We start from the raw sequence: 56,438 nt of genomic DNA on the forward strand, positions 1-56,438 counted from the left end.
GGCCATGGGCGAGCACGTGGCCAAGGAGGTCGACGGCGAGGTCTACCTCGTGGGCCCCGACTACGCCGCGGGCGACGAGTTCCTCGCCGGCTTCAAGGAGACCTTCGAGGCGGCCGGCGGCAAGATCGCGGGCACCCAGATGACCCCCTTCGGCACGACGACCAACTTCCAGCCGTACCTGCAGAAGGTCCGCAACGCCGACCCGGACGCGGTCTTCGCCTTCTACGCGGGCTCCGAGGCGGTCACCTTCGTCAAGCAGTACGACAGCCTCGGCCTGCACGGCAAGATCCCCTTCTACGCCACCGGCTTCCTCACCGAGGGCGGTGCCCTGGAGGCGCAGGCCGGCGCGGCCGAGGGCATCTTCACCTCGCTGCACTACTCCTCGGCCCTGGAGAACGAGACGAACGCGCAGTTCGTCAAGGACTACCAGGAGGCCAACAACGAGCCGCCGACCGTCTACGCGGTGCAGGCCTACGACGCGGCCGCGGCGCTCGGCCAGGCCCTGGAGACCGGCACCTCCGGCGACGACATCGTCGAGGGGCTGAAGGGCATCGAGGAGATCGACAGCCCGCGCGGCGCCTGGTCCTTCAAGAACAACGGTCCGGACCAGACGTACTACCTGCGCAAGGTGGCCCAGCAGGACGGTGAGTGGACGAACGTCATCGAGAGCGAGCTGACCAAGCCCTCCTCCTGACCCCTTCCGCCCCACCAGGAGTGAATCTGTGACCGCACTGACGGCCAACCTCATCACCGACAACGCGGTGACGATCGTGGACGGGCTCGCCTTCGGCGTCCTGCTCTTCGTCATCGCACTCGGACTGTCCCTCGTCTTCGGCGTCATGGACGTCCTCAACCTCGCCCACGGGGCCACGTACCTCGTCGGCGCCTACATCGCCGTCGCGCTCTTCGGGGGCGGGACGACGGTCACCCTGCTGGCCTTCGCGGGGGCGGTCGTCCTCGCGGCCGTCCTCGGTGGCCTGGGTGGCTGGGGGCTGTCCGCGATGGTCCGACCGGTGGCCAACCGCGGCCACCTGGACCAGGCGCTGCTCACCCTGGGCATCGCACTCGTCGCCGCCGACCTGATCTCGATGCAGTTCGGCAACGAGGTGCAGACGGTCCCCGCACCGGCGGGCCTGGACGGCAGCATGTCGGTCTTCGGCCAGTCCTACCCGGTCTACCGGCTGATCGTCATCATCGTCGGTGGGCTGCTGGCCGTCGGTGCGCTCTACGTCATCGAGCGCACCCGCGTCGGCTCGCTCGTGCGGGCCTCGGTCGTCGACCCGCAGATGGTCTCCGCCCTCGGGGTCGACACCAAGCGCCTCGTCACCGGGGTCTTCGCCGCCGGCGCCGCCCTCGCGGCCGCCGGCGGCGTGATCGGCGGGCCGATCCTCTCCGCCTATCCCGGCCTGGACAACCGGGTGCTCCTGCTCGGCCTCGTCGTCGTCGTCATCGGCGGCCTCGGCTCGGTCAGCGGCGCGCTCGTCGGGGCGCTGGTCATCGGCCAGATCGAGACGCTCGGCGTCTCCCTCCTGCCGAACCACGCGTCCTTCCTCGTCTTCGGTGCCATGGGTCTGATCCTGCTGCTGCGCCCCCAGGGCCTGCTCGGCCGGAAGGAGGTGGCGGCATGATGCGCCCCCGCTCCTCCGCGGTCATCGCCGCCCTCGTCGTGCTGGCGCTCGTCGCCGTACCGCTGGTCCTGCCGGCGGACTCGGCCAACGTGCTCAGCCGCGTCCTCGCCCTCGCGCTCCTCGCGGTGAGCCTCGACCTGCTCGTCGGTGTCTCCGGGATGCCCTCGCTCGGGCACGCCGCCCCCTTCGGCGTCGGTGCCTACACGGCCGCGCTGGTGACCCGGGACGTCGACGCCTTCGCTCCCGTCCCCCTGCTGGCGGCGGTGGTCACCGGCGGGCTCTTCGCGCTCCTGACCGGCGTGCTCATGGTCCGCACGAAGGGGACGTACTTCCTCATGCTGACCCTGGCCGTCGCCGAGCTGACCCACGTGCTCGCCCTGCGCTGGGACGGGCTGACCGGCGGCAGCAACGGCCTCTACGGCATCCCCTCGATCACCCTGGCGCCCGGTGGCGAGGCGGTGACGCTGGCGGGCATCCGCTACTGGTGGATCCTGCTCGTCTTCCTCCTCGGCTTCGCCGTCATCTGGTGGACCTCGCGCACGACCCTGGGCCGCTCCCTCCGCGGCCTGCGGGACAACGAGGAGCGGATGGCCTCGATCGGCTACGACACCTTCCGGCTCAAGCTCGCCGTCTACGCCATCGCCGGCGCGGTGGCGGGCGCCGCCGGGTCGATGTGGGTGGCGCAGACCCGCTTCGTCTCCCCGGCCGATCTCGGCTTCGAGGTCTCCGCGATGGCCCTGCTGGCCGTGGTCCTCGGTGGCCGCGGGCGGCTCTGGGGTGCGGTGCTCGGCGCCGCGGTCGTGACCATCGTGCGGGACGACATCGGGGCCGTGCTCGGCGGGCGGGGCCCGCTGCTGCTGGGCGTCGTCTTCATCCTCGCCGTCTACCTGCTGCCCCGTGGTTTCGCCGGCACCGACTGGCGTGGCCTGCTGACCCGACGCACCCAGGAGAAGAGCGCATGACCACCGACGTGCACCCCGAGGTCCCCGCGCTGAGCCTGCGCAACGTCACCAAGAAGTACGGCGCGCTCGTCGCCGTGGACGACGTCAGCCTCGATGTGGCGAAGGGGGGCAGGCACGCCCTCATCGGGCCCAACGGAGCAGGGAAGTCGACGCTGTTCAACCTCATCGCCGGTGGGCTGCCGATCACCTCCGGGCAGGTGCTCTTCTCCGGCACGGACGTCTCGGGTCGGTCCGCCGCGTGGCGCGCCCGGCAGGGGCTGGGCAAGACCTTCCAGCACAGCTCGCTCTTCCTGTCGATGAACCCGCTGGACAACGTCGCGCTCGCGGCGCAGCGGGTGGCCGGCAAGGGGATGTCGTGGCTGACGTCCTCGGCGAGGCGCACGAGCGACATCGACGACCTCGCGGAGCAGTGCGTCGCCGACGTCGGCCTCACCGACCGGTCGCACATCATGACCGGCAACCTCAGCCACGGCGAGCGTCGCCAGCTCGAGGTGGCGGTCGCCCTCGCGACCCGACCGAAGCTGCTCCTGCTGGACGAGCCCGCCGCCGGGATGTCCCCGGCGGAGAGCCAGCGCTTCGGCGACCTCGTCCGCTCGCTGCCGGCGGACCTCACGGTGGTGATCATCGAGCACGACCTGGAGCTCGTCTTCCAGCTGGCCGACCGGGTCAGCGTGCTCCACCTGGGGGCGCTCATCGCCGACGGCCCGGCCGACGAGGTGCGCGAGGACCCCGAGGTCCAGAAGGCCTACCTCGGCGAGGGCTCCATGGAGGAGCTCTTCCACGAGACACCGACCGACCCGGCGCTGCCCCCGGTGCCCGCCACGACCGAGGAGGTCACCCGATGAGCACGTCCGGAGCGGACCTGAGGATCCAGGGCGTGGAGGCGGGGTACGGCGGCAGCACCGTCCTCACCGGCGTCGACCTGCACGTCGGCGCCGGCGAGACCGTGGCGCTGCTCGGGCGCAACGGCGTCGGCAAGACGACGCTGATGTCGACGATCATGGGTTTCGTCCAGACGCTCGGGGGCAGCATCCACGTCGGCGACGAGGACATCACGCGCCTGCCGACGCACGCCCGTGCCCGGTCCGGTGTCGCCATCGTCCCCCAGGGCCGACGGGTCTTCGCCCCGCTGACCGTCCACAACAACCTGCGCATCGCCGAGGGCAAGCACTCGGGTGACTGGACGCTCGAGCGCGTCTACGAGCTCATGCCCCGCCTGCGCGAGCGGCGCGGCAACCGCGGCGACCAGCTCTCCGGGGGCGAGCAGCAGATGCTCGCCATCGGCCGGGCACTGCTGCTCGGCCCCCGTGTGCTGCTCCTGGACGAGCCCTCCGACGGGCTCGCCCCGGCGATCGTCCAGCAGGTCACGGGCATCGTGCGCGAGCTCGCGGGGGAGGGCATCACCGTCCTCATCGTCGAGCAGGACCTGCGCGCGGCCTTCACCGTCGCCGACCGCGTGGCCGTGATGGAGAAGGGGCGGATCGTCCACTCCAGCACCGTGCACGAGTTCCGCGGGGACGGCGAGCGGGCTCGACGGCTTCTCGGCGTCGGATAAATAAATACTACAACCCCTTGACGGAACGCATGAGTAATGTAGAAGATGAAGGGGTACCCCGACGTCGTGGTCACTCCGCGACGCCCGACCGGAACGACGGAAGGTTTTCCACGTGAGCGAGTCCACGATCGAGCAGGCCCCCGCGAGCAGCGGTGGCGACGAGCAGACGACGGGGGCGCCGCCCGTCGTCGACTTCCGCACCTCGCCCGAGCGGTACCGCCACTTCAGCGTCGAGTACGACGGTGAGGTCGCCACGGTCAAGCTGGCCGTCGACGAGCAGGGGGGCCTCGTCCCCGGCTACGAGCTGAAGATGAACTCCTACGACCTCGGTGTCGACATCGAGCTCTACGACGTCGTCCAGCGGCTGCGCTTCGAGCACCCGGAGGTCAAGGCGGTCGTCATGACCGGTGGGATCGAGCGGATGTTCTGCGCCGGCGCCAACATCCGGATGCTCGCGGGATCCCCGCACAGCTGGAAGGTCAACTTCTGCAAGTTCACCAACGAGACCCGCAACGGCATCGAGGACGCCACGGCCAACTCCGGCCAGAAGTGGATCGCCGCCCTCAACGGCACCGCCGCCGGTGGTGGCTACGAGCTCGCCCTCGCCTGCGACGACATCGTCCTCGTCGACGACAACTCCTCGACCGTCTCCCTCCCCGAGGTGCCCCTGCTGGGTGTCCTCCCGGGGACCGGCGGCCTGACGCGCGTCGTCGACAAGCGCATGGTGCGCAAGGACCGCGCCGACCTCTTCGCGACGAAGTCCGAGGGCTACCGCGGTGACACCGCCGTGGACTGGGGCTTCATCGACGCGACCTTCCCGCGTGGCTCCTGGGACGAGGAGATCAGCAACCGGGCCAAGGCCGCCGCCGCGCAGTCCCCCCGCACCGGCGCGGCCGGCGAGGGGGTGCAGCTGACCGAGCTGGAGCGCACCATCGACGGCGACACGATCAGCTACCGCCACGTCAGCGCCACCATCGACCGCGCCGGCCGCCGCGCCGACATCACCGTCTCCGCGCCGACCGAGCAGCCGCCCGCCGACGCCGAGGCCGCCCGTGCGCAGGGCGTGGACTACTACCCGCTGGCGCTCGCCCGCGAGCTCGACGACCTGATCCTCCACCTGCGCACCAACGAGCTGCTCATCGGCACCTGGGTGCTGCGGGCCGTCGGTGACCAGGGCCTCGTGCTCGCCCACGACGAGAAGCTCACCGAGTGGGCCGACCACTGGTTCGTCAACGAGGTCAACCACTACCTCAAGCGCACGCTCAAGCGCCTGGACGTCACCTCGCGCAGCCTCATCGCGGTCATCGAGCCGGGATCGGCCTTCGTCGGCACCCTGCTGGAGCTCGCGCTCGCCGCGGACCGCCAGTACATGCTCGAGGGCGTCTACGAGGACGTCGACCCGGACGCCGCCCCGGCGACCATCCGCCTGACGGAGGTCAATGACGGCCGGTACCCGATGGGCAACGGCCTCACCCGCCTCGAGTCGCGCTTCTTCGGGCGGGACGAGGACCTGGCCACCGCCCGCGCCGCCAAGGGCAAGGACCTCGACTCCGCCGCTGCGGACGAGGCCGGACTCGTGACGATGGCGCTGGACGACATCGACTTCGAGGAGGAGCTGCGCATCATCCTCGAGGAGCGTGCCGCGCTCAGCCCCGATGCCCTCACCGGCATGGAGGCCAACCACCGCTTCGTCGGCCCCGAGACGATGGAGACGAAGATCTTCGGTCGCCTCACCGCGTGGCAGAACTGGATCTTCATCCGTCCCAACGCCTCCGGCCCCGACGGTGCCCTGCGTCGCTACGGCTCCGGGCAAAAGGGCGAGTACAACCTGGAAAGGGTCTGATCCATGACGGAAGCCGGCTTCAACGCTGCAGCCTGGCTCGTCGACCGGGTGGCCGCCGAGCGCGGTGACCACCCGGCCGTCGAGACTCCCACGCAGAGCGTCACCTACAACGAGCTCGTCGAGCTCACCGGCCGGGCCGCCGCGGGCCTGCGTTCCCTGGGGATGCGCCGCGACGACCGCGTCGTCTTCGTCGCCAACGACGACATCCCGCTCTTCGCCGGGGTCCTCGGCGCGATGCGCGGTGGCCTCGTGGCGGTCCCCGTCTCGACGATGTACGGCCCGAGCGAGCTGGCCGAGATCATCGCCGACTCCGGTGCCGTGACCCTCGTCGCGAGCTCCACCTACGCCGAGGCCGTGGCCCGCGCCACCGCCCAGTGCCCCGACCTGAAGCAGGTCGTCTGGGACGGCGACCCGGGGGAGCACGCTGACGCCGTCCAGGGCGCCGACCAGCTCAGCTGGGAGGACCTCGTCGCCCGCGGCGCGGCCGCGGACGCCGCGGACCGCGCCCCGGTCCCGGCTGGGTCCGACTCCTGGGCCCTGTGGCTCTACACCTCGGGCACCACGGGCAAGCCGAAGGGGGCGATGCACCGCCACGAGAACATCCGCATCGTCAGCGACACGTACGGCACGCAGGTGCTCGGGATCACGCCGGAGGACCGGTGCCTGTCCGTGGCGAAGCTCTTCTTCGCCTACGGGATCGGCAACTCGATGTTCTTCCCGCTGTCCGTGGGCGCCACGTCGGTGCTCGAGCCCGCGCGCCCGACTCCTGCCGGGATGGCCGAGCGGGTCGCGAAGGGGGCGCCGACCCTCTTCTTCGGCGTCCCGACGTTCTACGCCGGCCTGCTCGCCAGCGACATCCCGGACGACACCTTCGCAGGTGTGCGTCTGGGTGCCTCGGCCGGCGAGCCGCTGCCGCCCGGCGTCCAGGAACGGATGCTCTCGCGCTTCGGTCTGGAGATCCTCGACGGGATCGGCTCGACGGAGTGCCTGCACATCTTCCTGTCCAACCGTCCCGGTGAGATCAAGCCGGGCACGACGGGTCAGGCCGTCCCCGGGTACCACCTGGAGATCCGCGACCTCGACGGCGCGCTCGTGCCGGACGGGGAGCCGGGCACGCTCTTCGTGCGCGGAGGCTCCGCGGCCCTGGGCTACTGGCGCCGGGCGGAGGCCACCCGCGACGTCTTCCAGGGCGAGTGGATCAACACCGGCGACACCTACGTCCGGGACGCGGAGGGGTACTACACCTGCATGGGCCGCTCGACCGACCTGCTCAAGGCCGGCGGCATCTGGGTCAGCCCGACCGAGGTGGAGGACCGTCTCCTCGACCACGACGCGATCGTCGAGTGCGCCGTCGTGGGCCAGGAGGACGAGGACGGCCTCGTCAAGCCCGTCGCCGCGGTCGTCACCCGCTCCGAGGTGAGCGCCGCCGAGATCGACGAGTGGTGTCGTGCGGGGCTCGCGTCCTTCAAGCGACCGCGACGGATCTACTTCGTCGACGAGCTGCCGAAGACGGCCACCGGTAAGATGCAACGATTCAAGGTGCGGGCCCTGGTCAAGGAGCTCGACGCCAAGGAGGCGGTGTCATGAGCACCACGACAGTCGACGTGCTCATCGTGGGAGCCGGTCCCGTGGGACTCTTCGGGGCCTACTACGCCGGCGTCCGCGGCCTGAGCACCGCCGTCATCGACAGTCTCAGCCAGGTCGGCGGCCAGGTCACGGCGATGTACCCGGAGAAGGAGATCTTCGACATCGCCGGCTTCCCGGCCGTCTCGGGCCGCACGCTCATCTCCAACCTCGTCGAGCAGGCCGCCCCCTACGAGCCCACGTACGTCCTGGGTCAGGAGGCGCAGGACCTGCAGCACGTCACCGACGAGCAGGGCCGTGAGCGACTGCTCGTCACCACGAGTGCCGGCCAGACGATCGACGCCGGCGCGGTGGTCGTCACCGGCGGGATCGGGACCTTCACCCCGCGCACCCTGCCGGCGGGCGAGGACTTCCTCGGCCGCGGACTGGAGTACTTCGTGCCCAGCTCCGCGGAGTACGCCGGCCAGGACGTCGTCATCGTCGGTGGCGGGGACTCGGCGGTGGACTGGGCCAACATGCTCCACCCGATCGCCAAGTCGGTCACCCTCGTGCACCGTCGCGACAAGTTCCGCGCCCACCACGGCTCCGTCGCGCAGATGGAGGCGGCGCCGGTGGAGGTGGTCCTCAACGCGCAGGTCACCGAGACCCTCGGTGGCGACCGGCTCGAGTCGGTCACCGTCACGCCCAAGGGGAAGGGGGAGGAGCCCCGCACCCTTCCCTGCACCAAGCTGGTGGCCGCCCTGGGCTTCACGGCGAACCTGGGCCCCCTTCGTGAGTGGGGGGTCGAGCTGCACGACAACCGGCACCTCGTCGTCGACCCGGCCATGCGCACCAATGTCCCGGGGGTGTTCGCCGCCGGCGACATCACCGACTACGACGGCAAGGTGCGTCTCATCGCGGTCGGCTTCGGTGAGGTCGCCACGGCCGTCAACAACGCCGCGGTCCACATCGACCCCGACGCGCAGCTCTTCCCGGGCCACTCCACCGACAACCAGCCCGCCGTACCGCAGCCCGCCTGAGAGAGGAATCGACATGCCCTACGTCATCGCCGGGGACTGCCTCGACATCATGGACCAGTCCTGCACGGAGGAGTGCCCGGTCGACTGCATCTACGAGGGGGAGCGCAAGCTCTACATCAACCCCAAGGAATGCATCGACTGCGGAGCCTGCGAGCCGGTCTGCCCGGTCGAGGCGATCAGCCAGGACCGTCGTGTCGCCGAGGACATGACCGAGCACATCGAGGACAACCGACGCTTCTTCACGGAGGTCCTCGAGGGACGTGACGAGCCACTCGGTGCCCCGGGCGGCTCGCACAAGACCGGCCCCATCGGGGTCGACACCGCGATGGTCAAGGACCTCTGAGGCGCCGTGCTCGACGGACACCCCCTCGTCGACGCGCACGTCCACGTGCCCGTCCTCTCCTCGCTCTCCCAGTCGTGGGTCGATTGGGCCCGCCAGTTCGGGCCCGAGGGCCTGCTCGAGCGGGCCTGGGACGGCGAGGGCCGCCCCCGCCCCGCGGTCATCGACGAGCTCTTCGCGGACCAGGGCGTCGACGTCGCCGTGCTCTTCTGCGAGTACAGCCCGAAGGCGACCGGCATGCAGCTCTTCGACGATCTGCTGCCGATCGTCGAGCACAACCCGCAGCGGTTCCGCCCGATGGCCAACGTCAACCCGCACCTGCACCACCCGATCGCGGCGGAGGTCCGCCGCCAGCTCGGGCACGGTGCAGCGGGGTTGAAGCTGCACCCGGTGCACGGCGGCTTCCGCTGCGACGACCCGATGCTCTACCCGGCCTACCAGGTGCTGGTCGAGGAGGGGGCGCCGCTCGTCGTGCACTGCGGCACCTCGACCTTCTCCGGGTCGGCCAACGAGTACGCCGACCCGACCTACCTGCTGCCGGTGGCGCGCGACTTCCCGGAGCTCGACATCATCCTGGCCCACGGTGGTCGCGGCTGGTGGTACGAGCAGGCGGCCTTCATGGCCATGAGCAACCCGCACGTGTGGATCGAGCTGTCGGGCCTGCCGCCCAAGCGCCTGCCGCAGTACTACGCCGCGGCCGGCCTGGACAGGCTCGCTCGCAAGATGATCTTCGCGACCGACTGGCCCGGTGTCCCCGGCGCGGACGTCAACGCCCGCGCGGTGGCTGACCTCGTGCCGGCGGAGACCGTCCCGGCGGTCCTCGGTGGCAACGCCCTGCGCCTGTACGCCAGCATGCCGTTGGTGGGAGAGGAGGTGGTCTGACGTGCCCGTCTACGCCCTCGGGGACCGGGAGCCGGTCATCCCCGACTCCGCCTTCGTCCATCCCGACGCCGTGGTCATCGGTGCGGTGACCCTCGGGGAGCAGGCGTCCGTGTGGCCGACCGCCGTCCTGCGGGCGGACTTCGGCGAGATCATCATCGGCGAGCGCACCTCGATCCAGGACGGCACGATCATCCACTGCATCGAGGAGCAGCCCACCGCCGTCGGTGCCGACTGCGTCGTCGGGCACAACGTCCACCTCGAGGGGTGCACCGTCGGTGACGAGTGCCTCATCGGGTCCGGTTCCGTGGTGCTCAACTTCGCGCGGATCGGCTCGGGCTCGGTCGTCGGCGCCGGCGCCGTGGTCACCGAGCACGCCGACGTCCCCGCGGGGTCCCTGGCCGTCGGGGTGCCCGCGAAGGCGCGCCCCGCGCCCGACGAGGCAGCGGAGTGGGTCCGCTTCGGCGTCGGCGAGTACCTCACCAACTCCACCGTGTACCGCGACCAGCTGCGTCGGCTCGACTGACGCACGAGAGCCCGACCGCACGACGAAGGGAACGATCATGAACGACGCCACCCAGGGTGTCCCCGCATCCCAGCTCAGTGACGAGGAGCTGGAGAAGCAGGGCAAGAGCGCCCACGAGACCCGCAACTGGGTCTTCCTGCACGGCAGCGCCGAGCAGTTCGCCCACCACACCGCCCGGATGCTCGAGCTGGAGCGCGAGTACCTGCGCCGCCACCCCAAGCGCACCTGGCAGGGCAGCGGCGGTGCGCCCACCGACCTCGCCCAGACGGCCGCCTCCTGGCGCGAGACCGTCCGTGGTGTCATCGCCCAGCTCGAGGCCCTCGTCGACCTGCCCGACCCGCAGTCCGCGGAGGCCCCCGGCGTGGCCGACCCCGCCCGCGCGTTCCTCCAGCGCCTCGCCGACAACGACGGGCGGATGGACAAGCTCGAGGCCCACCAGGCCGCCCGCGAGGTGGGGCTCGACCCCGCCGTGCGCGCCGACCTCTACAAGGCCGAGCCGCCGCTCGTCGTGACCGAGGGCAAGGAGCGCGTCCTCACCGACGCGGGCCGCGCGCGCCTGACGGAGCAGGAAGGCGCCGCGTGAGCGCTGCGGTGCGCCGTGCCTACCTCGTCGACGGGGTCCGCACGCCCGTCGGGAAGTACGGCGGTGCGCTGGCCACGGTGCGTCCCGACGACCTCGCCGCACACGTCATCCGCGAGCTCGTCGCCCGGCACCCCGACCTCGACCCCGCCGTCGTCGACGACGTCGTCCTCGGCAACGCCAACCAGGCCGGTGAGGACAACCGCAACATCGCGCGGATGGCCGCGCTGCTCGCCGGGCTGCCGGTCGGTGTGCCCGGGACGACGATCAACCGGTTGTGCGGCTCCGGCCTCGACGCGATCGGGTACGCCGCCCGCGCGATCCGTGCCGGTGACGCCGACCTGATGATCGCCGGGGGAGCGGAGAGCATGAGCCGTGCCCCCTTCGTCGTGCCCAAGGCGGCCGGCCCGTTCTCCCGGTCCATGACCCTCGAGGACACGACGATCGGGTGGCGTTTCGTCAACCCGGAGATGGAGCGGATGTACGGCACCGACCCGATGCCCCGCACCGCGGAGAACGTCGCCGTCGACCACGCCGTCGCGCGCGAGGACCAGGACGCCTTCGCCCTGCGCTCGCAGGAGAAGGCCGCGGCCGCGATCGCCTCCGGGCGCCTGGCCCGCGAGATCGTCCCGGTCTCCGTACCCCGGCGCAAGGCCGAGCCCCTCGTCGTCGACACCGACGAGCACCCGCGCGCGACCTCGCTCGAGGCGCTCGGCGGGCTGCGGCCGCTCTTCGAGGGGGGCAGCGTCACGGCCGGCAACGCCTCCGGCGTCAACGACGGCGCGGCAGCGCTGCTCGTCGCCTCGGAGGAGGCCGTCGACAAGCACGGGCTGACCCCCTTCGCCCGGATCGACGCGGTGACCGCCGTCGGCGTGGAGCCGCGCGTCATGGGGATGGGCCCCGCCCCGGCCGTGCAGCGGCTCGTGCAGCGCACGGGTGTCTCCCTCGACGACGTCGGCGTCATCGAGCTCAACGAGGCCTTCGCCTCGCAGGGCCTGGCCGTCCTGCGCGAGCTGGGCATCGCCGACGACGACCCGCGCGTCAACCCCCACGGCGGCGCCATCGCCCTCGGGCACCCGCTCGGCATGAGCGGTGCGCGCATCGCCCTCTCCGGCGGGATGTCGATGGCCGACGACGGCCACGACCACGCGATCATCACCATGTGCATCGGTGTCGGTCAGGGCATCGCCGCGCTGCTCTCCCGTCCCTGACCCTCGCAACTGCTTAGGCTCCTGCGACCACCTTGCGCAACTGCCTAGGCTCCTGCGACTCCACGTCCCCGACCCACCTGAAAACAAGGACCCCATGACCGACTCCACCGCGCCCCTCGTCCGTATCGACCGCCTCGACGACGGTGTCGTCGAGGTCGTCCTCGACCGGCCCGAGGCGATGAACGCCGTGTCGACGGCCATGGCGCAGGCCCTCGTGGCGGCCGGTGACGAGCTGCGGGCCGACCCGGGTGTGCGGGCGGTCGTGGTCACCTCCAGCCACCAGAAGGCGTTCTGCGTCGGGGCCGACCTCAAGGAGCGCAACGGCTTCAGCGACGACGACCTGCGGGCGCAGCGACCCGGCAACCGCCGGGCCTACCGCGCCCTGTACGACCTGCCGGTCCCGACCATCGCCGCCGTGGACGGGCACGCCCTCGGCGGGGGGTGCGAGCTCGCCCTCGCGTGCGACCTCATCGTGGCGGGGCCGAAGGCCTCCTTCGCGCTGCCCGAGGTCTCGGTCGGGGTCATCCCCGGCGGTGGCGGCACGCAGCTGCTCACCCGCCGCATCGGGTGGTCGCGGGCCGCGGACCTGATCTTCACCGCCCGTCGCGTCGACGGCCCGGAGGCCGCGCGCCTCGGCCTCGTCGACCGGGTCGTCGAGGACGCGAAGGGGGAGGCGCTCGCGATGGCCGCCACCATCGGCCGGCACTCGCCGGTCGGGGTGCGCAACGCCAAGGCGGCCATGCGTGGTGGCCTGGACCTGACCATCGACGAGGGGCTCGACCTCGAGGACGCCCGCTGGCACGACACCGCCTTCAGCGCCGACCGCGCCGAGGGCGTGCGGGCCTTCGCGGAGAAGCGTCGCCCGAACTGGCCGGGACCGCGCTGAGCCCTACTCGGTGAGCCCGGGCGCCGCGTCGCGCCACTCCGCCTGGCTCCGGGCCACGAGGGCCTCACCCCGGTGGGCGGCGTGGTCGTCGGCGATGAGCCGGCAGGTCGGGTCGTCCTGGGGCAGCAGGCTGACCACGGCGTCCGCGGAGTCGGCGAGCCGGCACTCCCCGTGCTCGAGGGCCGGGCAGGTGCGTCCGGCCTCGTTGGTCGGGCCCTGGCACTTGCGCACCTCGACGCCGGCCTCCCACAGCGCCTGCACCTCGGGGGTGTCGACGAGGCTCCGCGTCTCGATGAGGACCTTGCGCGAGGGGCCCCCGACCGGCCACGGCGGCATCAGGTCGTCGGTCGCGAGGTCGAAGACCACCTCGCCCTCCTCGACCGGGGCGGCGATCGCCGTGCTCGTCGTGCGCAGCAGCCGCAGCATGGCGCGGTTGTCGGTGCGCACGACGGCGCGAAGGGTCAGCAGGCCGTCCGCGCGGGCCCGCTCCCGCAGGGCCGCGAGCAGTCGGGCACCCAGGCCGTGGCCCTGCCGGCCGACGGCGACGGCCATCGCGAGCTCGGGTGGCTGACCCTCGTCCGTCCGCTCGTACCGCGCCTCGCCGACGACCGTCCCCGCGTGCAGGGCGACGAGGGAGGTGGTGCCGGGATGCAGGGCCGCGAGCGCGGCGAGCTCCTGCGTCGAGACGGAGTGGGAGAAGCGCATCCGGGCCGACTCGGGGTCGAGCCCGGTGAAGAGGGCGGCGATGCCCCCTTCGTCCCCGGGCGTCGCCGACCGGATCGTGAACTCGTCCTGCACCATGGCTCCTCCCGGTGACCCAGTCTACGGCCGCACAGCTCCTCCCGGGTGGGCTCGACGTCACCGGCTGCCACGAGGTCGACCGTCGCTCGTCCGTCACCGCCGGGAGGTCATATGGTGGCGATGTGATCGACCTGCACACCCACTCCGCCCGGAGCGACGGGACGGACGCGCCCGCGGAGCTCGTCGCCCAGGCCGCCGAGGCCGGGTTGAGCACGATCGCGCTCACCGACCACGACACGACCGTGGGCTGGGCCGAGGCCGCCGCCGCGGCGCAGCGGCACGGCATCACCCTCGTGCGCGGGGCCGAGCTGTCCACGCGCCACAACCGGCGCTCGGTGCACCTGCTGGCCTACCTCTTCGACCCCGACGAGGCGCAGCTGGCCGAGGAGATGCGCCGCACCCGCGAGGACCGGGTGCCGCGGCTGCAGCGGATCGTCGAGCACATGGCCGCCGAGGGCTTCCCCGTGACCTGGGAGGACGTCCTGGCGCAGGTTCCCGAGGGGCCGGTCTCGCTGGGCCGCCCGCACCTGGCCGATGCGCTCGTTGCCAAGGGGCTCGCGCACGACCGCAGTGAGGTGTTCGCGCGCTGGCTGCACAACGGCTCGGCCTTCTACGAGCCCCACTACGCCACCGCGACCGTCGACGCGGTGCGCCTGGTGCGGGCCGCCGGTGGGGTGCCCGTCCTCGCCCACCCCTTCGCCGTGCGACGCCAACGCGCGGTCGACGGCGACGACGTGGCGATGCTCGCCGAGGCCGGGCTCGTGGGCATCGAGGCGGACCACCGTGACCTCGACGACACCGGCCGCGGTCTCGCGCGCGACCTCGCCGCCGCCCTCGACCTCGTCGTCACCGGCAGCAGCGACTTCCACGGGGACGGCAAGACCAATCGGCTGGGGGAGAACACCACGTCGCCGGAGTCGCTCGCGCGCATCGAGGCCATCGCCTCCGGTGCCACGCCACTCCTGCGCTGAGCCGTCCAGCCGCTCCCCACCCGGGGGCGCTACCGTCGGCCCATGAGCGACAGCCACCGCCAGCAGTACGTCATCGAGACGCTCGAGACCGCCTTCGCCGACCTGATGCGGGCCGACCCGGCCGCCTTCCGGGTGAAGTACCGCAAGATGGCCGACAACCCCTTCGCCTTCTACCGCGGGACCGCGTGCCTCTTCCACCGCGACCTCGCCGCCTCCGAGCAGCCCTGGGTCGACGACCGCACCGGCCGGGTGTGGATCCACGGTGACCTGCACCCGGAGAACTTCGGGACCTACATCAACTCCCACGGTGAGCTCGTCTTCGACGTCAACGACTTCGACGAGGCGTACGTGGGGCCCTTCGCGTGGGACCTGCGCCGCTTCGTCGCCGGCTTCGCGGTCATGGCGTGGCAGAAGGCGCTGCCGGAGCAGACCGTGCGCGACCTGGCCGCCGGCTACCTGCGGGCCTACCTCGAGCGGCTGCACGGCTTCGTCGAGGGGAGCGGCGACGAGGAGTTCGCGCTGCGGCTGGGCAACACGACCGGTGCGCTCCACACGACACTGCAGCAGGCCCGTCGGCAGAGCCGGGCGGCGATGCTCGACTCGATGACCGAGATCGGTGGTGACGGACGCTGGTTCACCGACGGGAAGGGGGTCCGTCGCCTGGAGGAGGCCGAACGGGACGTGGTGCTCGAGGCCTACCGGCGGTACCTGGAGACGATCCCCGAGGCCAAGCGGGTGGAGCGGGAGACCTTCTACCAGGTCAAGGACGTGGTGGGCCGCTCGGGCTTCGGCATCGGGAGCGCGGGCCTGCCTGCCTACAGCATCCTCATCGAGGGGTTCAACGAGGCGCACGAGAACGACATCGTCCTGTCGATGAAGCAGGCCAACCGGCCCGCGCTCGCGGACGTCGTCGAGGTGCCGAGGATGGCGGAGCTCTTCACCCACGAGGGGGAGCGGACGGTCATCAGCCAGCGCGCGCTGCAGGTGCACGCCGACCCGCTGCTCGGGTACACGACGATCGACGGCGTCGGCTTCCTCGTCGACGAGGTCTCGCCGTACGAGCTCGACCTGTCCTGGGACGAGCTGAACGAGCCGGCCGACATGGAGCCGGTCGTCGACGCGCTCGGTCGGGCGACCGCCAAGATCCACTGCGTCTCCGACGCCGACAGCGACCACACGGTCGTCGACTTCCAGACGGAGGAGGCGATCGTCGAGGTGCTGCAGGGGCGGGAGGAGGAGTTCGTCCGGGAGATCGTCGACTTCGGGGTGGGGTACGCGCAGCGGGTCCGGGACGACCACGCACTCTTCGTCGAGGCCTTCCGCGAGGGGCGCATCGGGCAGGTCGCCTCGGTCTGAGTGTGCTGGGTCACGCGGGGGACCTTCGCGTGCAGGCGCACCCGACCTGCGAGGATGACCTCGCAGTCCCGCACCTCGAGGAGGGGTATCACCGGTGGCACGAGCCAAGAAGTCAGCGATCATCGCCGTCGCGAACCAGAAGGGCGGTGTCGCCAAGACAACGTCCGTGGCATCGATCGGTGCGGCGATGGCCGAGGAGGGGCGGCGGGTGCTGCTCGTCGACCTCGACCCCCAGGCGAGCCTGACCTTCAGCCTGGGGATCGACCCCGACGTCGTCGAGGTGTCCATCCACGAGGTGCTGCTCGGCCAGGCGGAGGTCGCCGACGCGATCCTCGAGGCCAGCGAGGGCGTGGACCTGCTCCCGTCGACGATCGACCTCGCCGGGGCGGAGGCGCAGCTGCTGACCCGGCCCGGGCGCGAGTTCATCCTCCAGTCGGTCCTGGAGGAGGTGCGCACCGACTACGACGTGATCCTCCTCGACTGCAGCCCGAGCCTGGGGGTGCTGACGCTGGCGGCGCTGACCGCGGCGACCGGCCTGATCATCCCGATGCAGGCCGAGATGCTCAGCCACCGCGGCGTCGGCCAGCTCCTCGACACAGTGCGCGACGTCAAGAAGCTGCTGAACAAGAAGCTGAAGACCATCGGCATCCTGCCGACCATGTACGACGGTCGCTCCAACCACGCCCGCGAGGTGCTCGACGACCTCGGCGGTCGCTACCAGCTGCCGGTGCTCTCGCCGCCCATCCCGCGCACCGTCCGCTTCGCCGAGGCACCGGCGGCCGGGCGCTCCATCCTCGACACCGCCCGCTCCAGCAAGGGCGCGTCGGCCTACCGCGAGGTCACCGAGCGGATCCTCGAGGCCATCTGAGCGCGGTCCGCGTGATCAGGTGGTCACGTGGTGCGTCTCCGAAGGGGATGTGGCGCACCAGCTGACCACCTGATGTGGGTCGGTAGTGCGTGGTCGCGCTGCAGGGGCCAGGCCACGTGGGCGAAGGGGGAGTCGCAACCCTCGTGCTCGACAAGAGAAACCCCGGGTCCGCAGGAGTTCCATACTCTTGCGAACCCGGGGTTCATCGGGTGACCCGAGATTCGGGAGGTGGGTGAGGCGTCAGCCGTTGTTGGGCTGGCCCGCCTGCGACTGGCCGCCGCGGGTGCGACGACGGTTGCGGCGACGAGGCGGCCGACCCTCGGCGGTGCCGGAGTCCCCCTTCGCCTCGCCGTGGCCGCCGGAGCGACCGCCACCGTCACGTCCGCCGCCGGAGCGACCGCCACCGTCACGTCCGCCGCCGGAGCGACCGCCACCGTCACGGCCACCGGAACGGCCGCCACCGTCACGACCCCCGGAGCGGCCGCCGCCCTGACGACGCCCACCGGACTTGCCGGTCTCGCCGACGTCCTCGAGCTCCTCGGCGTCCAGGCCGGCGCGGGTGCGCTGCGAGCGGGGCAGGCGGCCCTTGGTGCCCTCGGGGATGTCGAGGTCGGTGAAGAGGTGCGGGCTGCTGGAGTAGGTCTCCAAGGCCTCCGGGATGCCCAGGTCGAGCTGGCGGTTGATCATCGACCACTTGGTCTCGTCGTCCCAGTCGACGAAGGTCACGGCGATCCCGGTGTTGCCGGCGCGACCGGTGCGCCCGATGCGGTGGACGTAGGTCTTCTCGTCGTCCGGGCACTGGTAGTTGATGACGTGCGTGACGTTGTCGACGTCGATGCCGCGGGCGGCGACGTCAGTGGCGACGAGGACGTCGACCTTGCCGTTGCGGAAGGCCCGCAGTGCCTGCTCGCGGGCACCCTGACCGAGGTCACCGTGGATCGACGCCGCAGCGAAGCCCCGGTCGGCCAGCTCGTCGGCGACCTTGGCGGCGGTGCGCTTGGTGCGGGAGAAGATGATCGTCAGCCCGCGGCCCTTGGCCTGCAGGATCCGGGCGATCATCTCGACCTTGTCCATCGCGTGGGCCCGGTAGACGAACTGCTCGGTCGCCTTGACGGTGTGGCTGTCCTTGGCGTCGCCGTCCTCGCTCATCGCGCGGATGTGCGTCGGCTGGGTCATGTAGCGACGGGCCAGCGCGACGATCGCACCGGGCATGGTCGCGGAGAAGAGCATCGTGTGCCGTGACGGGTTGGTCATCGCCATGATCTTCTCGACGTCGGGCAGGAAGCCCAGGTCGAGCATCTCGTCGGCCTCGTCGAGGACGACGGTCTTCGTGGCGGACAGGTCGAGGTGCTTCTGCTGGGCCAGGTCGATGAGGCGCCCGGGGGTCCCGACGACGACGTGCACGCCCGCCTTGAGCGCGTCGATCTGCGGCTCGTAGGCGCGACCGCCGTAGACGGTGAGCACCTTGATGCCCAGCCTCTTGCCGGCCCGCTCGAGGTCGGCGGCGACCTGGCCGGCCAGCTCACGGGTGGGGGCGACGGCGAGGGCCTGGGGGCGCGGGTCGTCGGTGTCGGTCTCGATGCGGTTGAGCATCGGGACGCCGAAGCCGAGCGTCTTGCCGGTCCCCGTCTTGGCCTGGCCGATGATGTCGTGCCGGTCCAGGGCGACCGGCAGGGTCATCGCCTGGATGGGGAAGGGGTGGATGATCCCGCCGTCGGCCAGCGCGGCCACGATCTCGGGGTGGACGTCGAAGTCCGCGAAGGTCTGCTGGGCCGCCTGCGGGGCGGTGCCCTCGACGTCGGGCGTGGCCTGGACGGCCTCGCCGGCCTCGTCGACGGGTTCGGTGATTTCGGACGTGCTCGCGTCGGTCATGTGTCTCTCGATCAGCGTGGACGGCGCTGCGTGCGCCGTGGGTGGCACGGGCCGATCGGAGGTCAGTCAAGCGGTCTGCCACGCGTGGGGCGACCGCGCCGGACGTCTCGTCCAGCCGGAAAGGATGCCGACCGGGCACCGCTGGTCACGACCATGCTACCCGCCGGACGGGGGGTCAGTCGCACGCGCGGGGCTCGCACTAGGCTGCGGGCATGAGCGAGCAGGCAACTCCCTCGTCCGCCGGGGGTCTTGGGGAGCGCGAGCGAGAGGGCACGATCGAGCTGCTCGGCGTGATCGCCTACGGCGCGATCTCGGGCTTCACCCGCATGGCCGCGGACTCGGAGATGGCCGATGACCTCGCCCTCAAGCGTGCCCTGGCCGGGATGGCGGTCTCGGAGTTCCACAACCACGAGCTGCTCACCGACCGGATCGTCGAGCTCGGCGGTGACCCCAACGCCGCGATGGCACCCTTCCGGCCCGCCTTCGACGCGTACCACGCCCGCACCCGGCCCCGGAACCTCCTCGAGGGCCTGGTCAAGGCCTACATCGGGGACGGGATCGCCACGGACTTCTTCCTCGAGATCTCGCGGTACGTCGCGGACGACTCCCGCGTGATCATCGAGCAGGCGAGCACCAGCCACCGGGACGTCGACACGATCGTCACGGCGGTGCGGGCCGGCATCGCCGAGGACCCGCGACGCGGCGGTCCGCTCGCCCTGTGGGGCCGGCGGCTCGTCGGCGAGGCGCTCACCCAGGGGCAGATGGTCGCCGCCGAGCGGGAGGCGCTCAGTGAGCTGGTGCTCGGCCTCAGCCACGACCGGCCCGGTGCCACGCTGCACGAGGTGGGCGAGCTGATGCAGCGACTGACCGACCGTCACCAGCTGCGCATGGGGCGCCTGGGCCTGTCCGCCTGAGCCGCACTTCCCCGGGGTCGTGCGACCACCACGGCATGACGAAGGGGGCCCGCTGGCTCAGCGGACCCCCTTCGAGACGCTTGCAGAGCAAGCTCCTCAGGACGGCGCCCTTCGTCGTGCGCGGGTGGCTCAGACCTTGCGGCCGACGACCATCCCGTAGATGACGATGAGGACCGCGGCGACGATCACGCCGAGGATGAAGGCGATCCAGTCGATCCCGCTCGTCGTCTCGTTGCCGGAGAGTGCGGTGTAGGCCCACGACCCGATGAGGGAGCCGAGGATGCCGAGGATGACCGTGACGAGGGTGGAGATGTTCTGCTTGCCCGGGAGGACGAGGCGGGCCAGCGCACCGATGATGGCGCCGACGATGATCGTGACGATGATCGTCCACACAGCTGATCACTCCTTCTGCGCCCCCACGGACGGGTGGGCGCGCTCGGGACCCGTGTGGGTCCGTTCGGATCAACAGTGTCCGAGTGCACTGGAGTGACGCAAGTTGTGACACTCAGGAACGCACCGGCCGGCGCGGCAGCCCGCTCGTGGGGCGGGACTCAGGCGCCGAAGCCGACCCGTCCGCGGCTGGGCTCGCCGACCTCGACGTAGCCGAGCGCACCGGCCGGGACCATGACGCGACGGCCCTTGTCGTCGGTGAGCACGAGGGCGCCACCGTCGAGCGCGCTCTTCACCGCGGTCTCGATCTCGTCCTCGGTGCCGCTCGCGTCCAGGACGAGCTCGCGGGCGACGTTCTGCACGCCGATCTTGACCTCCACGGTCACTCCTTGGGTTGTGGGGCTGGCTGTGCGTGCCATCGTGTCACTTGCCCGAGTCGCTGTCCGGGGCGGGGTCGGCGCCCATGCGGTTGACGGGGAAGGAGCCGATGCCCCGCCACGCCAGGTGACCGGCGGCCTGGGCAGCGACCTCCTGGGAGAACTGGTCGCCGTGGGCCAGCCACGTGCGGGCCATCACCTGCGCGGCGCCGGACATCGCCAGCCCCAGCATCTCGGCGAGCTCCTGCGGCAGGGTCGTGTCCTGCATGATCCGCTGGGCGATCGCGTCGCCGAGCTGGGCCTCGAGCGCGTCGAGGCGGTGGCGCACCTTGGGGTCGTTGGTCAGGTCGGACTCGTAGATCAGGCGGAAGGCGCCGCCCTCGTCCGCGACGAAGGCGAAGAAGGCGCGCACCGTCGCGTAGACCCGCTCCTCGTGCTCGTTGCTGGACTCCAAGGCCTCCAGGACGAGGGCCTCGAGGTGGTCGCACTGGGTGTCGAGCAGCGCGAGGTAGAGGTCGAGCTTGCCCGGGAAGTGCTGGTAGAGCACCGGTTTGGAGACGCCCGCCTCGTCGGCGATGTCCTCCATCGCCGCCGAGTGGTAGCCCTTGGACACGAAGACGTTGAGTGCAGCGTCGAGCAGCTGGGCGCGGCGCTGGGCACGCGGCATCCGCTGGACTCGGGTGCCGGGCGCGGTCGGGCTCATGATGCGGTTCCTCCGGGGCGTGGACGACCCACTGGGTGCTGTGGGTCACACGATCCTACCTAGCGGTACGGACAATGCGGCAGACGCATTCGGAGTGCGGACAGCGGGGCACCTGCCCTCCCTGCGCACGGCTGTCGGTGACCGGTGATGGGATGGTCCCGTGACAGTGCAGATCCCGACCGTGCAGCTCCGTGCTCCCGTCACCGGCGAGGCGGGGACCGAGGTGCGTCCCGACGAGGACCAGGCAGCGGCCGTCGCCGCCCGCGGTGACCTGGTGCGCGTGCTCGGGGGTCCGGGGACCGGCAAGACGAGCGTCGCCGTCGCCTCCGTGCTCGACCGGATCGCGAAGGGGGAGTGTGCCCCCGAGGAGGTCCTCCTCGTCTCCGCGACCCGGCTGGGTGCCGCAGCGGCCCGTGACGCGGTGACGGCCGGCCTCACCGGGGCGACCACCGAGCCGTTGGCCCGCACGATGCAGTCGCTCGGCTTCGCGGTGCTGCGCCAGCAGGCGGCCCTGCTCGGCCAGCCCGCCCCCCGGCTGCTCTCCGGCGCCGAGCAGGACGTGGTCCTCGGTGAGCTTCTCGCCGGCCACGAGGAGGGTGGGACCCGGCCGGACTGGCCCGAGGACCTCGAGCTCGCCCTGCGCACCCGTGGCTTCCGCGAGGAGCTGCGTGACCTGCTGATGCGCGCCATCGAGCACGGGGTGGACCCCGACGGGCTCGCCGCGCTCGGCGCCGCCCACGAGCGGCCCGAGTGGGTCGCCGCCGCGCAGGTGGCCCGTGAGTACGACGAGGTGACCGCGCTGTCGCGCCCGGGCGCCTTCGACCCCGCGTGGGTGCTGACGGCGGCCGCCGAGCTGCTCGAGGTGGACGGCGAGGCCCGCGACCGCGTGCGCGCCGGCATCCGCACCGTCGTCGTCGACGACGCCCAGGAGCTCACCGCGCCGGCCGCCCGGCTCCTTCGCACGCTCACCGGCGGCGGGGTCGACCTCGTCCTCGTCGGCGACCCGGACGCCACGGTCCAGGGTTTCCGCGGGGCGGATCCGCACCACCTCGTCGGGGAGTGGCCCGGCCGGACTGGCCCGGTCCTCCTCCTGGGCCGGGGGCACCGTCTGCCCGGGTCGGTCCACGCCGCAGCGGCCCGGGTGACGCCCAAGATCGCCGCCCTCGGGGGCGGCGCCCAGCGGCGGTCCACCCCGGTCGACCGACCGGGGACCGTCGCCGCCCACGTGCTCCACTCCGGCGCGCAGGAGGCCGCCTTCATCGCCCACGAGCTGCGGGCCGCCCACCTGCGGGACGGCGTCGCGTGGCGCGACATGGCGGTCATCGTGCGTGGTGCCGCCCGGCAGGCGACCCTGCGCCGGGTCCTCGCCGCCCGCGGTGTCCCCGTCGACGCCGACGCCCGGCGGGTCCCGCTGCGCGAGGAGCCGGCGGCCCGACCGCTCCTGCAGCTGCTGGGCCTCGTCGTCGACCTCGCCCGGGGCCGGCTCGAGGCGCCCGATGTCACGACCGTCCTCGACCTGCTCGCCAGCCCGCTCGTGGGAGCCGACGCCGTTGCCGTGCGGCGGCTGCGGCGGGCCCTGCGCCGCGAGGAGCTCGCCGCCGGCGGTACCCGCAGCAGCGACGAGCTGCTGTCCCGGCTCGTCCTCGACCCCGACCGACTGGCCCACGTCGGCGACGAGGCGGCCCCGCTGCACCGGGTCGCGCAGGTGCTCGCCGCCGGTCGCGCCGCGGCACCGCTCGACGACGACGGGAGCGGCTGGGCGCCCGGGGTCAGCGCCGAGGTGGTGCTCTGGGAGATGTGGCGGGCCTCCGGCGTCGCCGAGCGGTGGCAGGCCACGGCGCTGTCCGGCGGGGCTGCCGGTGCGCGTGCCGACGCCGCGCTCGACGCGGTGGTCGCGCTCTTCGACGCCGCGGCCGCGCACCAGGACGCCCTGCCGGCCTCCGGCCCGGACTCCTTCCTCGACGCCGTCGCGAGCCAGGCCGTCGCCGCCGACTCGCTCGCCGCGCAGAGCCCCGACCCGGACGCGGTCGCCCTGGTGACGCCGCAGTCGGCCGCCGGCGAGGAGTGGCACACCGTCGTCCTCGCGGGCGTGCAGGAGGGCGTGTGGCCGGACCTGCGCCAGCGCGGCTCGCTGCTGGGCTCCGAGCGGCTCGTCGACGTCGTCACCGGGCGCGACGGCACCGGCGCCGGTGCGGCCGCGGCCGTCCGTCACGACGAGACCCGCCTCTTCCACGTCGCGCTGACCCGGGCCCGCCAGCGGGTGCTGGTCACCGCCGTCGCGGCGGAGGACGAGCAGCCCTCGGTCTACCTCGACCTCGTCGACCCGCGACCCGACGACGGGAGCCGGCGCGAGCCGAGCGACGTGCCCGCCCCGCTCGACCTCACCGGTGTCGTGGCGACGCTGCGCCAGCGCCTGGCCGACGAGGACGACGCGGTCGTCGCGCACGCCGTCGCGCGGCTGGCCGAGCTGCGGGCCGCCGGTGTCCCCGGCGCGGACCCCGCCGCGTGGTGGGCCCTGCGCGACCTCAGCGACGACCGGCCCGTTCGTGCCGACGGGGCGAGCGTCTCGGTCAGTCCCTCCAAGGTCCAGTCCTTCGGTGACTGCGCCCTGCGCTGGCTGCTCACCTCCGCCGGCGGCGAAGGGGTGCGCTCGACCTCGATGGAGGTCGGCACCCTCATCCACGACATCGCGCACGAGCTCGGGGACGCGGGGGAGGAGGCCTTCCTCGCCGAGCTCGACCAGCGCTGGGCGAGCCTGGGCATGCCGCCCGGGTGGGTCACCGACCAGAAGTTCGACCGGGCCAAGCAGATGGTGCACTGGCTCGCGGCCTACCACGCCCGCGCGGCGAGCGAGGGCTGGCGACCGGTGGCGACCGAGGCCGACTTCCGCGTCCAGCTCGGGCGGGCGGTGCTGCGCGGCAGCGTCGACCGCCTCGAGGCCGACGAGGAGGGGCGCCTGCGCGTCATCGACTACAAGACCGGCTCGAGCGCGCCCACCGGCCCCGAGGTCGAGGCGCACCCCCAGCTCGGGGCCTACCAGGTCGCGATCGAGGAGGGTGGCTTCGCCGACCACGGGAGCAGCTCGGCCGGAGCGGCGCTCGTCCAGCTCGGCAAGGCGTACACCTCGGGCAAGGCCGTCCAGCAGCAGGACCCCCTCGCCCACGGCGAGGACCCCCGCTGGGTGCACGAGCTCATCGAGGAGACCGCGCAGGGGATGGCCGCGGCGAGCTTCGTCGCCCGGCCCGAGGACGCCACGTGCCGGGTGTGCCCCGTGCGCTCGTCCTGCCCCGCCCACGAGGAAGGAGGGCGACTGTGACGACCGCCCCCACGATCAGCGCCCCCACCATCAGCGCCCGCGACCTCGCTCGGGCGCTCGGCCAGGAGTTCCCGCCGACGCCGGAGCAGGAGGCGATCATCGAGGCGCCGCTCGAGCCGCTGCTCGTCGTCGCGGGTGCCGGCTCGGGCAAGACCGAGACGATGACCGCCCGGGTGGTGTGGCTCGTGGCCAACGACCTCGTCGCCCCCGAGGAGGTCCTGGGTCTGACCTTCACCCGCAAGGCCGCCGGTGAGCTCGCCGAGCGGGTCGCCCGTCGCCTGGCCAGCCTCGAGCGCAGCGGCGTGTGGACGCCGCCCCAGCCGGAGGGGGCCGAGGTCCTCGGCGGTGCCCCGACGATCTCGACCTACCACGCCTACGCCGGGCGGCTGGTGCGCGAGGGTGCTCTGCGTCTGGGCTACGAGAAGGACTCGCGGATGCTCTCCGAGGCCGCCACCTGGCAGCTCGCGCACGAGGTCGTCATGGCCTGGGACGGCCCGATGGCGGACATCGACAAGGTCGAGTCGACCGTGACCAACGCCGTCGTCTCGCTCTCCGGAGAGCTGGCCGAGCACCTGCGCACACCCGCCGAGGTGGAGCACTTCGCCGCCGGCACCCTGCGGCACCTCGACGCGGTCGGGACCTCCGGCAAGGCCTTCACCAAGGAGTTCCGCTCCAGGGTCATCACCCCCCTGGCGGAGCAGCGGCTCATCCTGCCGATCGTCGAGCGGTACCAGCAGGTCAAGCACGAGCGCTCGGTCATGGACTTCGCCGACCAGATGTCCCTCGCCGCCCAGCTGGCCCAGCGGTTCCCCGACATCGGTGCGGCCGAGCGCGCCCGCTTCAAGGTCGTGCTGCTCGACGAGTTCCAGGACACCTCCGAGGCCCAGCTGGCACTCATGCGCGCCCTCTTCGCACCGCAGGGGCGGCGTCCCGCCGCGGTCACGGCGGTCGGGGACCCGAACCAGTCGATCTACGCCTGGCGCGGGGCCAGCGCGACGACGCTGAAGGAGTTCCGCACCTCCTTCGCCACCGACGGCCAGGAGGCGCCGCGCCGGCCGCTGTCCACGAGCTGGCGCAACGACGAGGTGATCCTCGAGGTCGCCAACCGGGTGGCCGGCCCCCTCCGGGAGGTCAGCGCGGTGCCGGTCGACCCCCTTCGCCCCCGCCCCGGCGCCCAGCGCGGTCAGGTGCAGCTGCTGCGGGTGGAGACCGCCGCGCAGGAGGCCCACGACGTCGCCGACTGGATCGCGGGCAGGCGTCAGGAGGGGCGGCACACGGCGGCGGTGCTCTGCCGCAAGCGCAGCCAGTTCGCCCTCGTCGTCGAGGCGCTGGCCCGGCGGGACATCCCCTACGAGGTGGTCGGGCTCGGGGGGTTGCTGCTCACCGCCGAGGTCGCCGACGTCGTCGCGCTGCTCACCGTCGTGCAGGACCCGGCCCGCGGCGACCGCCTGATGCGGCTGCTCACCGGACCGCCCGGCATGCTCGGTCCCGCCGACCTGGACGGTCTCGGGGCGTGGGCCCGTGAGCTCGGCCGGCAGGCCGTCACCACGGCGGAGGGCGAAGGGGGTGGCCCGCCCGGTCCCGACGACGAGGTGACCATCGTCGACGCCCTCGAGCAGCTGCCCGAGCCCGGGTGGAGCGGCAGCGCGGGGCAGAGCATCTCCGAGACGGCCCTGGCCCGGCTGCACCACATCGCGGACATGGTGCGACGCCTGCGCCGCTCCACCGGCTCGCCCCTGCCCGACCTCGTCGCCGAGGCCGAGCGCGAGCTGGGTGTCGACATCGAGGTGCTCTCCCGACCGGGGTGGAGTCCTTCCGCAGCGCGGGCGCACCTCGACGCATTCGCCGATGTCGCGGCGCAGTTCTCCTCGAGCGCGGACCGGCCGACCCTGGGCGGGTTCATCGACTGGATCGAGGCCGCCGTCGAGCAGGAGCGCGGGCTCGAGGCGCCCGTCGTCGAGCCGACGAAGGACGCGGTCCAGGTGCTCACCTGCCACGCAGCCAAGGGTCTGGAGTGGGACATCGTCGCCGTCCCGGGCCTGGGCGAGGGCGTCCTCCCGGCGCACAACTCCCGGGCGAGCCTCAAGGACGGGGTGTGGCGCCTGGGCCAGGTCAACGACGCCGGTTGGCTCACCGGGCTGGACGGGGTGCCCTACCCGCTGCGCGGTGACGCGGAGGGGCTGCCGCAGCTGGATCTCTCGCTCGGGGAGCGGGACGCGCTGCAGCGGGAGGTCAAGGACTTCGTCGCCCGCAACGGCGAGCACAGCCTACTCGAGGAGCGGCGGTTGGCGTACGTGGCGTGCACCCGTGCTCGCAGCCGGCTGCTGCTCAGCTCGTGGGTGTGGGGACCGACGGGACAGACCCCGCGCCTGCCCTCACGCTTCCTCGAGGAGGTGCGGGCGATGGACGTCGCCGACCGCGTCGACTGGGCCGAGATGCCCGAGACCAAGGACGAGGGCAACCCGGCGCTGGCCGTGGCCCGGCAGGTCACCTGGCCCGTCACCGACGAGCACGTGGATCGCCCGGCGCTCGCGGCCGCCCGTGAGGCGATGGAGCACGGGTGCGACCCCTCGCTCCGGCCGCCGGCCGGCGCCGACGAGCTGGACGAGACCATGCGCATGCTCCTGGCGGAGCGGACGGAGCGCCGGGCCGCCCGAGGCGCGGGGGCCTCGGTCGAGCTGCCGGCGCACCTGTCGACCTCGCAGCTGGTCGCGCTGGCGCGGGACGCCGAGGGGTTCGCGCGCGACCTGCGTCGACCGATGCCCGGGCCGCCGCAGGTCGCCGGGCGGCGGGGCACCGCCTTCCACGCCTGGGTCGAGGAGCACTACGCCCGGGCCGGGCTGGTGGACATCCTCGAGATGCCCGGCAGCGCCGACGAGGATCTCGGTGACGCCGACCTGGCGCAGATGCAGGCGAACTTCCTCGCGAGCGAGTGGGCCGAGCGAGTGCCGCTCGACGTCGAGCTCTCCCTCGAGACCATCATCGGCGGCCACGCGATCCGTGGCCGGGTCGACGCCGTCTTCGCCGACGAGGACGGGGGAGTGACGGTCGTCGACTGGAAGACGGGCCGACCGCCCACGGGCCAGGAGCGTGCCGTCCGCGCCGTCCAGCTCTCGGCCTACCGGATCGCCTACGCCCGCTGGCGGGGGATCGATCCCGAGCGCGTGCACGGGGCCTTCTTCCACGCGGCGACCGGGGAGACGACCCGCCCGACGATGCTCGACGAGGACGCGGTGGTCCGGCTCCTCGGGACGGTGGTCAGCCCGACCTGAGGCGTCGCCCGTAACACCTGGCGTGCTCCTCGATCGCCGCCTCTTCGCAGGAGCCTAAGCAGTTGCGAAGGGGGCGATCAGCGCCGGGGCGGGACGACGTCGTCGTCCTCGTCGTCGTCGTTGAGCGGGACGATCTCGGCGGTCTCGTGCTCGTCGCCATGGGCTCGGCCGGTCGAGGGCTTCGTGTCCTCCGCGGGCGCCGAGGCCGGCGTGGGCTCGGGGTCCGGGACCGCCCGCAGCGTCGGGTTCGTCTCCGGCTCCTCGTCGGACTCCGGCGTCACCGGTTCCGACGACTCCGTGGCGTCCGGCTCATCCGTCGACTCCGGAGTTTCGGCGGCTGTCGTCTCCTCTGCCTCCTGCGCCACGGGGGTGACCTTCGCCGGGTGCTCGACCTGCACGGCGTCGTCGTCATCGGCCCCGCTCGGCCCCGTGGTGGCCCCGCTCGTGCCGGTGGCGACCGGCTGGGTCCTGTCCACGTCCTCGCTCGTGCCGGTGGCGACCGGCTGGGTCATGTCCGTCGCCTCGTCCGTGCCGGCCGATGCGCCGTGGCCGCCGCCCGTGCTCGGCGCGTCCGCCGCGGTGCCCGCGCTCGCCGCAGCGCCCCGGGCCCCCTTCGCCGACGGGCCGTGGATCCGGGCGGCCTGGTCCTCCTCCCGGGCGATCCGCTCATCCAGACGACGCAGCCGGGCGGCGGACCGCTCGGCGCCCTCGTCGTCGCCCGCCGCGACGAGCGACATCATCGTGCGCACGAGCTGCATCTCGCCGACGACCTCGGCGCGGCGGTGCAGGTTGCGGTCGGGTCGCTCGACGCGGGTGTGGGCGTAGGCCTCCATCACCGTGTCGAAGGCCTCGGGGTCCATCGCGGCGAGCAGCGGCGCGATGTCGTCGGCCGGGTCGGCCACCTGGGCGGACTCCCAGCCGAGGAATGCCTTGATGTCCGGGCCGTCGCCGTCGTCCGGGGTCGCGAGGATCGTCCCGTCGGCGAGGTCACCGTGCGTCGGGGTGGCCGTGAACGTCCACAGCGTCTCGTCGTCGAGCACCCGCTCCCAGCGAGCGAGCAGACCCGTGGGTACCCGGCCGGTGGCGGCCGCCCGGTCCAGCTCCGCCAGCCGGCGCGAGCGGTACCCGGCGGCGTCGTAGACCGGCACCCCGGCCTCCTCGTACATGCGGGGGTCGAGGTTGTGCAGGTGCGCCAGGGCCCGACCCAGACCCCGGGCCAGCGCTGACCGCGGCTCGATGCCCTCGAGGCTGACCAGGCGTCCGGTGAGGTAGGAGTGGACGGCGGCGCGGCCCCCTTCGGGCAGTGCTGCCCAGCCCTTGACCGCCGGCACCGGCATGGTCAGGCGGCGGGCGAGCACCGCCAGCAGCGCCGCGGAGCGCTCGAGCTGCGCGGAGGCGGCGGGGGTGCGCGGGCAGCGGATCACCCAGCGCCGGTGCTCGCGGTCCTGGACGAAGGCGACCTCGACGGCGTCGGCGGGACCGGAGGCCACCACCCCCTGAACCGTGTCGGGGTCGAGGCCGGGCACGGCAGCGCTGGCCAGCGCGGCGAGGGTCAACGGTCCACGAGAGGTCACGCTCCCCACCGTACGAGGCCCGGGCCCCGGATCGCGGGAGCAACGCCCGTCGGGGCGGGCCGCTCCTGACCTCCGTAGGGTGGCGGCGTGGACCACGACCCCCTGAGCGACCTGCCGATGACCCACTCGGCCATCGACCGTGACGCCCCGTCACGGGCCGACCCGGACCTGCTCGACCAACTGCTCGCCGACCCGGCGACGAGGGTGGTCGAGCTGCGCGGGGGGCGCGCCTCCCTTCGCCCCGACGGTGTCCTGCTGCGGCGCCCGCCGGAGCCCGCCGACGCCGACTCGCTCCTGCTCTACCTCGGTCGCCTCGACGGCGTGGCCCACCTCGCCGCGTGCCACCCGCAGACCCCGGGCCCGCCGGTCGACCGCGAGGAACGACTGGACGCGGCTCCCTTCGTCACCCTGCGCGATGTCGCGACCGACCTGCCGGCGCAGGAGGCGGAGCTCTTCGCCACCGCCCTCGGCCTGACCAACTGGCACGCCCGCCACGGGTACTGCCCACGGTGCGGGAACGAGACCGAGGTCGTCGAGGCGGGGTGGGTGCGCCGCTGCCCGCACGACGGCTCCGAGCACTACCCGCGCACCGACCCCGCCGTCATCATGGCCGTCACCGACGCCTCCGACCGGTTGTTGCTCGCGCGCAACATCGGCTGGCCGGAGGGGAGGTTCTCGGTGCTCGCCGGCTTCGTCGAGCCGGGGGAGACCATCGCCGGGGCAGTCGCCCGGGAGGTCTTCGAGGAGACCTCCGTGGAGGTGGACGACATCGAGTTCGTCGCCGACCAGCCCTGGCCCTTCCCTGCCTCCCTCATGCTCGGGTGCACGGCGCGGGCCACGACGAGCGACCTCGTGTGCCAGCCGGACGAGATCGCCGAGGCCCGCTGGTTTTCCCGGGAGGAGTTCCGCACGGAGGTGGCCGCGGGCCGGGTGAAGGCCGCCGGTCGCCTGTCCATCGCCGCCCGCCTCGTCGAGCGCTGGCTGGGCGAGCGGCTCGACGGTCTGCGCCCCCGCTGACGAAGGGGGCCGGTCCGGCGGACCCGGAGGGTGGCTGGGGGATGTCGCCTCCTTTTGAGAGAGTGCTGCGGTGACCACCCAGCCCGTCCAGCAGTCCGCGGACGACATCCTCGACGCGCTCGACCCCGAGCAGCGCGAGGTCGCCGTCAACCCGAGCGGACCGATGGCCGTGCTCGCCGGTGCGGGCACGGGCAAGACCCGAGCCATCACCCACCGCATCGCCTACGGGGTGCGGGCCGGCGCCTATCAGCCCCAGCGCGTGCTCGCCGTGACCTTCACCGCCCGCGCCGCGGGGGAGATGCGTACCCGGTTGCGCGAGCTCGGCGTCGCCGGGGTGCAGGCGCGCACCTTCCACTCCGCCGCGCTGCGCCAGCTGCACTACTTCTGGCCGCAGGCGATCGGCGGGGCAGCCCCGGAGATCCTCGGCCACAAGGCGCCGGCCGTCGGTGAGGCCGCCGGCCGGGTCGGGATGCGGCTGGGTCGGTCCGAGCTGCGCGACGTCGCCGCCGAGATCGAGTGGTCCAAGGTCTCGCTGCTCACCCCCGAGACCTACCCGGCCGCGGCCCGTCGGGCCCGGCGCGAGCCCCCGGGCATGGACCTGACCGCCATGGCCCGGCTGATCTCCGCGTACGAGGACGTCAAGGGCGAGCGGGGGGTCATCGACTTCGAGGACGTGCTCCTGCTGACCGTGGGGATCCTCGAGGAGCGCGGCGACATCGCGCAGACGGTGCGCAACCAGTACCGGCACTTCGTCGTCGACGAGTACCAGGACGTCAACGCGCTGCAGCAGCGACTGCTCGACCTGTGGCTCGGCGACCGGGGCGACATCTGCGTCGTCGGCGACCCCGCCCAGACGATCTACTCCTTCACCGGCGCGACGCCGCAGCACCTGCTGCGCTTCACCGAGACCCACCCCGGGGCGGCGACCGTGCGCCTCGTGCGCAACTACCGCTCGACCCCGCAGGTCCTCGCGCTCGCCAACAAGCTGCTCACCGGCCCCTCCGGTCAGCGCCGGGGTGGTGCGGTCGAGCTCGTCGCCCAGCGCGACGCCGGCCCCCAGCCCGAGCTGACCGTCCTCGACGACGACCCGGCCGAGGCGGGGTGGGTCGCCGACCGGATCAAGAAGCTCGTCGCCGACGGCCGCCCGCTGCGCGAGATCGCCGTCCTCTTCCGCACCAACGGCCAGTCGGAGGCACTCGAGGCCGCGCTCACCGACGCCGACGTGCCCTACCTCGTCAAGGGCGGCGAGCGCTTCTTCTCCCGCAAGGAGGTGCGCGAGGCGGTCCTGCTGCTGCGCGGGGCCGCTCGCACCGACGACGGGAGCAAGCCGCTGCCGCACCTCGTCTCCGACGTCCTCGGCGGCATGGGCTGGCACGAGGACGCGCCCGCGAGCAGCGGCGCGGTCCGGGCCCGCTGGGAGTCGCTCAAGGCGCTCGTCGACCTGTCCGCGCGGCTCGAGGCGACCTCGCCGGACGCCCGGCTGCCCGACCTCGTGCGCGACCTCGACGAGCGGATCGCCGCGCAGCACGCGCCGGCCGTCGAGGGCGTCACCCTGGCCTCGCTGCACGCGGCGAAGGGTCTGGAGTGGGATGTCGTCTTCCTCACCGGCTGCTCCGACGGGCTGCTGCCGATCATGATGGCCGAGGGGCCGGAGGAGATCGAGGAGGAGCGGCGCCTGATGTACGTCGGCGTCACCCGCGCCCGCGAGGTGCTGCACCTGTCGTGGTCCCGGGCCCGCACCCCCGGGGCGAAGGGGACGCGGCGGGTCTCGCGGTTCCTCGACCAGGCGTCCGGCATCCTCGGTGAGGGTGCCCGCTCGACGCCCAAGCGTGCGTCGGGCGCGCGCGGGCCCCGCAAGCCCACCTCCTCGCGCCCGCGGGTGTGCAAGGGCTGCGGTACAGAGCTGTCCACCGCCAAGGAGCGTGCCTCCGGTCGGTGCCCGGACTGCCCGCCGACCTACGACGAGGCGACCTTCGAGCGGCTGCGCTCCTGGCGCCTCACCGTCTCCAAGGCGGCGTCCGTGCCCGCCTTCGTCGTCTTCACCGACGCCACCCTCGAGGCGATCGCCGAGGCCGCGCCCGCCGGCCAGCGCGAGCTCGCCGCGATCAGTGGCGTCGGCCCGCGCAAGCTGACGCTCTACGCCGACCAGGTGCTGGCCGTCATCGGCGGCGCCGACCCCGACGAGGTCGCCGAGGCCGCCGTCGGCGAGCCCGAGGAGTAGGGGAGCGGCCCCCTTCGCCGCCGTGCCGGACGCACGGTGATCCGGTCGATCGACCGGACGTCTTCGCGAGATGTCGGCGATCCGACATTAATTCGCTGGCGCGCCCCCACGATGTGCTCTAAGTTGTTTTCTGTCAGTCGGGAGCGCCCAGCGTCCCCGAGGAGCGCACCGCACGAGAGGAGGGCAGGAGTCATGGAGAACATCACGATGATCACCACGGCGATCGACGCTGCCCCCGCGTGCGCCACCGATGATGTCTTCGGTGGCTTCGCCGGCGTCCTCTCCGCCCGTGACCGCATCCGCGTCACCGGGCCGAAGACTGCCTTCGTGTCGGATCCGCGCCTCCTTGGACCACCCGTCTAGACGACGACTTCATCGGTCCTCTCCACAGGCCGCGGCATCCCACACACCCGGGATCCGCGGCCTTTGTCGTGTCCCTCCCGACCAGTACCACCCGCCACGCGTTCACCCAGGAGACCCCGACGTGACGACCATGATTGAACGACCGAGACAGCTGACCCCGTGCCAGTCGGAGGAGCCCGAGCTCTGGTTCGCCGAGACCCCCGCCGGCGTCGAGTACGCCAAGGAGCTCTGCGGTGACTGCCCCTTCCGCACCATGTGCCTCGAAGGCGCCCTCGAGCGTCGCGAGCCGTGGGGTGTCTGGGGTGGCGAGCTCTTCGACTCCGGCCGGGTCATCCCCCGCAAGCGGCCCCGCGGCCGTCCCCGCAAGCACCCGATCCCCGCCTGAGCGAGATCCCGAGAGGAGGAAGACCAATGAAGTTCGTGAAGCTGCCCCGGCTGCGTCGCCTCGATCAGCCCCTCGAGTACGACCCCGCAGCGCAGGACCACCTGCGGCGCGCGGAGCGTGAGTTCCCCCGTCCCGCTCACCTCGGCGTCCGATGAGCGCCGTCGCCCGAGCGGGCACCGACAGGTAGGCCCCACCCGATCCGGGTGGGGCCTACTGCCGTCCTAAGGGATGACCAGCCCGGAGTCGCGGGCGTCGGTGATCGCCATCATCCCGGGTGCGTGGCCGATGGCGAAGGGGGGAGCGGAGGCCATGATCGCCGCCTGCGGGGTGACGCCGCAGGCCCAGAAGACGGGCAGCTCCCCGTCGCGGACCTCGACCGGGTCGCCGAAGTCGGGGCGCGAGAGGTCGGGGATCCCCAGCGCCGCGGGGTCGCCGACGTGCACGGGCGCCCCGTGCACCGCCGGGTAGCGGGAGGTGACCCGCACCGCGGTCGCGACCAGGGAGGCGGGGACGGGACGCATCGACACCACGAGCGGGCCGTGGAGGGACCCGGCCGGGCGGCACTCCCGGTCGGTGCGGTACATCGCGACGTTGGTGCCGTTGTCCATGTGCCGCAACGGGACTCCCGCCTCGACCAGGGCCGCCTCGAAGGTGAAGCTGCACCCGATGAGGAAGGCCACGAGGTCCTCGCGCCACACGTCCGCGACGTCGGCCCGGTCGGCGACGTGCCGCCCGTGCTCGTAGACGCGGTACCCGGGCAGGTCGGTGCGCAGGTCCCCGTCGAAGATCCCGCAGGAGACCTCGCCCGGCTCGGTGACGTCGAGGACCGGGCAGGCGGCGGGGTTGCGCTGCGCGAAGAGGAGCACGTCGTAGGCCAGGTCGCGCGGGACCGCGATGAGGTTGGCCTGCGTCCAACCGGCGCTCCACCCGGACGTGGGGGTCTGCAGCCCGTCCCGGAACCGGGCGCGTGCCTCGTGCGGTGTCAGCATCTCGGGGGTCCTGCTCATGGCTGTCCCACCTCCGTCAGTCGTAGTCTCAGCTGCTGCCCCGGTCGGGCCTGCGCGGCGAGGTCGACGTCCGCGGAGAGCACGACGCCGATGACGGGGTAGCCGCCGGTCACCGGGTGGTCGGACAGGAAGAGTGTCGGCTGCCCGGTCGGTGGCACCTGCAGGGACCCGCGGACGACGCCCTCGCTGGGCAGCTCCTCCTCACGGGAGCGCTCGAGCACCGGTCCGGTCAGTCGCATGCCGACCCGGTTGCTCTCGGCGCTGACCTCGTAGGGCGCGGAGCAGAGCTTCTCGAGCGCGTCGTCGACGAACCACTCGTGGCGGGGACCGGGCACGACGCGCAGGTCGAGGTCGTCGCCGATGGGTGTGCGCACCGCGGCCACGTCGACCCCGGGCCACTCGAGCGCCCGGGACCCGACACCCAGCACGGTGCCGGGCGTGAGCACGGCCGGGCCGATGCCGGACATGATGTCGGTCGCCCGGGAGCCGAGGTCCGCCTGCACGTCGATCCCACCGCGCACGGCGAGGTAGGTCCGCACCCCGCGCGAAGGGGGTGACAGCCGCACCTCCCCGCCGGCCGGGACGTGCACGGGGGAGTTGAGCCCGACGGGCACGCCGTCGACCGTCGCCGGGGTCGGGGCGCCGGTGAGGGCGATGTCGACGTCGGTGCGGGCGCGCAGGGCGAGCCCGCCGAAGGTCACCTCGATCGCGGCGTCGCCCGACTCGTTGCCGAGGAGTCGGTTGGCCAGCCGCAGGCTGCGCAGGTCGGCCGCGCCGCTCACCCCGACGCCGAGGCCGGCGAGGCCGGGCCTCCCTTCGTCCTGGATGGTGGCGAGGGCCCCGGTGGCGAGGATCTCCAGCCGGCTCATCGGGCCTCCACGAATCGCACCCGCACGCCCGGCGAGAAGAGGGCGGGCGGATCACGGTCGAGGTCCCACGGGACGACGTCCGTGCGGCCGATCAGCTGCCAGCCACCGGGCGACTCGCGCGGGTAGACGCTGCTGAATCCTCCGGCGAGCGCGACCGACCCCGGCGGGACCTTCGTGCGCGGGTCCGTGCGGCGCGGGACGGCGAGCCGCTCGTCGGAGCGGGTCATGTAGCCGAAGCCGGGGGCGAAGCCGCAGAAGGCGACCGTCCACTCCTCCTCCGTGTGGGCGGTGATGACCTCGCGCTCGCTCATGCCGGTGAGCGAGGCGACCTCGCCCAGGTCGGGACCGTCGTAGGTCACCGGGACCTCGATCTCCCCAGCGTCGGGACGGGCGCCGGGGCGCGGGGTGACACCCCGCACGACCTCCGCCACCGCCGCGGGGGTGGTGACGGCGGGCTCGAGCGTCAGGAGCAGGGTGCGTGCCGCCGGGACCATGTCGACGACACCCTCGGGTCGGGCCTGGTCGAGCTCGGCGTACATCGCGAGCACCTCGTCGAGGTCGGCCAGCTCGACGAGCAACCCGACGTCGCCGCAGGGGAGGAGTCTCACCGTGGCGGCCCCTCCTCGGCGAAGGGCCGGATGCTGATCTCGCCCTCGTCGAGCGCGAGACGCACCCGTCGGGCGACCTCCACCGCACCCTCGGTGTCCCCGTGGACGCACAGCGACGCCGCGGGGGCGTCCACCTCGGTCCCGTCGATGGCCCTGATGCGGCCGGTCGTGGCGATGTCGACGCAGCGCTGCGCGATGAGCTCCGGGTCGTGGAGCACGGCATTGGGTTCGCGGCGGGAGACCAGCGTGCCCTCGGGTGTGTAGTTGCGGTCGGCGAAGGCCTCCTTGACGGTGCGGAGCCCGGCCTCCTCGGCCTGCCGCAGCCAGGCCGAGCCGGGCAGCCCGAGGACGGGCAGGGACGCGTCGTACTGCATGACCGCAGTGACGACCGCTGACGCCTGCTCCTCGTGGTGGACGATCGCGTTGTACAGCGCGCCGTGGGGCTTGACGTAGCGCACGCGTGTCCCGGCGACCCGCGCGAAGGCCTCGAGCGCCCCGATCTGGTAAAGCACGTCCTGGGTCAGCTCGTCGGGTTCCATGTCTATGAAGCGTCGACCGAAGCCGGCCAGGTCGCGGTAGCCGACCTGCGCGCCGATGGACACGCCCCGCTCGGCGGCCATGTCGCAGACGCGGCGCAGCACGCTGGGATCACCGGCGTGGAAGCCGCACGCGACGTTGACGCTGGTGACCACGTCGAGCAGGGCGTCGTCGTCGCCCAGCGTCCACTGGCCGAAGCCCTCGCCGAGGTCGGCGTTGAGATCGATCTGCAGGGTCATGGGGTCCTCCTTACTGCCACAGCTCGGCGATGCCGCCGAGGGACTGCCAGCCGAGGTAGAGGGTCAGGAGCCAGATGGCCAGGCCGAGGTAGGCCAGCCACTTGGGGTAGGTGTACCCACCCAGCAGGTCGGCACGCCTCAGCGCGATCCAGATGATGATGCCGAATCCGACCGGGAGGATCAGGCCGTTGAGGGCGCCGGCGAGGATCAGCAGGGTGGCCGGCGGTTGGCCCAGGGACACGTAGATCGCCCCGGAGACGATGATGAACGCGACGACGACCCACTGGCGGTGGTGGTGGATCCGCTCGTGGAAGGTCGTCAGGAAGGACACCGAGGTGTACGAGGCGCCGATGACGCTGGTGATGCTCGCGGCCCACAGGATCACGCCGAAGACGCGCAGCCCGACCTCGCCCAGGGCGGCCTCGAAGGCGGTGGCGGGCGGGTTCGCGACGCCGGAGAGCTGCACGCCGCCGATGACGACGCCGAGGATGGCGAGGAAGAGCAGCCACCGCACGACGCCGGTGACGATGATGCCGATCACGGAGCCGTTGGTGATCTGCTTGATGCTCTCGGGACCGGTGATGCCGGAGTCGACGATGCGGTGGGCGCCGGCGTAGGTGATGTACCCGCCGACGGTGCCGCCGATGAGGGTGGTGATGATCAGGAAGCTGACCTCGTCCGGCAGCACGGTCTGCCGCAGGGCCTCGCCGTACGGCGGCTCCGTGGCGACCGCCGCGTAGGCGACCATGGCGATGAGCAGGAGGCCGAGGACGACGACGATGCGGTCCATGGCGACACCGGCGCGCTTGCTGATGAAGATCGCGATGGCGATGAGCGCCGAGATCGCGCCACCGATCTTCGCGTCGGCGCCGAGCATCGCGTTGGCGCCCAGGCCGGTGCCGCCTATGTTGCCGATGTTGAAGACGAGGCCGCCGAAGACGACGAGGCCCGCGAGCACGTAGCCGAAGCCGGGGACGACCCTGTTGGCCAGGTCCTGCGCGCGCATGCCGGAGACACCGATGACGCGCCAGACGTTGAGCTGCACGGCGATGTCGACGAGGACCGAGATGACGATCGCGAAGGCGAAGGCCGCGCCCAGCTGGGCGGTGAAGACCGTGGTCTGGGTGATGAATCCCGGCCCGACGGCGCTGGTGGCCATGAGGAACATGGCGCCGAGCAGTGCGCCCTTCCTGACCTTCGCGCGCTTCGCGTCCTCCGCGGCGGTCGGTGTCGGCTCGTGCCTGGGATCTGCCATAGGTCCCTCTCCTCGTCGGGGCGCCGCGGGATGTCGGTGTGCCCCGGGGGGCGGTGCTTCGAGTGGCGCCGATCACAAGACCGTAGCGCTTTGTTCAACAATCCCGCAATAGAGCAGGGCATATTAGGCTGGGTCGATCCACGAAGGGGGTAGCTGATGACCACCACCGACGGCTGGCTGACGAGCCTGACCGCGGACCGCGACCGCGTGGGCCGGGAGAGCACCGCGAACCGGGTGGCCGAGGCGTTGCGGCACCGGATCATCGAGGGCGAGCTCGTGCCGGGGACCCGTCTGTCCGAGGAGGGGATCTGCGCGGCCCTGGGGGTCTCGCGCAACACCCTGCGGGAGGCCTTCCGTCTGCTCAGCCACGAGCGCCTGCTCGAGCACGTCTTCAACCGCGGGGTCTTCGTCCGCTCGCCTTCGCCCACGGACGTGCGCGAGCTCTACCGCTTCCGACGGATCCTGGAGCCCGCGGCGCTGCGCCTCGCAGCCAGGGGCCCGGTGGACCTCGGTGCGCTGCGCGCGGCCGTGGACGAAGGGGTGAGCTCGGCCCGCGAGGCCGACTGGCCGGGAGTGGGGACGGCCAACATCCACTTCCACCAGCGGCTGGGGCAGCTGACCGACAGCGCTCGCATGGACGAGACGATGACGCAGCTGCTGGCCGAGCTGCGCCTGGTCTTCCACGCCATGGCCGACCCGCACGCCTTCCACCAGCCGTACCTGCCGCGGAACCAGCACCTGCTCCACCTGCTCGAGGAGGGTCGCTTCGCCGAGGCGGAGGAGTCCCTTCTGGAGTACCTCGACGTCGCCGAGCGCCAGCTGCTCGATGCGATGAGCGGCTGACGCCCCCACCCCCTTCGCCCGGTCGATGTATTCGCGCGTGCTCGGAGGCGTGTGATTTGAAGGGACATGCCTGACAGGTATGTGAAGAGACATCGCTGACAACCGGGGGCTCGGTAGCGGCCCGGAAGATGGGCTGCATGAGTCAGCAGGCGGTCTCGGTGGAAGTTCGGTTGGCGGTCGGTGCTCACGCTGTCTTGGAGGATGCCTCGGGGACCTCGGTGAGCGAGCTGTGCAAGCAGCAGGGCATCTCGCGGGATACGTACTACCGGTATCGGCGCCGGATGCGCGAAGAGGGCGTTCAAGGTTTGGTCCCGCGCTCGAGGCGGCCGAACAACTCGCCCAGGGCCACGGACGCTGACACGGTCGCGGCGGTGCTCGACAAGCACGACGAGCTGGTTGCAGAGGGCTGGGACGGCGGGGCCATGTCGGTGCACGATTGGCTCACCCTGGCGGGCGTGGAGGTCCCCTCGGCGCGCACCTGCCACAAGATCCTGACCGACCACGGGCGCACCGAGCCGACACCGTCCAAGCGGCCCAAGTCCAGCTACCGCCGCTTCGAGGCGATGAAACCCAACGGGGTGTGGCAGCTGGACGGGCACGAGGTCAAGCTCACCGAGGGCAAGGGCGTCGTGCTGCGCTTCCAGGACGACCACTCCCGCATGCTGATGGCCTCACGCGCCGCCAGCGCCGAAACGGGCGAGGACACCTGGAAATGCATGGTCGCCGCTATGGACCGCCACGCAAAGCCGGCGTTCATCCAGTGCGACAACAGCACGGCCTTCACCGCCCGGCTGATCAAGGGCGGGGGCTACTCCATCCTGGAGGCTCGCCTGCACCGCATCGGGGTCGGGATGATCAACTCCAGCCCCAAGCACCCGCAGACCAACGGCAAGAAGGAACGCGAGTGGCAGACGCTGGAGCAGTGGCTCAGAGCGCGTGAGCGCGCCACGGACCTACCCGAGCTGCAACGCCTGCTCGATGCCTACGACCTGATCTTCAACACCGAACGCCCGCACCAGGGCATCGCCGGAAGCACGCCCGCGCGGCGCTACGCAGCCACCGACAAGGCCCTTCCAGACCCTGAGCAGCTCAAGGAACGCCAGTTCGTGCGTGAGGTCACTCTGCCCCCGGCCGGGTACTTCGACCTGCCCGGAGCCCGGGTCAGCCTCGGCGTCGCCTGGGCCGGCGCGACCCTGCACTACCTCATCGACCAGGACCACGCCGTCCTCTTCCACGAAGAACGCATCCTGGGACACATCCAACTCGACCCGGACAAGATCACCACGCCCAAAACCGGCCGCACGTACTATCGAGTCGAAGCACGCCCCTGACTGTCAGACATGTCCCTTCACGACTGTCCGACATGTCCCTTCACAGGACACGTGCTCGGAGGCGCGGTAATACATCGACCCGGGGCGAAGGGGGCGTGGCAGGCTGAGGGGTATGTCTCCCCAACTGCGCATCGCCCAGGACGAGGCCGCCGACGAGGTGCTGTCGTCCGACCCCTTCGCCCTGGTCGTCGGGATGCTCCTCGACCAGCAGTTCCCCATGGAGCGGGCCTTCCAGGGGCCTGCCAAGGTCAAGGAACGCTTCGGCACGCTCGATCCCGCGCAGATCGCCGCGGCCGAGCCCGAGGCCTTCGCCGACCTGTGCGCCACCCCGCCGGCCGTGCACCGCTACGGGCGCTCGATGGCCGGGCGCATCCAGGCGCTCGCCACGGTCGTGCGCGACGAGTACGACGGGGACACCGCCGCGATCTGGACGACGGCCGCGGACACCAAGGAGCTGCTGACCCGGCTCAAGGCGCTCCCGGGCTTCGGCGACCAGAAGGCGCGCATCTTCGCCGCCCTGCTCGGCAAGCAGCTCGGCGTGCGTCCCGACGGGTGGCGCGAGGCGATCGGCCCCTACGCCGAGGACGGCTCGCGCCGCTCGGTCGCCGACGTCACCGACGAGGGCTCGCTGCAGGAGGTCCGGGACTTCAAGAAGGCCGCGAAGGCGCAGGCCAAGGCGGCGAAGCAGGCCTAACCTGGCTCGGGTCGATGTATCAGTGAGCGTCCCAGCGCGTGTCCTGTGAAGGGACATGTCGGACAGTCGTGAAGGGACATGTCTGACAGTCAGGGGCGTGCTTCGACTCGATAGTACGTGCGGCCGGTTTTGGGCGTGGTGATCTTGTCCGGGTCGAGTTGGATGTGTCCCAGGATGCGTTCTTCGTGGAAGAGGACGGCGTGGTCCTGGTCGATGAGGTAGTGCAGGGTCGCGCCGGCCCAGGCGACGCCGAGGCTGACCCGGGCTCCGGGCAGGTCGAAGTACCCGGCCGGGGGCAGAGTGACCTCACGCACGAACTGGCGTTCCTTGAGCTGCTCAGGGTCTGGAAGGGCCTTGTCGGTGGCTGCGTAGCGCCGCGCGGGCGTGCTTCCGGCGATGCCCTGGTGCGGGCGTTCGGTGTTGAAGATCAGGTCGTAGGCATCGAGCAGGCGTTGCAGCTCGGGTAGGTCCGTGGCGCGCTCACGCGCTCTGAGCCACTGCTCCAGCGTCTGCCACTCGCGTTCCTTCTTGCCGTTGGTCTGCGGGTGCTTGGGGCTGGAGTTGATCATCCCGACCCCGATGCGGTGCAGGCGAGCCTCCAGGATGGAGTAGCCCCCGCCCTTGATCAGCCGGGCGGTGAAGGCCGTGCTGTTGTCGCACTGGATGAACGCCGGCTTTGCGTGGCGGTCCATAGCGGCGACCATGCATTTCCAGGTGTCCTCGCCCGTTTCGGCGCTGGCGGCGCGTGAGGCCATCAGCATGCGGGAGTGGTCGTCCTGGAAGCGCAGCACGACGCCCTTGCCCTCGGTGAGCTTGACCTCGTGCCCGTCCAGCTGCCACACCCCGTTGGGTTTCATCGCCTCGAAGCGGCGGTAGCTGGACTTGGGCCGCTTGGACGGTGTCGGCTCGGTGCGCCCGTGGTCGGTCAGGATCTTGTGGCAGGTGCGCGCCGAGGGGACCTCCACGCCCGCCAGGGTGAGCCAATCGTGCACCGACATGGCCCCGCCGTCCCAGCCCTCTGCAACCAGCTCGTCGTGCTTGTCGAGCACCGCCGCGACCGTGTCAGCGTCCGTGGCCCTGGGCGAGTTGTTCGGCCGCCTCGAGCGCGGGATCAAACCTTGAACGCCCTCTTCGCGCATCCGGCGCCGATACCGGTAGTACGTATCCCGCGAGATGCCCTGCTGCTTGCACAGCTCGCTCACCGAGGTCCCCGAGGCATCCTCCAAGACAGCGTGAGCACCGACCGCCAACCGAACTTCCACCGAGACCGCCTGCTGACTCATGCAGCCCATCTTCCGGGCCGCTACCGAGCCCCCGGTTGTCAGCGATGTCTCTTCACATACCTGTCAGGCATGTCCCTTCAAATCACAAGCGTCCCAGCGCGCCGGGATACATCGACCCGACGGGACCCTCACTCCTCGGCGAAGCCCGGCAGGTAGCGCTGCATCGAGCCGCGGGCCGCGATGGTCGCGCCGAGCTGGGCGAGCACGCCGGTGGAGCCGACGAAGACCCGGTGGATCATCGCGTACTCCCGGGGCATGTTCAGCCGCAACCCGGTGGAGAACTCCGGTGTCCGCAGGTCGGTGAGGCCCTTGGTCGCGGAGCGCAGCCACTCGCGGGTGAAGGAGTGCGTCGGCGTGCTCAGCGGCTCGATGAGGGGCAGCAGGTAGGCGAGCACGTCCTGTGCGTCGACCTCGATCCCCGGACGGATGAAGCCCTCGGCGCGCAGTCCCTCGATGACCGCCTCGGCGTCGCCCGCCAGGGCCTTGCGCACGAGGGTGCCGATGAGCGGCGGGAACCCCTCGGACAGCCGGGTGACGGCCCCGTAGTCGATGACGCCGAGCCGTCCGTCGGGGGTGAGGCGGAAGTTGCCCGGGTGCGGGTCGGAGTGGAGCAGGCCCACACGCTCCGGTCCGGAGAGCAGGAAGTCCAGGTAGAGCTGGCCGACCCGGTCGCGCACGTCCTGGTCGGCCTCGCGGATGATCTGGCTCAGTGGCGCGCCCTCGAGCCACTCGCTGATCAGGACGTGTCGGCTCTGCCGGACCACGTCGGGGACGGCGACGTCGGGATCGTCGCGGTAGGCCTGTGCGAAGGCGCGCTGGTTGGCGGCCTCGAGCCCGTAGTCGAGCTCCTCGTCCGCGGCGGCGAGCAGCTCGTCGGTCACCGGCTTGATGTCCATCGCGGGCATCCACGTCGTGGCCACGCGTGCCAGCCGGGCGATCTGCTGCAGGTCGCTGCGCAAGGCCCGGTCGGCGCCGGGGTACTGGACCTTCACCGCGACGACCCGGCCGTCGGAGGTGACTCCGCGGTGCACCTGGCCGATCGAGGCGGCCGCGACGGGACCGTCCTCGAGCTCCAGGTCCTCGCGCCAGTCGGGACCGAGGTCGCGGGTGAGGACGGAGTGGACCTCCGCGGTGGACATCGGCGGCGCCGCGTCCTGCAGCCGCACGAGCATCTCGCGGTAGGGCTCGACGTACTCCTCGGGCAGTGCGGCCTCGAGGACGGAGAGGGCCTGACCGACCTTCATCGCGCCGCCCTTGAGGGAGCCGAGCACGGCGAAGAGCTGCTCGGCGGTGCGTCGCTGGATGTCCTCGTTGACCACCTCGGCGGGGGTCCCGCTGAGGCGTCTGCCCAGCCCTCGGGCACTGCGCCCGGCATGGCCGAGCGGCAGGGATGCGAGCCGCGCGGCGCGACCGGCGGCTCCTCGGGGGATCTCACTCACCCGGCCATTGTGTCGTCCCTCCCTGTGTCCGGGCTGGACCCCCCTTCGTCCCCGGGTGTCGGGACCACCCGCAGCGGTGCGGTGGTGCACCGGCTGCACCCCGGGTGGACCGGCCACAGGTGCCGCTCGAGGGTGGGCCCGGGGGTGGCGATCTCGAAGGACCACTCGGGTGTCGCCAGGCGCCCGCCGACGTGGTCGAGCACGAGCGTGGTCGTCAGCCCGGCCGCGAGAAGGCGCAGCGCGGGGACGCCGTCGACGGGAGCGGGCCCGGTGATGCCGGGGCGGTCCAGCTGGGCGCTCAGCCACGGCCAGGCCGGGTCGACCTCGGCCCGGGTGAGGTCGAGGCAGTGCAGGCAGGGCCCCTGCCCGGGCAGGAGAAGGGGGCCGATGCTCGCCTGCTCGTGCTGGCACCACAGCGGCAGCACCGGGACCCGCGCCACCAGCCAGGGGTGCACCGACTCGGCGGCCGGTGGCGTTGTGCTGACGACCACGGCCAGGTCGGTGGCACCGCCCTCACCGCCCGGACGCACCCGTGTGGTGTCCACGCGCTCGCTCTGGCGCAGGCCGTCGACGAGCAGCGCCGGCAGCGCCCCGGACCCGACGACGGCGACTCGCGCCTCCTCGCCGCCGGCGTCCGGGTGCAGGAGGCCGCCGGCGACGAGCTGGTCGAGGACACTCGTGGCGCGGCCCGGGTCGAGGCCCTCGAGGGCCGCCGTGGTGACGGCCTCGGTGAGCGTGCGGGAGGGGTCGACGCCGGTGAGCCAGCGGCACTCGGCGTCGGAAAGGCCCTGCAGCCGGACCGAGCGGGCACCCAGCCCGATCTGCACGCTGCCGTCCGGTCGGCGCAGTGGTCGCAGGTGCGGCGTGGTGCCGGGGCCGGGAAGGTGCATCGTCGTCTCGCTCGGTGGCCGGGATCGGTGGACGACCACTGTGGCGCAGTTCGCGAGGAGGCCCGACCGGTTGTCCACAGGCCCCGCGCCACATACGAACTACTGCAGGCAGCAGTACGTTTCGTGTGCAGTAGTTCGAGCTACTGCCGACGATACGAGGTGCTGCCTGCAGTAGTTCGTTTCTGCGGGACCGCTGAGCGCTCAGACCCGGCTGGCGAGCTCCACGAGCGAGCGGAGCGAGTCGTCCATGTCGTCCGGCAGCGCGTCGACGGGCCACCACGCGAGGTCCTCGGACTCCTCGGAGGCGACCGGCTCGGCCCCCTCCGCGGCGATGGCGATCCAGCGCAGGTCGAGGTGCTCGGTGCACCGGGTGAAGCCCGAGCCGAGCGCGTGCCGGTCCAGCTGGGCCGGGCCCGGCCGCAGCTGCAGCGTCGCCGCAGTCAGGCCCGACTCCTCGAGGGCCTCGCGCAGGGCACCGGCGGCGACGGAGGTGTCGTGCTCCTCCAGGTGCCCGCCGAACTGCAGCCAGCGGCCGACCTTGGGGTGCAGGGTCAGCAGGACGTGCTCGGCGCCCGGGTCGACGACGAGGCAGGAGGCGGTGAAGTGCGCCGGCGGTCCGGACCGGTCGGTGGCTGCCTCGTGCGCGTCGAGGTGGGCCAGGTACTCGAGCCGCAGCGCCTCCTGCTCGGCCGTCGGTGACGGCCAGGTCGTCAGCAGTCCGCGCAGGTCGTCGGCGAGCGCCGCGTGGCTCATCGGTCCTCTCCGGGGTCGGTGCCGTCCTCGGGTGCGTCGGTGTCCCGGTCCGCGTCCGCCTCGCTGAGGATCGACTCGAGCGCGGCGTCGAGGTCCTCGCTCCCGGAGGACTCCCCGGCGGCGGCGCGCTCGACGAAGCCGAGCACGTCGTCCAGGTCGTCGGCGCTCGGCGCGACGTCCGGGTGCGCCCACACGGCGTCGCGGCCCTCGGCCCCGACGCGCTCCTCGAGCGCGGCGAAGAGGCTGGCCGCATCACGCAGGCGGCGCGGCCGCAGCTCCAGCCCGACCAGGCCGGCGAAGGTCTTCTCCGCCGGACCACCCGTGGCCCGGCGCCGCCGGATCGTCTCGGTCATCGCGGAGGTGGCCGGCAGCTGGTTCCTCGTCGCCTGCACCGACACGTGCTCGACCCAGCCCTCGATCAGGGCCAGCCACGTCTCGAGCTGGGCCAGGGCGCTGCGCTGCGCGGGGGAGGGCGCCGGGTTGAGGAAACCGCCGGTCAGCGCCTCCTGGATGGCGCCCGGGTCGGTCGGGTCGATCTCGCGCACCGCGGCGTCGATCGCGTCGGTGTCGATGGCGATGCCCCGCGCGTAGGCCTGCACGGCCGCCAGGATCTGCGGGCCCAGCCACGGCACCGCCGTGAAGAGGCGCATCCGGGCCGACTCGCGCGTCGCCAGGTGCAGCCACACCTCGTCGAGCTCGACGTCGAGGCCCTCGGCGAATCCGGCGACATTGCCCGGCAGCAGCGCCACCCGGTCGCTGACGAGGGGCACGCCGGCCTCGGTCGCGGTGAGGGTGTCGGAGGCCAGGGCGCCGACGGCCTGGGCGGTCTGCCCGGTGATCAGGGTGGAGGCCATCCGGTCGACGAAGGGGGCCATCTGCTGGCTGAGCATGGACATGTCCATGCCCGGCGGCAGGCCCAGAGACTGCAGGTCGGGGGCGCTCGGGTCGTTCATCCGCGAGGTGAAGGAGTCGCGGATCGCGCCGGCGAGACCGTCGGCGATCGGGTCGACGAGCGAGGCCCACACCGGCATGGTCGCCTCGACCCACTCCTCGCGGGAGAACGCCTCACCGGTGAGCGCGGGCGCCTCGAGGGAGGTCACCTGGTCCAGCCACAGCGCCGCGAGGCGGGTGGCCTGCTCGACGAGGACGAGCTCGCGGTCGCCCATGGTGTGGTCCGACTCGGAGATCACCTCGCGGGCGGCCGACGTCGCCGCGGTGACGTCCACCCCCTTCGCCTGGGCGCCGGGGGCGAACATCGCCTTGATCTGCGAGGTCATGGCCGCGACCTGGGCCGGGTCGGCATCGGTGATGCCGAGGGCCTTGAGCTGGTCGACGACCTCCGGGGGGAGGTCCCGACCGCCGTTGAGGTCGCGGAAGATCCGGGCAAGGTCCTCAGGCAGCCCGTCGTCGCCGGAGGGGGTGCTGGGGTCGTTGCTCACGTGTGTGCTCTCTTCCTGAGAGGATGTGCTGTCCTTTAGACCCAACCACGAGCGGCGCCGGATGGTTCCCCGACCCCCAGGAGGTCATGTGCTGGACGAGCCGGCCCAGCCACCACGCAGTGAGCGGATCGCCCGTTACATACTCGTCGTGTCGGTGCTCTTCCTCATCGTCGCGCTCCTCGGCAGCTTCATCAAGGTGAGCTACGCGGTGGAGAGTCCCGGACCGGTCACCGACACCCTCGGCGAGCTCGACGACGGCACGCAGCTCGTCCGCGTGGACGGTGCGAAGACCTACCCGACCGAGGGGGAGCTCTACTTCACGACCGTGCGCATCCTCGGTGGCCCCGAGCGCCACATCAGCGTCTGGGAGTGGGTCCAGGGACACCTCGACCCCGACTCGCGGGTCGTGCCGGAGGACAAGGTCTTCGGCGAGGACCGCAGCGCCGAGGAGGTCGAGGAGCTCAACGCCGCCCTCATGGAGGGCTCGCAGCACACCTCCATCGCCGTCGCCCTGCGCAGCCTCGGCGAGGAGGTGGGCCAGGAGAACGTCGTCGCACGGATCGCCAAGAAGATGCCCGCCGCCGGCGCCCTGCGTCTCGAGGACGTCATCGTCTCCGTCGACGGCGAGCGCCCCGGGAGCCTCGAGGAGCTCGTCAACGCGATCGCCGACCGCGAGGTCGGCGAGGAGGTCACCCTCGAGGTCCGGCGCGACGGCAGGACGAGGACCGTCACGCTCGAGACGGCCGACATCGGCAACGACCGCGCCGGCGTCGGTGTCGTCCTCGAGCCGAAGTACGACTACCCCTACGAGGTGCGGATCGACGCCGGCCACGTCGGCGGACCGAGCGCGGGGATGATGTTCGCGCTCGCCGTGCGCGACCGGCTGACCCCGGGCGCCATGACGGGCGGGAAGTCCGTCGCCGGCACCGGCACGATCGCCGACTCCGGCCAGATCGGGCCGATCGGCGGCATCCGGCAGAAGATGGTCGGCGCCCGGCAGGCCGACGCGCGGTGGTTCCTCGCGCCGGAGGACAACTGCTCCGCCGTCGTCGGCAACGTCCCCGACGGCCTGGGCGTGGTGGCCGTGGACACCTACGACGACGCGGTCACCGCGGTCGAGGGCATCGCGAAGGGGGAGACCGCGGACCTGCCGACGTGCGAGGACGCGGCGTAGTTCCCCGCTCGCAGACGAAGGGCGCCGCTCTTTGGCGCGAAGTCCGCCCGTCGCGGACGAAGGGGGTACGGCAGGCCTTGGCGCACAGTCCGCACCCCCGCAGGGGATCCCGCACCGAACGCACTCAGTGCGGACTGTGGCCTGAGTCGGCCGACCGCACCCCTTCGTCCACTCCTGTCCGTACTGCTCAGTCCTCGAAGGTCGCCCGCAGCGCGTGGACGAGGCCAGGGGCGATGTCCTCACCGGTGGCGACCCGGTCGTCCCGGTCGTGGGCGCGCTGACGCAGCAGGCACACGGCCCGACCGTCGCGGTGGACGGCCACGAGCAGGCGCACGTCCTGGCGCTGCGGGTGGTCAGCGAGGGCGTCCACGGCCTCGTCCGGGTCCTCCGGCAGGTCGCGCTCGGCACCCGGGGGGATGACGACGCGCTCGACGGCCAGCGCCGCGCCGTGCACGGTCTCCGGCCAGGCCATCCGGCCGAGCAGCGACTCCAGCGAGGAGGTCCGCGGCAGGTCCTCCTGCTCGATGGCCGTGAGGGCCCCGGGCGCGCGGTCGGCCGCACCGTCGAGGGCGAGCTGCGGCTCGGCCTCGACGAGGGTGGCGGTGTCGACGAGCGCGAAGACCCGGGGGTTCTGGTCCCATCCGGAGATCGCGACATGGCGCTCGGTCTCGAGCGCGGCGACGGTCAGGGGTTCGGTCGTGGGGATGTTGTCAGATGACGAGTCGGGCACGGGGACCATGCTGCCCTACGTCCTGTCAGGTCCTCTGGGTACGGTAGGCGCACCATGAGCAGCGCGAGTTGGCCGCACGGCGGTGACAAGGGGGGCGCGGTGCCGCCCCGTGACCACGACGGGACCCCACCGAGGCGTGGCCCGGGCAGGGTGGCGAAGGCGGCCATCGCGATCGCCGTGCTGCTCGTGATCATCAGCATCGTCGCGGGGTTGTGGACCGAGTCGCTGTGGTTCAGCGCACTCGGCTTCTCCGAGGAGTGGTGGTCGCGGCTGAGCACCCAGGCCCTCCTCTTCATCATCGGGGGCCTGGTCACCGGCCTACCCGTCGGCCTGAGCCTGTGGCTCGCCCACCGCACGCGTCCGCTGACCGTGCCGATGTCCGCCGGGGAGCAGGCCCTCGCGCAGTACCGCCAGGCCATCGAGCCCTTCCGCAGGGTGACCGCGTGGGCGTTGCCCACCGTGCTCGGCCTGCTCGGCGGTCTCACGGCCGCGGGGCAGTGGCAGGTCTGGCTGCTGTGGCGCAACGGCGAGGCGACCGGCGTCACCGACCCGCAGTTCGGGCGGGACATCGGTTACTACCTCTTCGGGCTGCCGTGGTGGAGCTTCCTCGTCGGCTTCCTCACCGTCGCGATGCTCGCGAGCCTGCTCAGCGCGGTCTTCGCGCACTACATCTACGGCGGCATCGTCCCGCCCGGACGCGGTCGCTCCACGCGGGCCGCCTTCCTCCACCTGGCCGTCATCGCCGCGGTGCTCGCGGTGCTGCGGGCCTGGAGCTACCTGCTCGACGCGCACGCCCTGACCACTCGCGAGGGCGAGGTGCTCACCGGCGTCGGGTACACCGCGGACCACGCGATCATCCCCACCAAGTACATCCTCGCGGTCGCGGCGGTGCTGTGCGCCGTGCTCTTCCTCGCCTCGGTCCGCTCCCGCTCTTGGCGGCTGCCGATGATCGCGGTCGGCACCCTCGTCGTCCTCTCGATCGTCGTCGGGGCGATCTACCCGGCCCTGGTGGAGACCTACCAGGTCTCGCCCTCGCGCAACACGCTCGAGGAGCCCTACCTGCAGCGCAACATCAACGCCACGCGGGAGGCGCACGGTGTCGCCGAGACCGAGGAGACGACCTACGACGCCGTCTCGGACGTCACCTCCGGGCAGCTGCGCCAGGACGCGCAGTCCATCCCCGGCATCCGACTGCTGGACCCCGCGGTCGTCAGTCAGACCTATCAGGAGCTGCAGGCACAGCAGCAGTACTACACCTTCCAGGACGAGCTGGACGTCGACCGCTACGAGATCGACGGGGAGACCACCGACGTCGTCGTCGGGGCGCGCGAGCTCGAGCTCGACAACGTCCCCGCCGACCGGCGCGACTGGGTCAACGACCACACCGTCTACACGCACGGCTACGGCCTCGTCATGGCCCGCGGCACGCAGGTGCAGGCCGGCAACCCCGAGTGGATCAACCCGGCGTCGGCGATCGGCGAGTACGAGCCGCGCATCTACTTCGGCGAGCAGATGGACCACTTCTCGATCGTCGGCCGCAGCGACAACCAGGAGCCGCGCGAGGTCGACCGCCCCACCGGTGGTGAGGACTCGCGCTACACCTACCAGGGTGACGGGGGAGTGGACATCGGGTCCCCCCTTCGTCAGGCGGCGTACGCGCTGACCCACCGCGACCTGAAGTTCATGCTCTCCGACGCGGTCGGGCCCAACTCCCGGCTGATGGAGCACCGCACCCCCAGGGAGCGTGTGGAGCGGGTGGCGCCGTGGCTCACCCTCGACGACGACGTCTACCCGGCGATCGTCGACGGGCGCATCAAGTGGATCGTGGATGCCTACACGACCTCGCGGCAGTACCCGTACAGCACCGCCTTCTCGATGTCCGGCGTGCAGACCGGTCAGGTCTCCTCCCGGGAGACGCAGCAGGCGAGCGCGCTGGTCGGCGATCGGGTCAACTACATGCGCAACTCGGTCAAGGCCACCGTCGACGCCTTCGACGGCAGCGTCGACCTGTACAAGTGGGACAAGGACGACCCGATCGTCGAGGCCTGGGACAAGGCCTTCCCCGACCTGATGCAGGACCGCGACGACATCAGCGGTGAGCTCATGACGCACCTGCGCTACCCGGAGGACCTCTTCCTCATGCAGCGGGCCGTCCTCGCCGACTACCACATCACCTCCGCGAGCGACTTCCGCGCCGGGCAGGACCGCTGGCGCGTGCCGGACGACCCCTCGCGCGGTGACGAGGGCGTGGCCCAGCCGCCGTACTACCTGTCGCTGGCGATGCCCGAGCAGAACCGGCCCTCGTGGAAGCTGACCTCGACCTACATCCCGCGCGGTCCGCGCAACGTCATGGCCGGGTACCTGGCCGTCGACGCCGATGCCGGTGCGACCGACGGCGACCCGGCCCAGGGCTACGGGAAGCTGCGTCTGCTCTCGGTGCCACGCAACACCACCGTGCCGGGTGTCGGCCAGGTGCAGAACGACATCGTCTCCTCCAACGCCACCTCCGGCGACGGCAGCCAGACCCTGCAGGACTACCTCAACAACGCCAACCGCGGCGGCTCGCAGGTGCACTTCGGCAACCAGCTGGCGCTGCCGGTCGGGGAGGGCTTCCTGCACGTCGAGCCGATCTACCTCTCCTCGTCCTCGGGGACGTCCTACCCGCAGCTGCGGATCGTGGTGGCGACCTTCGGCGGCAAGGTCGCCTGGGGCCCGACGCTCGACTCGGCGCTGGACCAGCTCTTCGAGGGCGATGCCGGTGTCGAGGGCGGCGACTCCACGCCGGCTGAGGGCGAGCCCGGGTCCGGGGACGAAGGGGGTGACGGTGGCGGTGACGAGCCGGCAGCGCCCGCGGCGAGCGACCCCGAGGCCCTGCGCGAGGCCATCGCCGGCATGGAGCAGGCCTACGCGGACGGCCAGGAGGCGCTGCGCAACGGCGACTTCGCCGCCTACGACCAGGCGCAGAAGGAGCTCAAGCGCTACCTCGAGCAGGCCGCTGCCGCACAGCCCGAAGGGGGCTCGGCAGAGCTGGAGGGCAACTGATTTGGTCCTCCCCGTGCGGTCACGTAGAGTTGCAACTGCAACGACGCGGGGTGGAGCAGTTCGGTAGCTCGCCGGGCTCATAACCCGGAGGTCGCAGGTTCAAATCCTGCCCCCGCTACCAGGTTCAGGCCCGGGATTCAGTGCGAATCCCGGGCCTGAAGCATGTGCGGGGCCGCGCCCCCGTGCCGCGGGGCGAGCGGAGCGACGAGGCCGGGTCTACGGTGAAGTCCATGACGACCCACCGCGCCGACCCTGTTCCCCGGAGTGCGGACCACCCCGTGAGTCCGGACGGCCCCCGACGGCCGGCCCTCCTGGTCTTCGACGTCAACGAGACGCTCTCGGACATGTCGTCGATGGGTCAGCAGTTCGAGGACGTCGGTGCACCGGCCCACCTGGCGAAGGCCTGGTTCGCGGGAGTGCTCCGCGACGGCTTCGCACTGACCGCTGTCGGTGCCAGCGAGCCCTTCGCCCAGATCGCGGCGGAGTCCCTGCGCGGCCATCTGCACGGGTTACCGCTCAACCGCGGCACGGAGGAGGCGGTTGAGCACGTCATGGCCGGGTTCACCGAGCTCCCGGTCCACGCGGACGTCCCGGCCGGTGTCCGGACCTTGACGGATCTCGGGATCCGACTGGTGACGCTGAGCAACGGGTCCGCGTCCGTCGCCGAGGCACTGTTCGACCGGGCCGGGATCCGCACCCACTTCGATGCCCTCCTGTCCGTCGAGCAGGCGGGCGTCTGGAAGCCGGACAGGGGCGCGTACGCCTACGCCCTCGAGCGGTGCGACGTCGACCCGATGGACGCCATGCTGGTCGCCGTGCACCCCTGGGACATCGACGGCGCCGCGCGAGCAGGACTCGCCACTGCCTGGATCAACCGCGAGGGCGGCGTCTACCCCGGGTACTTCCGCTCCCCGGACCTGCATGCACGGTCGCTGACCGAGCTGGCCGAGCAGCTCACGTGACATGCGCTCCGGGGAGGAGCGACGGGGCACCGGGCCGCCGAACCGAGGACTCGCGACCTCGGCTCGGCGGCTCGCGATCAGAGCGCGGGTGCGGCCGGGAGGTCGAGGTCCGTCTGCACGAAGTGGTTGAAGTAGTTCGTGAACAGGTTCAGCGTGACGTGCACGGACAGCTCGGTGAGCTGCTCATCGCTCCACCCGGAGTCGAGCGCCGTCTGCCAGGTCGCATCGCGGACCGAGCCCACGTCCGCGGTGTACTCGCGCGCCAGCTCCAGCAGCGCAGCGAGCGTCGGGTCGAAGTCCACGGCACCTGCGCGGATCGCCACCATCTCGTCGTCGGAGAGTCCGGCAGCCCTGCCCCCGCCGGTGTGCGCGGCCTGGCAGTAGGAGCAGTCGTCGACATTGCCGACCGCGAGTGCAATGGCCTCGCGGGTGCGTCCGTCGAACGATCCGTGGTCGGCGATGACCTCTTGCAGGGCGACGTACGACTGGAGCGCGACCGGGGAGTGCGCCATCTCGCCGTGGATGTTCAGGACCTTGCCGAACTTCACATCCAGGGCCTTCAGTGCGTCCCGGCTGTCCTCCGGGGCGGTCTCGAGCGTGTGGACGGGGATGCGGGGCATGGGAGCCTCCTGTGCGTAGCGGTTTCTTCCTGTCACCGCCCACAACGGCCCCCGCGTGGGGGAGCGTCCTCGAATGTCACCGGGGAGACACTCTTGGCTCCGAACAGGGACACGGATCCAGGAAGGGCCACCGATGCGCAACCGTGAGCATCCGTCCGCCGAGTTCCGCGAGGCGCTGTGGATCTCGCGGTGCGTGGGACACGCCGAGACGACCCCGCTGCGGCCGGAGGACGTCGAGGGCCTGGCGAGCTTCCTCCACGTCCGCAGCCTGGCGGCCGGCGAACCGCTGGTGCGAGCCGGGGACGAGCCCACGGACGTCTACATCGTCCGTGACGGCTGCCTGGAGCTGGCGGTCCGCAGCGCCGGGCGACGCATCGTCATCCAGATCCTGCGCCCCGGCGACATCGACGGCGACATCCAGATGCTGCTCGGCAAGGCGATGCCGTACGAGACACGGGCCCAGACCGACACCACCTGCCTGATGCTGGAACGGGAGGCGTTCGAGCGGCTCCTCGCCACCCACCCCCAGCTGTCACGACGGTGGCTGACGAGCGTGTCGGAACGCCTGGCCCGCTCCCACTCCCGCTTGACCAACCTGCTCGGGCAACCGCTGGACGTCCAGGTCGCCCAGCTGCTCCTCGAGGAGCGCGTCGACGACGTCGTCGTGCTGACCCAGACGACGGTGGCGGCGTTGCTCGGCGTGCGCCGGCCCTCGATCAATCGCGTCCTCAAGCGCTTCGCGCGGGACGGCATGGTGGAGGTCAGCTACGGCAGGGTGCGGGTCCTCGACGCTCTCGCCCTGGCCAAGCACACGGCACCCTCGGATACGGGGACCGCGTGAATGAGGCCTCGGTGGCTCCGGCTGTTCGTCGTCTGCGCGCACGCCCGTCCACTAGCGTCCGACCATGAGAGCGATCGTCCAGGACGGCTACGGATCCATCGATCACCTCAGCCTCGGCGAGGTCCCCCCGCCGGTGCCGGCCGAGGACGAGGTGTTGGTCCGGGTCCGGGCAGCGTCCGTGCATCCGGATGTGTGGCACGTCATGGCCGGCCGGCCGGTGGTGCTGCGCCTCATGGGCTCCGGGGTCAGGGGCCCGCGCGAACGAGTGCCCGGGACCGACGTCGCGGGGGTGGTGGAGTCCGTCGGCAGCGCGGTCACCAGGTTCACGCCGGGTGACGAGGTTTTCGGGGAGACCATCCGCGGCATCCAGTGGAGCAACGGCGGTGCATTCGCCGAGTACGCCACCGCCCCTGAGGACGGACTGGCTCCCAAGCCTCCCCGCGTCAGCTTCGAGGAGGCAGCGGCAGTGCCGACCGCGGGGCTCATCGCTTTGAAGAACCTGCCGCCACACCGAGTGCCCTCCGGTGCGCGAGTCCTGGTCAATGGTGCCGCAGGAGGCGTCGGCTCGATCGCCGTGCAACTCGCCAAGGCCTACGGCGCGCAGGTCACCGGTGTCGACCACGCGAGCAAGCTGGCACTGGTGCAGTCCCTGGGCGCAGACCAAGTCATCGACTACACCGTGGAGGACTTCACCCGCACCGGTGAGCAGTGGGACCTCATCTTCGACGTGCCCGGCAACCACTCCTTCGGTGCCATACGCCGTGCACTGCGACCGCAGGGGAAATACGTCCTGATAGGGCACGATGCATTTGGCGCGACCGGGCACCACTGGCTCGGCAGCATCCCGCGCATGCTGGGACTCATGGCGCGCTCGGCCGTGTCCCCTCAGCTGCGCGGCGGGTCCTTTGCATCACCAGAGAAGCGGCAGCTGCTGGCCATGCTGGCGGAACTCATGGAATCGGGACAGCTGCGCACAGTGGTCGACTCGACGTATCCCTTGGAGCAGGTGCGAGAGGCGATGCGCCACCTCATGTCCGGCCAGGCGCTGGGACGGGTCATTGTCCGCATCGACTGAGACACCCACCGGTCAGTCCACGTCACCGACGACCGCGGGACTCTCCGCCGGGCCCTGGTCCAGCCGGAACGGCGGGTAGGTGTCGGTCATCAGGGCGACGTACGCGATCACCCGGTAGACCCACCGGTTCAGGCCGACCAGCAGGTCGAACAACGGGGCCGGGTAGCGGCCGGTGAAGAGCAGCAGCAGCCCGGCCGCCAACGTCAGCGCGCCGACCAGGCCGCCGACGGCGACGTGAAAGCCGTCCGCGTCACCGAACTGCCACGTGCCCGCGAGCACGGACAGCACGATCAGGTGCGGCAGGGCCAGCAGCCACGACTTGACCAGCACCAGACCGCGCGAGAGCCGCTCGGGGTAGGCGACGTCGAGGTCGGCCGGGTAGTCGGTGTGGCCGAGGGTGAACGGCGGGTAGCGGTCGGTGCCGATCGCAGCCGTCGCGTAGAACTGCACCCGCCAGCTCCACCGCAGGATGCCGACGTTGAGGTCGAAGAGGCCGCGCGGGTAGCGACCGGTGACGAGGATGGCGAGGAACGCCACCACGGTGAGCACCAGGAAGACCAGCCACAGGAGCGCGAGCACGACGAAGTGCGGGATCGCCAGGAACCACTTGACGAGCCAGAGCACACGGTTCAGCTGCGGGTCCTTCGCGCCGACCAGGGCCACGGGGGTGTCGGACCGGACGGCCAAGGGAGGTTGACCGAGCGCGGACCGGCGGGCGTCCCGCGGTCCCGGCGCCGAGGCGCCGTACACGACGAGCAGTGCGCCGCCGAGGACCAGGGCGCCGCCGAGCAGGCCGAGACCCCACGCCAGGGGTGCGAGCCAATCGAGGCGTCCGCCCGCGGACAGGTCGACTGTGACTCCCGGGGAGCCGTCGACGTTCATCACCACGGCGGTGTAGGTGCCGGGCTCGACGTCCCAGGTCAGCGTCTGGGTGTCGGGGCCGCTGCTCTGCGCGGTCCAGAAGCCCTGGTCCGTGGGGGCCTCGCTCAGGTCGCCGCCGGTGCCACGGCGGGTCAGCGAGTAGTCGAACGGGTCGGTGCGCAGGTCGCTGACCTCGTCGTACGACGCACCGTCCAGATAGTCCGCGACGTCGGTGCTCGGTGCGATCCCGATGAAGACGGCCGAGGCGTCCGCGGACCGAGCGCTCAGCCGCACGGTGGCGAGGTCACGGTCGGCCCACCCGTCGTCGGGGTCGGGGTCGCCGAAGTCCACGACCTCGCTGGAGAGGGCCACCGTCTCGGTGGTGAGCTGCTCGGGCGGGGTGCTGAAGAACCCGTCGTCGGCGCGCTGGGTGGCCATCGCCCAGCCGAGGCCGAGGCCGCCGAGCAGTAGCGGGAAGCCCGCGAGCGCGACCAGGATGCCGATGACGAGGGGGACCGGGCGGCTCCTGCGTG

At 72.0% G+C, this 56,438-nt stretch carries 52 protein-coding genes and 1 tRNA gene (2 of these 53 only partly in view); 34 read left to right on the forward strand and 19 right to left on the reverse strand.

From position 1 onward, the window contains the following. From O9K63_RS16265 to O9K63_RS16330, 14 genes are all read left to right on the forward strand, one after another. On the forward strand, nt 1-694 hold the 3' portion of the coding sequence (locus O9K63_RS16265) for an ABC transporter substrate-binding protein (RefSeq protein WP_277239582.1). It extends 485 nt beyond the left edge of the window; the window shows 694 of its 1,179 coding nt (coding positions 486-1,179); the start codon falls outside the window, past its left edge; the stop codon is at nt 692-694. 28 nt (nt 695-722) lie between these two features. Next, on the forward strand, nt 723-1,628 hold the full coding sequence (locus tag O9K63_RS16270; protein ID WP_277239583.1) for a branched-chain amino acid ABC transporter permease: 906 nt from the start codon (nt 723-725) through the stop codon (nt 1,626-1,628). After that, nucleotides 1,625-2,590 (forward strand): branched-chain amino acid ABC transporter permease, encoded by a 966-nt coding sequence (locus tag O9K63_RS16275; RefSeq protein WP_277239585.1) that lies wholly within the window; start codon nt 1,625-1,627, stop codon nt 2,588-2,590. Before O9K63_RS16270 ends, O9K63_RS16275 begins: the two co-directional genes overlap by 4 nt. Beyond that, nucleotides 2,587-3,435, forward strand: coding sequence for an ABC transporter ATP-binding protein (locus tag O9K63_RS16280; protein ID WP_277239587.1), 849 nt, complete (start codon nt 2,587-2,589; stop codon nt 3,433-3,435). Before O9K63_RS16275 ends, O9K63_RS16280 begins: the two co-directional genes overlap by 4 nt. After that, on the forward strand, nt 3,432-4,145 hold the full coding sequence (locus O9K63_RS16285) for an ABC transporter ATP-binding protein (protein WP_277239589.1): 714 nt from the start codon (nt 3,432-3,434) through the stop codon (nt 4,143-4,145). The genes O9K63_RS16280 and O9K63_RS16285 overlap by 4 nt, the downstream gene beginning before the upstream one ends. Nucleotides 4,146-4,257: 112 nt before the next feature. Further along, nucleotides 4,258-5,988: a 2,3-epoxybenzoyl-CoA dihydrolase gene (gene boxC / locus O9K63_RS16290; RefSeq protein ID WP_277239590.1), complete on the forward strand. Its 1,731-nt coding sequence runs from the start codon at nt 4,258-4,260 to the stop codon at nt 5,986-5,988. A 3-nt stretch (nt 5,989-5,991) separates the two neighbouring features. Further along, complete coding sequence (locus O9K63_RS16295) at nt 5,992-7,575, forward strand: benzoate-CoA ligase family protein (RefSeq protein ID WP_277239592.1); 1,584 nt, start codon at nt 5,992-5,994, stop codon at nt 7,573-7,575. Continuing rightward, entirely contained in the window at nt 7,572-8,591 is a 1,020-nt protein-coding gene (locus tag O9K63_RS16300; protein WP_277239593.1) for an NAD(P)/FAD-dependent oxidoreductase, read from the forward strand. Before O9K63_RS16295 ends, O9K63_RS16300 begins: the two co-directional genes overlap by 4 nt. Nucleotides 8,592-8,604: 13 nt before the next feature. Beyond that, complete coding sequence (gene fdxA, locus O9K63_RS16305; protein ID WP_277239595.1) at nt 8,605-8,934, forward strand: ferredoxin; 330 nt, start codon at nt 8,605-8,607, stop codon at nt 8,932-8,934. Nucleotides 8,935-8,940: 6 nt separating this feature from the next. Continuing rightward, nucleotides 8,941-9,813: an amidohydrolase family protein gene (locus O9K63_RS16310; RefSeq protein WP_277239597.1), complete on the forward strand. Its 873-nt coding sequence runs from the start codon at nt 8,941-8,943 to the stop codon at nt 9,811-9,813. Between the two features lies 1 nt (nt 9,814). Next, a complete protein-coding gene (locus O9K63_RS16315) occupies nt 9,815-10,336 on the forward strand; it encodes a gamma carbonic anhydrase family protein (RefSeq protein ID WP_277239599.1) in 522 nt (173 codons plus the stop codon). Between the two features lie 37 nt (nt 10,337-10,373). Continuing rightward, nucleotides 10,374-10,919, forward strand: a complete 546-nt coding sequence (locus O9K63_RS16320) for a DUF6158 family protein (protein WP_277239600.1) — start codon at nt 10,374-10,376, stop codon at nt 10,917-10,919. Further along, the gene (gene pcaF / locus O9K63_RS16325) at nt 10,916-12,127 is read left to right on the forward strand and encodes a 3-oxoadipyl-CoA thiolase (protein WP_277239602.1); all 1,212 of its coding nucleotides are present in this window, start codon (nt 10,916-10,918) and stop codon (nt 12,125-12,127) included. The genes O9K63_RS16320 and pcaF overlap by 4 nt, the downstream gene beginning before the upstream one ends. A 94-nt stretch (nt 12,128-12,221) precedes the next feature. After that, entirely contained in the window at nt 12,222-13,013 is a 792-nt protein-coding gene (locus O9K63_RS16330) for an enoyl-CoA hydratase/isomerase family protein (protein WP_277239604.1), read from the forward strand. A 3-nt stretch (nt 13,014-13,016) separates the two neighbouring features. Here the strand turns inward: O9K63_RS16330 and O9K63_RS16335 are convergent, their stop codons facing one another. After that, nucleotides 13,017-13,814, reverse strand: coding sequence for a GNAT family N-acetyltransferase (locus O9K63_RS16335; RefSeq protein WP_277239607.1), 798 nt, complete (start codon nt 13,812-13,814; stop codon nt 13,017-13,019). An 11-nt stretch (nt 13,815-13,825) separates the two neighbouring features. On the opposite strand from O9K63_RS16335, the gene O9K63_RS16340 reads away from it, so the two are divergent. The 3 genes from O9K63_RS16340 (at nt 13,826) to O9K63_RS16350 (ending at nt 17,009) form a co-directional block, all read left to right on the forward strand. Continuing rightward, nucleotides 13,826-14,785, forward strand: a complete 960-nt coding sequence (locus O9K63_RS16340) for a PHP domain-containing protein (protein ID WP_346771031.1) — start codon at nt 13,826-13,828, stop codon at nt 14,783-14,785. Between the two features lie 42 nt (nt 14,786-14,827). Further along, on the forward strand, nt 14,828-16,141 hold the full coding sequence (locus tag O9K63_RS16345; protein ID WP_277239609.1) for a DUF2252 domain-containing protein: 1,314 nt from the start codon (nt 14,828-14,830) through the stop codon (nt 16,139-16,141). 94 nt (nt 16,142-16,235) lie between these two features. Beyond that, nucleotides 16,236-17,009, forward strand: coding sequence for a ParA family protein (locus tag O9K63_RS16350; protein WP_277239611.1), 774 nt, complete (start codon nt 16,236-16,238; stop codon nt 17,007-17,009). 240 nt (nt 17,010-17,249) lie between these two features. Here the strand turns inward: O9K63_RS16350 and O9K63_RS16355 are convergent, their stop codons facing one another. Next, nucleotides 17,250-18,881 carry a DEAD/DEAH box helicase gene (locus tag O9K63_RS16355; protein ID WP_277239613.1) on the reverse strand — a complete coding sequence of 544 codons (1,632 nt, stop codon included), beginning with the start codon at nt 18,879-18,881 and terminating at the stop codon, nt 17,250-17,252. Nucleotides 18,882-19,093: 212 nt separating this feature from the next. Between O9K63_RS16355 and O9K63_RS16360 the strand changes: the two genes are divergently transcribed. Beyond that, nucleotides 19,094-19,795, forward strand: a complete 702-nt coding sequence (locus O9K63_RS16360; protein ID WP_277239615.1) for a ferritin-like fold-containing protein — start codon at nt 19,094-19,096, stop codon at nt 19,793-19,795. Nucleotides 19,796-19,924: 129 nt separating this feature from the next. Here O9K63_RS16360 and O9K63_RS16365 read toward each other — a convergent pair whose 3' ends face one another. The 3 genes from O9K63_RS16365 to O9K63_RS16375 form a co-directional block, all read right to left on the reverse strand. Beyond that, the gene (locus tag O9K63_RS16365; RefSeq protein ID WP_277239617.1) at nt 19,925-20,188 is read right to left on the reverse strand and encodes a GlsB/YeaQ/YmgE family stress response membrane protein; all 264 of its coding nucleotides are present in this window, start codon (nt 20,186-20,188) and stop codon (nt 19,925-19,927) included. Nucleotides 20,189-20,346: 158 nt separating this feature from the next. Beyond that, the gene (locus O9K63_RS16370; protein WP_277239619.1) at nt 20,347-20,565 is read right to left on the reverse strand and encodes a DUF3107 domain-containing protein; all 219 of its coding nucleotides are present in this window, start codon (nt 20,563-20,565) and stop codon (nt 20,347-20,349) included. A 43-nt stretch (nt 20,566-20,608) separates the two neighbouring features. Next, on the reverse strand, nt 20,609-21,265 hold the full coding sequence (locus O9K63_RS16375; protein ID WP_277239621.1) for a TetR/AcrR family transcriptional regulator: 657 nt from the start codon (nt 21,263-21,265) through the stop codon (nt 20,609-20,611). Nucleotides 21,266-21,425: 160 nt separating this feature from the next. Between O9K63_RS16375 and O9K63_RS16380 the strand changes: the two genes are divergently transcribed. Both O9K63_RS16380 and O9K63_RS16385 read left to right on the forward strand, forming a co-directional pair. Then, nucleotides 21,426-24,581 carry an ATP-dependent helicase gene (locus tag O9K63_RS16380; RefSeq protein WP_277239623.1) on the forward strand — a complete coding sequence of 1,052 codons (3,156 nt, stop codon included), beginning with the start codon at nt 21,426-21,428 and terminating at the stop codon, nt 24,579-24,581. After that, a complete protein-coding gene (locus O9K63_RS16385) occupies nt 24,578-27,853 on the forward strand; it encodes an ATP-dependent helicase (RefSeq protein ID WP_277239625.1) in 3,276 nt (1,091 codons plus the stop codon). Before O9K63_RS16380 ends, O9K63_RS16385 begins: the two co-directional genes overlap by 4 nt. 77 nt (nt 27,854-27,930) lie before the next feature. Here the strand turns inward: O9K63_RS16385 and O9K63_RS16390 are convergent, their stop codons facing one another. Further along, nucleotides 27,931-29,427 carry a phosphotransferase gene (locus tag O9K63_RS16390; RefSeq protein WP_277239627.1) on the reverse strand — a complete coding sequence of 499 codons (1,497 nt, stop codon included), beginning with the start codon at nt 29,425-29,427 and terminating at the stop codon, nt 27,931-27,933. A gap of 87 nt (nt 29,428-29,514) precedes the next feature. On the opposite strand from O9K63_RS16390, the gene nudC reads away from it, so the two are divergent. The 5 genes from nudC to O9K63_RS16415 all read left to right on the forward strand — a co-directional run bounded on the left by nudC (nt 29,515) and on the right by O9K63_RS16415 (nt 33,568). After that, a complete protein-coding gene (gene nudC, locus O9K63_RS16395; RefSeq protein WP_277239629.1) occupies nt 29,515-30,444 on the forward strand; it encodes an NAD(+) diphosphatase in 930 nt (309 codons plus the stop codon). Between the two features lie 70 nt (nt 30,445-30,514). Beyond that, nucleotides 30,515-32,665: an ATP-dependent DNA helicase UvrD2 gene (locus tag O9K63_RS16400; RefSeq protein WP_431190336.1), complete on the forward strand. Its 2,151-nt coding sequence runs from the start codon at nt 30,515-30,517 to the stop codon at nt 32,663-32,665. 192 nt (nt 32,666-32,857) lie between these two features. Further along, the gene (locus O9K63_RS16405) at nt 32,858-33,028 is read left to right on the forward strand and encodes a hypothetical protein (RefSeq protein WP_277239631.1); all 171 of its coding nucleotides are present in this window, start codon (nt 32,858-32,860) and stop codon (nt 33,026-33,028) included. Between the two features lie 130 nt (nt 33,029-33,158). Then, nucleotides 33,159-33,413 (forward strand): WhiB family transcriptional regulator, encoded by a 255-nt coding sequence (locus O9K63_RS16410; protein WP_277239633.1) that lies wholly within the window; start codon nt 33,159-33,161, stop codon nt 33,411-33,413. 26 nt (nt 33,414-33,439) lie between these two features. Further along, nucleotides 33,440-33,568 carry a hypothetical protein gene (locus O9K63_RS16415; protein ID WP_277239635.1) on the forward strand — a complete coding sequence of 43 codons (129 nt, stop codon included), beginning with the start codon at nt 33,440-33,442 and terminating at the stop codon, nt 33,566-33,568. Between the two features lie 66 nt (nt 33,569-33,634). On the opposite strand, the gene O9K63_RS16420 is transcribed toward O9K63_RS16415, so the two are convergent. From O9K63_RS16420 to O9K63_RS16440, 5 genes are read right to left on the reverse strand one after another with little or no spacing between them, the layout of a single operon-like run. Continuing rightward, nucleotides 33,635-34,420, reverse strand: a complete 786-nt coding sequence (locus tag O9K63_RS16420; RefSeq protein ID WP_277239637.1) for a putative hydro-lyase — start codon at nt 34,418-34,420, stop codon at nt 33,635-33,637. Next, on the reverse strand, nt 34,417-35,289 hold the full coding sequence (locus O9K63_RS16425) for a biotin-dependent carboxyltransferase family protein (RefSeq protein WP_277239639.1): 873 nt from the start codon (nt 35,287-35,289) through the stop codon (nt 34,417-34,419). Before O9K63_RS16425 ends, O9K63_RS16420 begins: the two co-directional genes overlap by 4 nt. After that, nucleotides 35,286-35,897: a 5-oxoprolinase subunit B family protein gene (locus O9K63_RS16430; RefSeq protein WP_277239641.1), complete on the reverse strand. Its 612-nt coding sequence runs from the start codon at nt 35,895-35,897 to the stop codon at nt 35,286-35,288. The genes O9K63_RS16425 and O9K63_RS16430 overlap by 4 nt, the downstream gene beginning before the upstream one ends. Further along, on the reverse strand, nt 35,894-36,673 hold the full coding sequence (locus tag O9K63_RS16435) for a LamB/YcsF family protein (protein WP_277239643.1): 780 nt from the start codon (nt 36,671-36,673) through the stop codon (nt 35,894-35,896). Before O9K63_RS16435 ends, O9K63_RS16430 begins: the two co-directional genes overlap by 4 nt. 10 nt (nt 36,674-36,683) lie before the next feature. After that, nucleotides 36,684-37,928 carry an NRAMP family divalent metal transporter gene (locus tag O9K63_RS16440; RefSeq protein ID WP_277239645.1) on the reverse strand — a complete coding sequence of 415 codons (1,245 nt, stop codon included), beginning with the start codon at nt 37,926-37,928 and terminating at the stop codon, nt 36,684-36,686. 156 nt (nt 37,929-38,084) lie between these two features. Between O9K63_RS16440 and O9K63_RS16445 the strand changes: the two genes are divergently transcribed. The 3 genes from O9K63_RS16445 (at nt 38,085) to O9K63_RS16455 (ending at nt 40,796) form a co-directional block, all read left to right on the forward strand. Then, nucleotides 38,085-38,771, forward strand: coding sequence for a GntR family transcriptional regulator (locus O9K63_RS16445; protein ID WP_277239647.1), 687 nt, complete (start codon nt 38,085-38,087; stop codon nt 38,769-38,771). A 137-nt stretch (nt 38,772-38,908) separates the two neighbouring features. Next, nucleotides 38,909-40,102: an integrase core domain-containing protein gene (locus O9K63_RS16450; RefSeq protein ID WP_277237866.1), complete on the forward strand. Its 1,194-nt coding sequence runs from the start codon at nt 38,909-38,911 to the stop codon at nt 40,100-40,102. Nucleotides 40,103-40,214: 112 nt separating this feature from the next. Then, the gene (locus O9K63_RS16455) at nt 40,215-40,796 is read left to right on the forward strand and encodes an HhH-GPD-type base excision DNA repair protein (protein ID WP_277239649.1); all 582 of its coding nucleotides are present in this window, start codon (nt 40,215-40,217) and stop codon (nt 40,794-40,796) included. Nucleotides 40,797-40,885: 89 nt separating this feature from the next. Here O9K63_RS16455 and O9K63_RS16460 read toward each other — a convergent pair whose 3' ends face one another. The 5 genes from O9K63_RS16460 to O9K63_RS16480 form a co-directional block, all read right to left on the reverse strand. Further along, nucleotides 40,886-42,079 carry an integrase core domain-containing protein gene (locus tag O9K63_RS16460; RefSeq protein WP_277237754.1) on the reverse strand — a complete coding sequence of 398 codons (1,194 nt, stop codon included), beginning with the start codon at nt 42,077-42,079 and terminating at the stop codon, nt 40,886-40,888. Between the two features lie 128 nt (nt 42,080-42,207). Next, entirely contained in the window at nt 42,208-43,518 is a 1,311-nt protein-coding gene (locus O9K63_RS16465; protein WP_277239651.1) for an ABC1 kinase family protein, read from the reverse strand. Further along, on the reverse strand, nt 43,515-44,408 hold the full coding sequence (locus tag O9K63_RS16470; RefSeq protein ID WP_277239653.1) for a hypothetical protein: 894 nt from the start codon (nt 44,406-44,408) through the stop codon (nt 43,515-43,517). The genes O9K63_RS16465 and O9K63_RS16470 overlap by 4 nt, the downstream gene beginning before the upstream one ends. A gap of 201 nt (nt 44,409-44,609) precedes the next feature. Then, a complete protein-coding gene (locus O9K63_RS16475; protein WP_277239655.1) occupies nt 44,610-45,161 on the reverse strand; it encodes an NUDIX hydrolase in 552 nt (183 codons plus the stop codon). Beyond that, a complete protein-coding gene (locus O9K63_RS16480) occupies nt 45,158-46,600 on the reverse strand; it encodes a zinc-dependent metalloprotease (protein ID WP_277239656.1) in 1,443 nt (480 codons plus the stop codon). The genes O9K63_RS16475 and O9K63_RS16480 overlap by 4 nt, the downstream gene beginning before the upstream one ends. Before the next feature lie 88 nt (nt 46,601-46,688). Here O9K63_RS16480 and O9K63_RS16485 point away from each other — a divergent pair, with 88 nt between their 5' ends. Further along, nucleotides 46,689-47,774: a YlbL family protein gene (locus O9K63_RS16485; protein WP_277239658.1), complete on the forward strand. Its 1,086-nt coding sequence runs from the start codon at nt 46,689-46,691 to the stop codon at nt 47,772-47,774. Between the two features lie 187 nt (nt 47,775-47,961). Here O9K63_RS16485 and O9K63_RS16490 read toward each other — a convergent pair whose 3' ends face one another. Beyond that, nucleotides 47,962-48,513, reverse strand: a complete 552-nt coding sequence (locus tag O9K63_RS16490) for a PPA1309 family protein (RefSeq protein ID WP_277239659.1) — start codon at nt 48,511-48,513, stop codon at nt 47,962-47,964. Between the two features lie 45 nt (nt 48,514-48,558). Here O9K63_RS16490 and O9K63_RS16495 point away from each other — a divergent pair, with 45 nt between their 5' ends. The 3 genes from O9K63_RS16495 (at nt 48,559) to O9K63_RS16505 (ending at nt 52,508) form a co-directional block, all read left to right on the forward strand. Then, nucleotides 48,559-51,546 (forward strand): UPF0182 family membrane protein, encoded by a 2,988-nt coding sequence (locus O9K63_RS16495; RefSeq protein ID WP_277239660.1) that lies wholly within the window; start codon nt 48,559-48,561, stop codon nt 51,544-51,546. A 44-nt stretch (nt 51,547-51,590) separates the two neighbouring features. Further along, a tRNA-Met gene (locus tag O9K63_RS16500) sits at nt 51,591-51,667 on the forward strand. Nucleotides 51,668-51,776: 109 nt separating this feature from the next. Next, complete coding sequence (locus tag O9K63_RS16505; RefSeq protein ID WP_277239662.1) at nt 51,777-52,508, forward strand: haloacid dehalogenase type II; 732 nt, start codon at nt 51,777-51,779, stop codon at nt 52,506-52,508. A gap of 77 nt (nt 52,509-52,585) precedes the next feature. Here the strand turns inward: O9K63_RS16505 and O9K63_RS16510 are convergent, their stop codons facing one another. Beyond that, entirely contained in the window at nt 52,586-53,128 is a 543-nt protein-coding gene (locus O9K63_RS16510; protein ID WP_277239665.1) for a carboxymuconolactone decarboxylase family protein, read from the reverse strand. Nucleotides 53,129-53,261: 133 nt separating this feature from the next. On the opposite strand from O9K63_RS16510, the gene O9K63_RS16515 reads away from it, so the two are divergent. Together O9K63_RS16515 and O9K63_RS16520 are read left to right on the forward strand one after the other, a co-directional pair. Continuing rightward, entirely contained in the window at nt 53,262-53,969 is a 708-nt protein-coding gene (locus O9K63_RS16515; RefSeq protein ID WP_277239667.1) for a Crp/Fnr family transcriptional regulator, read from the forward strand. Nucleotides 53,970-54,033: 64 nt separating this feature from the next. After that, on the forward strand, nt 54,034-55,044 hold the full coding sequence (locus O9K63_RS16520; protein ID WP_277239669.1) for an NAD(P)-dependent alcohol dehydrogenase: 1,011 nt from the start codon (nt 54,034-54,036) through the stop codon (nt 55,042-55,044). A gap of 12 nt (nt 55,045-55,056) precedes the next feature. On the opposite strand, the gene O9K63_RS16525 is transcribed toward O9K63_RS16520, so the two are convergent. Beyond that, on the reverse strand, nt 55,057-56,438 hold the 3' portion of the coding sequence (locus O9K63_RS16525; RefSeq protein WP_277239671.1) for a DUF4389 domain-containing protein. Its footprint extends 37 nt past the window's final position; the window shows 1,382 of its 1,419 coding nt (coding positions 38-1,419); its start codon lies off the right edge, out of view — the gene reads right to left on this strand; it ends in the stop codon at nt 55,057-55,059.

Source organism: Janibacter cremeus, from assembly GCF_029395675.1.
GTDB classification, from domain to species: domain Bacteria; phylum Actinomycetota; class Actinomycetes; order Actinomycetales; family Dermatophilaceae; genus Janibacter; species Janibacter cremeus_A.

Excerpts from the sequence above, each read along its gene's own strand:
- O9K63_RS16275 (WP_277239585.1), top strand. The coding sequence starts at position 1,625 with ATGATGCGCCCCCGCTCCTCCGCGGTCATCGCCGCCCTCGTCGTGCTG.
- O9K63_RS16280 (WP_277239587.1), top strand. The coding sequence starts at position 2,587 with ATGACCACCGACGTGCACCCCGAGGTCCCCGCGCTGAGCCTGCGCAAC.
- O9K63_RS16285 (WP_277239589.1), top strand. The coding sequence starts at position 3,432 with ATGAGCACGTCCGGAGCGGACCTGAGGATCCAGGGCGTGGAGGCGGGG.
- O9K63_RS16295 (WP_277239592.1), top strand. The coding sequence starts at position 5,992 with ATGACGGAAGCCGGCTTCAACGCTGCAGCCTGGCTCGTCGACCGGGTG.
- O9K63_RS16300 (WP_277239593.1), top strand. The coding sequence starts at position 7,572 with ATGAGCACCACGACAGTCGACGTGCTCATCGTGGGAGCCGGTCCCGTG.
- fdxA (WP_277239595.1), top strand. The coding sequence starts at position 8,605 with ATGCCCTACGTCATCGCCGGGGACTGCCTCGACATCATGGACCAGTCC.
- O9K63_RS16320 (WP_277239600.1), top strand. The coding sequence starts at position 10,374 with ATGAACGACGCCACCCAGGGTGTCCCCGCATCCCAGCTCAGTGACGAG.
- O9K63_RS16330 (WP_277239604.1), top strand. The coding sequence starts at position 12,222 with ATGACCGACTCCACCGCGCCCCTCGTCCGTATCGACCGCCTCGACGAC.
- O9K63_RS16335 (WP_277239607.1), bottom strand. The coding sequence starts at position 13,814 with ATGGTGCAGGACGAGTTCACGATCCGGTCGGCGACGCCCGGGGACGAA.
- O9K63_RS16345 (WP_277239609.1), top strand. The coding sequence starts at position 14,828 with ATGAGCGACAGCCACCGCCAGCAGTACGTCATCGAGACGCTCGAGACC.
- O9K63_RS16355 (WP_277239613.1), bottom strand. The coding sequence starts at position 18,881 with ATGACCGACGCGAGCACGTCCGAAATCACCGAACCCGTCGACGAGGCC.
- O9K63_RS16360 (WP_277239615.1), top strand. The coding sequence starts at position 19,094 with ATGAGCGAGCAGGCAACTCCCTCGTCCGCCGGGGGTCTTGGGGAGCGC.
- O9K63_RS16375 (WP_277239621.1), bottom strand. The coding sequence starts at position 21,265 with ATGAGCCCGACCGCGCCCGGCACCCGAGTCCAGCGGATGCCGCGTGCC.
- O9K63_RS16405 (WP_277239631.1), top strand. The coding sequence starts at position 32,858 with ATGGAGAACATCACGATGATCACCACGGCGATCGACGCTGCCCCCGCG.
- O9K63_RS16410 (WP_277239633.1), top strand. The coding sequence starts at position 33,159 with ATGATTGAACGACCGAGACAGCTGACCCCGTGCCAGTCGGAGGAGCCC.
- O9K63_RS16415 (WP_277239635.1), top strand. The coding sequence starts at position 33,440 with ATGAAGTTCGTGAAGCTGCCCCGGCTGCGTCGCCTCGATCAGCCCCTC.
- O9K63_RS16420 (WP_277239637.1), bottom strand. The coding sequence starts at position 34,420 with ATGAGCAGGACCCCCGAGATGCTGACACCGCACGAGGCACGCGCCCGG.
- O9K63_RS16425 (WP_277239639.1), bottom strand. The coding sequence starts at position 35,289 with ATGAGCCGGCTGGAGATCCTCGCCACCGGGGCCCTCGCCACCATCCAG.
- O9K63_RS16435 (WP_277239643.1), bottom strand. The coding sequence starts at position 36,673 with ATGACCCTGCAGATCGATCTCAACGCCGACCTCGGCGAGGGCTTCGGC.
- O9K63_RS16440 (WP_277239645.1), bottom strand. The coding sequence starts at position 37,928 with ATGGCAGATCCCAGGCACGAGCCGACACCGACCGCCGCGGAGGACGCG.
- O9K63_RS16445 (WP_277239647.1), top strand. The coding sequence starts at position 38,085 with ATGACCACCACCGACGGCTGGCTGACGAGCCTGACCGCGGACCGCGAC.
- O9K63_RS16450 (WP_277237866.1), top strand. The coding sequence starts at position 38,909 with ATGAGTCAGCAGGCGGTCTCGGTGGAAGTTCGGTTGGCGGTCGGTGCT.
- O9K63_RS16455 (WP_277239649.1), top strand. The coding sequence starts at position 40,215 with ATGTCTCCCCAACTGCGCATCGCCCAGGACGAGGCCGCCGACGAGGTG.
- O9K63_RS16460 (WP_277237754.1), bottom strand. The coding sequence starts at position 42,079 with ATGAGTCAGCAGGCGGTCTCGGTGGAAGTTCGGTTGGCGGTCGGTGCT.
- O9K63_RS16470 (WP_277239653.1), bottom strand. The coding sequence starts at position 44,408 with ATGCACCTTCCCGGCCCCGGCACCACGCCGCACCTGCGACCACTGCGC.
- O9K63_RS16475 (WP_277239655.1), bottom strand. The coding sequence starts at position 45,161 with ATGAGCCACGCGGCGCTCGCCGACGACCTGCGCGGACTGCTGACGACC.
- O9K63_RS16490 (WP_277239659.1), bottom strand. The coding sequence starts at position 48,513 with ATGGTCCCCGTGCCCGACTCGTCATCTGACAACATCCCCACGACCGAA.
- O9K63_RS16495 (WP_277239660.1), top strand. The coding sequence starts at position 48,559 with ATGAGCAGCGCGAGTTGGCCGCACGGCGGTGACAAGGGGGGCGCGGTG.
- O9K63_RS16505 (WP_277239662.1), top strand. The coding sequence starts at position 51,777 with ATGACGACCCACCGCGCCGACCCTGTTCCCCGGAGTGCGGACCACCCC.
- O9K63_RS16510 (WP_277239665.1), bottom strand. The coding sequence starts at position 53,128 with ATGCCCCGCATCCCCGTCCACACGCTCGAGACCGCCCCGGAGGACAGC.
- O9K63_RS16515 (WP_277239667.1), top strand. The coding sequence starts at position 53,262 with ATGCGCAACCGTGAGCATCCGTCCGCCGAGTTCCGCGAGGCGCTGTGG.
- O9K63_RS16520 (WP_277239669.1), top strand. The coding sequence starts at position 54,034 with ATGAGAGCGATCGTCCAGGACGGCTACGGATCCATCGATCACCTCAGC.